This is a genomic window from Alteromonas sp. HB246098 (assembly GCF_054890645.1).
The window spans coordinates 288,357-345,622 of record NZ_JBTZUG010000005.1 but is presented as its reverse complement, the minus strand read 5'-3'; the positions used below and the strand labels follow the sequence as shown (position 1 = coordinate 345,622).

At 43.6% G+C, this 57,266-nt stretch carries 57 protein-coding genes (2 of these 57 cut by a window edge); 31 read left to right on the top strand and 26 right to left on the bottom strand.

The genetic code is table 11. The annotated features are described in order from the left end of the window. The 4 genes from proC to ACYTPF_RS13245 all read left to right on the top strand — a co-directional run. On the top strand, positions 1-49 hold the final stretch of the coding sequence (gene proC / locus ACYTPF_RS13260) for a pyrroline-5-carboxylate reductase (protein ID WP_269916798.1). Its footprint begins 773 nt before the window's first position; only the last 49 of its 822 coding nucleotides appear in the window; its start codon lies off the left edge, out of view; its stop codon occupies positions 47-49. Positions 50-69: 20 nt separating this feature from the next. Next, positions 70-606: a YggT family protein gene (locus ACYTPF_RS13255; RefSeq protein ID WP_269916797.1), complete on the top strand. Its 537-nt coding sequence runs from the start codon at positions 70-72 to the stop codon at positions 604-606. 111 nt (positions 607-717) lie between these two features. Then, positions 718-1,167, top strand: coding sequence for a DUF4426 domain-containing protein (locus ACYTPF_RS13250; RefSeq protein ID WP_179984307.1), 450 nt, complete (start codon positions 718-720; stop codon positions 1,165-1,167). Between the two features lie 343 nt (positions 1,168-1,510). Further along, complete coding sequence (locus ACYTPF_RS13245; protein WP_461852540.1) at positions 1,511-3,601, top strand: oxidoreductase; 2,091 nt, start codon at positions 1,511-1,513, stop codon at positions 3,599-3,601. 29 nt (positions 3,602-3,630) lie between these two features. Here ACYTPF_RS13245 and ACYTPF_RS13240 read toward each other — a convergent pair whose 3' ends face one another. The 4 genes from ACYTPF_RS13240 to ACYTPF_RS13225 form a co-directional block, all read right to left on the bottom strand. Continuing rightward, complete coding sequence (locus ACYTPF_RS13240; protein WP_461852539.1) at positions 3,631-4,788, bottom strand: tetratricopeptide repeat protein; 1,158 nt, start codon at positions 4,786-4,788, stop codon at positions 3,631-3,633. Positions 4,789-4,876: 88 nt separating this feature from the next. Continuing rightward, the gene (locus ACYTPF_RS13235; RefSeq protein WP_461852538.1) at positions 4,877-5,212 is read right to left on the bottom strand and encodes a VOC family protein; all 336 of its coding nucleotides are present in this window, start codon (positions 5,210-5,212) and stop codon (positions 4,877-4,879) included. A 161-nt stretch (positions 5,213-5,373) separates the two neighbouring features. Further along, complete coding sequence (locus tag ACYTPF_RS13230; RefSeq protein WP_461852537.1) at positions 5,374-7,218, bottom strand: DUF885 domain-containing protein; 1,845 nt, start codon at positions 7,216-7,218, stop codon at positions 5,374-5,376. Between the two features lie 280 nt (positions 7,219-7,498). After that, the gene (locus ACYTPF_RS13225) at positions 7,499-8,140 is read right to left on the bottom strand and encodes a glutathione S-transferase family protein (protein ID WP_461852536.1); all 642 of its coding nucleotides are present in this window, start codon (positions 8,138-8,140) and stop codon (positions 7,499-7,501) included. A gap of 342 nt (positions 8,141-8,482) precedes the next feature. Between ACYTPF_RS13225 and sodC the strand changes: the two genes are divergently transcribed. Next, a complete protein-coding gene (gene sodC, locus ACYTPF_RS13220; protein WP_179984312.1) occupies positions 8,483-9,025 on the top strand; it encodes a superoxide dismutase family protein in 543 nt (180 codons plus the stop codon). 69 nt (positions 9,026-9,094) lie between these two features. On the opposite strand, the gene ACYTPF_RS13215 is transcribed toward sodC, so the two are convergent. Further along, on the bottom strand, positions 9,095-9,529 hold the full coding sequence (locus ACYTPF_RS13215) for an OsmC family protein (protein ID WP_461852535.1): 435 nt from the start codon (positions 9,527-9,529) through the stop codon (positions 9,095-9,097). Positions 9,530-10,101: 572 nt separating this feature from the next. Between ACYTPF_RS13215 and msrA the strand changes: the two genes are divergently transcribed. Continuing rightward, entirely contained in the window at positions 10,102-10,704 is a 603-nt protein-coding gene (msrA, locus tag ACYTPF_RS13210) for a peptide-methionine (S)-S-oxide reductase MsrA (protein ID WP_179984313.1), read from the top strand. A gap of 115 nt (positions 10,705-10,819) precedes the next feature. Next, positions 10,820-11,341 carry a DUF421 domain-containing protein gene (locus ACYTPF_RS13205; RefSeq protein ID WP_269916787.1) on the top strand — a complete coding sequence of 174 codons (522 nt, stop codon included), beginning with the start codon at positions 10,820-10,822 and terminating at the stop codon, positions 11,339-11,341. A 36-nt stretch (positions 11,342-11,377) separates the two neighbouring features. Here ACYTPF_RS13205 and ACYTPF_RS13200 read toward each other — a convergent pair whose 3' ends face one another. Genes ACYTPF_RS13200 through ACYTPF_RS13190 form a run of 3 tightly spaced genes read right to left on the bottom strand, consistent with a single transcriptional unit; the run spans position 11,378 to position 12,961 of the window. Then, on the bottom strand, positions 11,378-11,725 hold the full coding sequence (locus ACYTPF_RS13200; RefSeq protein WP_179984315.1) for an AzlD domain-containing protein: 348 nt from the start codon (positions 11,723-11,725) through the stop codon (positions 11,378-11,380). Beyond that, positions 11,715-12,437 (bottom strand): AzlC family ABC transporter permease, encoded by a 723-nt coding sequence (locus ACYTPF_RS13195; RefSeq protein ID WP_269916785.1) that lies wholly within the window; start codon positions 12,435-12,437, stop codon positions 11,715-11,717. Before ACYTPF_RS13195 ends, ACYTPF_RS13200 begins: the two co-directional genes overlap by 11 nt. Further along, complete coding sequence (locus ACYTPF_RS13190) at positions 12,434-12,961, bottom strand: helix-turn-helix domain-containing protein (protein ID WP_461852534.1); 528 nt, start codon at positions 12,959-12,961, stop codon at positions 12,434-12,436. The genes ACYTPF_RS13195 and ACYTPF_RS13190 overlap by 4 nt, the downstream gene beginning before the upstream one ends. Positions 12,962-13,502: 541 nt before the next feature. Here ACYTPF_RS13190 and ACYTPF_RS13185 point away from each other — a divergent pair. Next, a complete protein-coding gene (locus ACYTPF_RS13185; protein ID WP_461852533.1) occupies positions 13,503-14,762 on the top strand; it encodes an MFS transporter in 1,260 nt (419 codons plus the stop codon). 58 nt (positions 14,763-14,820) lie between these two features. On the opposite strand, the gene ACYTPF_RS13180 is transcribed toward ACYTPF_RS13185, so the two are convergent. Together ACYTPF_RS13180 and yaaA are read right to left on the bottom strand one after the other, a co-directional pair. Beyond that, positions 14,821-15,177, bottom strand: coding sequence for an RNA recognition motif domain-containing protein (locus ACYTPF_RS13180; RefSeq protein WP_461852532.1), 357 nt, complete (start codon positions 15,175-15,177; stop codon positions 14,821-14,823). A gap of 278 nt (positions 15,178-15,455) precedes the next feature. Next, on the bottom strand, positions 15,456-16,232 hold the full coding sequence (gene yaaA, locus ACYTPF_RS13175) for a peroxide stress protein YaaA (protein ID WP_269916781.1): 777 nt from the start codon (positions 16,230-16,232) through the stop codon (positions 15,456-15,458). A gap of 386 nt (positions 16,233-16,618) precedes the next feature. Here yaaA and tal point away from each other — a divergent pair, with 386 nt between their 5' ends. The 3 genes from tal to ACYTPF_RS13160 all read left to right on the top strand — a co-directional run bounded on the left by tal (position 16,619) and on the right by ACYTPF_RS13160 (position 19,782). Beyond that, a complete protein-coding gene (gene tal, locus ACYTPF_RS13170) occupies positions 16,619-17,578 on the top strand; it encodes a transaldolase (RefSeq protein WP_179984321.1) in 960 nt (319 codons plus the stop codon). 15 nt (positions 17,579-17,593) lie between these two features. Then, positions 17,594-19,243, top strand: coding sequence for a glucose-6-phosphate isomerase (gene pgi / locus ACYTPF_RS13165; RefSeq protein WP_461852531.1), 1,650 nt, complete (start codon positions 17,594-17,596; stop codon positions 19,241-19,243). 362 nt (positions 19,244-19,605) lie between these two features. Beyond that, a complete protein-coding gene (locus ACYTPF_RS13160) occupies positions 19,606-19,782 on the top strand; it encodes a DUF3545 family protein (RefSeq protein WP_081765847.1) in 177 nt (58 codons plus the stop codon). A 75-nt stretch (positions 19,783-19,857) separates the two neighbouring features. On the opposite strand, the gene ung is transcribed toward ACYTPF_RS13160, so the two are convergent. The 6 genes from ung to ACYTPF_RS13130 all read right to left on the bottom strand — a co-directional run bounded on the left by ung (position 19,858) and on the right by ACYTPF_RS13130 (position 29,303). Next, positions 19,858-20,529 (bottom strand): uracil-DNA glycosylase, encoded by a 672-nt coding sequence (gene ung, locus ACYTPF_RS13155; RefSeq protein WP_461852530.1) that lies wholly within the window; start codon positions 20,527-20,529, stop codon positions 19,858-19,860. Next, complete coding sequence (thrC, locus tag ACYTPF_RS13150) at positions 20,529-21,812, bottom strand: threonine synthase (protein ID WP_461852529.1); 1,284 nt, start codon at positions 21,810-21,812, stop codon at positions 20,529-20,531. Before thrC ends, ung begins: the two co-directional genes overlap by 1 nt. A 155-nt stretch (positions 21,813-21,967) precedes the next feature. Next, positions 21,968-22,912: a homoserine kinase gene (gene thrB / locus ACYTPF_RS13145; RefSeq protein ID WP_461852528.1), complete on the bottom strand. Its 945-nt coding sequence runs from the start codon at positions 22,910-22,912 to the stop codon at positions 21,968-21,970. A gap of 46 nt (positions 22,913-22,958) precedes the next feature. After that, positions 22,959-25,424: a bifunctional aspartate kinase/homoserine dehydrogenase I gene (gene thrA, locus ACYTPF_RS13140; RefSeq protein WP_461852527.1), complete on the bottom strand. Its 2,466-nt coding sequence runs from the start codon at positions 25,422-25,424 to the stop codon at positions 22,959-22,961. 378 nt (positions 25,425-25,802) lie between these two features. After that, on the bottom strand, positions 25,803-28,343 hold the full coding sequence (locus ACYTPF_RS13135) for an excinuclease ABC subunit UvrA (RefSeq protein WP_461852526.1): 2,541 nt from the start codon (positions 28,341-28,343) through the stop codon (positions 25,803-25,805). Between the two features lie 81 nt (positions 28,344-28,424). Next, complete coding sequence (locus tag ACYTPF_RS13130; RefSeq protein WP_281716076.1) at positions 28,425-29,303, bottom strand: LysR substrate-binding domain-containing protein; 879 nt, start codon at positions 29,301-29,303, stop codon at positions 28,425-28,427. A gap of 189 nt (positions 29,304-29,492) precedes the next feature. Here ACYTPF_RS13130 and ACYTPF_RS13125 point away from each other — a divergent pair, with 189 nt between their 5' ends. After that, positions 29,493-30,650: an S-(hydroxymethyl)glutathione dehydrogenase/class III alcohol dehydrogenase gene (locus ACYTPF_RS13125; protein ID WP_461852525.1), complete on the top strand. Its 1,158-nt coding sequence runs from the start codon at positions 29,493-29,495 to the stop codon at positions 30,648-30,650. Between the two features lie 88 nt (positions 30,651-30,738). On the opposite strand, the gene ACYTPF_RS13120 is transcribed toward ACYTPF_RS13125, so the two are convergent. The 3 genes from ACYTPF_RS13120 to ACYTPF_RS13110 form a co-directional block, all read right to left on the bottom strand. Continuing rightward, positions 30,739-31,374 (bottom strand): carbohydrate binding domain-containing protein, encoded by a 636-nt coding sequence (locus tag ACYTPF_RS13120; RefSeq protein WP_461852524.1) that lies wholly within the window; start codon positions 31,372-31,374, stop codon positions 30,739-30,741. Positions 31,375-31,470: 96 nt separating this feature from the next. Then, positions 31,471-32,115, bottom strand: coding sequence for a response regulator (locus ACYTPF_RS13115; protein WP_461852523.1), 645 nt, complete (start codon positions 32,113-32,115; stop codon positions 31,471-31,473). Further along, positions 32,112-33,392: a sensor histidine kinase gene (locus ACYTPF_RS13110; RefSeq protein ID WP_461852522.1), complete on the bottom strand. Its 1,281-nt coding sequence runs from the start codon at positions 33,390-33,392 to the stop codon at positions 32,112-32,114. The genes ACYTPF_RS13115 and ACYTPF_RS13110 overlap by 4 nt, the downstream gene beginning before the upstream one ends. 173 nt (positions 33,393-33,565) lie before the next feature. Here ACYTPF_RS13110 and ACYTPF_RS13105 point away from each other — a divergent pair, with 173 nt between their 5' ends. From ACYTPF_RS13105 to arsB, 6 genes are all read left to right on the top strand, one after another. Continuing rightward, positions 33,566-34,333 (top strand): hypothetical protein, encoded by a 768-nt coding sequence (locus ACYTPF_RS13105; RefSeq protein ID WP_461852521.1) that lies wholly within the window; start codon positions 33,566-33,568, stop codon positions 34,331-34,333. A gap of 229 nt (positions 34,334-34,562) precedes the next feature. After that, complete coding sequence (locus ACYTPF_RS13100) at positions 34,563-35,213, top strand: protein-tyrosine phosphatase family protein (RefSeq protein WP_461852520.1); 651 nt, start codon at positions 34,563-34,565, stop codon at positions 35,211-35,213. Positions 35,214-35,341: 128 nt separating this feature from the next. Next, complete coding sequence (locus tag ACYTPF_RS13095) at positions 35,342-35,695, top strand: metalloregulator ArsR/SmtB family transcription factor (RefSeq protein ID WP_461852549.1); 354 nt, start codon at positions 35,342-35,344, stop codon at positions 35,693-35,695. A 134-nt stretch (positions 35,696-35,829) separates the two neighbouring features. Next, a complete protein-coding gene (locus tag ACYTPF_RS13090) occupies positions 35,830-36,297 on the top strand; it encodes an arsenate reductase ArsC (RefSeq protein WP_461852519.1) in 468 nt (155 codons plus the stop codon). A gap of 74 nt (positions 36,298-36,371) precedes the next feature. Continuing rightward, complete coding sequence (gene arsH / locus ACYTPF_RS13085) at positions 36,372-37,046, top strand: arsenical resistance protein ArsH (protein ID WP_442864428.1); 675 nt, start codon at positions 36,372-36,374, stop codon at positions 37,044-37,046. A gap of 22 nt (positions 37,047-37,068) precedes the next feature. Next, a complete protein-coding gene (gene arsB / locus ACYTPF_RS13080) occupies positions 37,069-38,109 on the top strand; it encodes an ACR3 family arsenite efflux transporter (protein ID WP_461852518.1) in 1,041 nt (346 codons plus the stop codon). Between the two features lie 84 nt (positions 38,110-38,193). On the opposite strand, the gene ACYTPF_RS13075 is transcribed toward arsB, so the two are convergent. Then, positions 38,194-38,592, bottom strand: a complete 399-nt coding sequence (locus ACYTPF_RS13075; protein ID WP_025256222.1) for a response regulator — start codon at positions 38,590-38,592, stop codon at positions 38,194-38,196. A gap of 179 nt (positions 38,593-38,771) precedes the next feature. On the opposite strand from ACYTPF_RS13075, the gene aceK reads away from it, so the two are divergent. The 3 genes from aceK to ACYTPF_RS13060 all read left to right on the top strand — a co-directional run bounded on the left by aceK (position 38,772) and on the right by ACYTPF_RS13060 (position 42,880). Beyond that, on the top strand, positions 38,772-40,505 hold the full coding sequence (gene aceK, locus ACYTPF_RS13070) for a bifunctional isocitrate dehydrogenase kinase/phosphatase (RefSeq protein ID WP_461852517.1): 1,734 nt from the start codon (positions 38,772-38,774) through the stop codon (positions 40,503-40,505). Positions 40,506-40,769: 264 nt separating this feature from the next. Next, entirely contained in the window at positions 40,770-41,450 is a 681-nt protein-coding gene (locus tag ACYTPF_RS13065; protein ID WP_179984338.1) for a response regulator transcription factor, read from the top strand. Continuing rightward, positions 41,447-42,880 (top strand): sensor histidine kinase, encoded by a 1,434-nt coding sequence (locus tag ACYTPF_RS13060; RefSeq protein ID WP_461852516.1) that lies wholly within the window; start codon positions 41,447-41,449, stop codon positions 42,878-42,880. The genes ACYTPF_RS13065 and ACYTPF_RS13060 overlap by 4 nt, the downstream gene beginning before the upstream one ends. Before the next feature lie 149 nt (positions 42,881-43,029). Here the strand turns inward: ACYTPF_RS13060 and ACYTPF_RS13055 are convergent, their stop codons facing one another. Together ACYTPF_RS13055 and ACYTPF_RS13050 are read right to left on the bottom strand one after the other, a co-directional pair. After that, on the bottom strand, positions 43,030-43,590 hold the full coding sequence (locus ACYTPF_RS13055; protein WP_461852515.1) for a DUF3833 domain-containing protein: 561 nt from the start codon (positions 43,588-43,590) through the stop codon (positions 43,030-43,032). A 56-nt stretch (positions 43,591-43,646) separates the two neighbouring features. Then, entirely contained in the window at positions 43,647-44,303 is a 657-nt protein-coding gene (locus ACYTPF_RS13050) for a chalcone isomerase family protein (protein ID WP_461852514.1), read from the bottom strand. 108 nt (positions 44,304-44,411) lie between these two features. Here ACYTPF_RS13050 and ACYTPF_RS13045 point away from each other — a divergent pair, with 108 nt between their 5' ends. Further along, positions 44,412-45,332, top strand: a complete 921-nt coding sequence (locus ACYTPF_RS13045) for a 1-aminocyclopropane-1-carboxylate deaminase/D-cysteine desulfhydrase (protein ID WP_461852513.1) — start codon at positions 44,412-44,414, stop codon at positions 45,330-45,332. A gap of 173 nt (positions 45,333-45,505) precedes the next feature. Then, on the top strand, positions 45,506-45,751 hold the full coding sequence (locus tag ACYTPF_RS13040; protein ID WP_039232003.1) for a DUF4282 domain-containing protein: 246 nt from the start codon (positions 45,506-45,508) through the stop codon (positions 45,749-45,751). A gap of 71 nt (positions 45,752-45,822) precedes the next feature. Here the strand turns inward: ACYTPF_RS13040 and ACYTPF_RS13035 are convergent, their stop codons facing one another. Together ACYTPF_RS13035 and ACYTPF_RS13030 are read right to left on the bottom strand one after the other, a co-directional pair. Continuing rightward, positions 45,823-46,635 (bottom strand): sterol desaturase family protein, encoded by an 813-nt coding sequence (locus tag ACYTPF_RS13035; protein WP_461852512.1) that lies wholly within the window; start codon positions 46,633-46,635, stop codon positions 45,823-45,825. Then, positions 46,622-47,050 (bottom strand): SRPBCC family protein, encoded by a 429-nt coding sequence (locus ACYTPF_RS13030; protein ID WP_461852511.1) that lies wholly within the window; start codon positions 47,048-47,050, stop codon positions 46,622-46,624. Before ACYTPF_RS13030 ends, ACYTPF_RS13035 begins: the two co-directional genes overlap by 14 nt. 99 nt (positions 47,051-47,149) lie before the next feature. Between ACYTPF_RS13030 and ACYTPF_RS13025 the strand changes: the two genes are divergently transcribed. The 5 genes from ACYTPF_RS13025 to ACYTPF_RS13005 all read left to right on the top strand — a co-directional run bounded on the left by ACYTPF_RS13025 (position 47,150) and on the right by ACYTPF_RS13005 (position 53,142). Continuing rightward, a complete protein-coding gene (locus ACYTPF_RS13025; RefSeq protein ID WP_461852510.1) occupies positions 47,150-48,187 on the top strand; it encodes an AraC family transcriptional regulator in 1,038 nt (345 codons plus the stop codon). Positions 48,188-48,373: 186 nt separating this feature from the next. Then, entirely contained in the window at positions 48,374-48,784 is a 411-nt protein-coding gene (locus ACYTPF_RS13020) for a hypothetical protein (RefSeq protein ID WP_461852509.1), read from the top strand. A 229-nt stretch (positions 48,785-49,013) separates the two neighbouring features. Next, entirely contained in the window at positions 49,014-50,216 is a 1,203-nt protein-coding gene (locus ACYTPF_RS13015) for a saccharopine dehydrogenase family protein (protein WP_461852508.1), read from the top strand. 188 nt (positions 50,217-50,404) lie between these two features. Continuing rightward, positions 50,405-51,535 (top strand): carboxynorspermidine decarboxylase, encoded by a 1,131-nt coding sequence (gene nspC / locus ACYTPF_RS13010; protein ID WP_461852507.1) that lies wholly within the window; start codon positions 50,405-50,407, stop codon positions 51,533-51,535. A gap of 251 nt (positions 51,536-51,786) precedes the next feature. Beyond that, positions 51,787-53,142, top strand: coding sequence for a CsgG/HfaB family protein (locus tag ACYTPF_RS13005; protein ID WP_461852506.1), 1,356 nt, complete (start codon positions 51,787-51,789; stop codon positions 53,140-53,142). Between the two features lie 77 nt (positions 53,143-53,219). Here the strand turns inward: ACYTPF_RS13005 and ACYTPF_RS13000 are convergent, their stop codons facing one another. Together ACYTPF_RS13000 and rsmI are read right to left on the bottom strand one after the other, a co-directional pair. Then, on the bottom strand, positions 53,220-53,483 hold the full coding sequence (locus ACYTPF_RS13000) for a hypothetical protein (protein WP_461852505.1): 264 nt from the start codon (positions 53,481-53,483) through the stop codon (positions 53,220-53,222). Positions 53,484-53,583: 100 nt separating this feature from the next. After that, positions 53,584-54,420 (bottom strand): 16S rRNA (cytidine(1402)-2'-O)-methyltransferase, encoded by an 837-nt coding sequence (gene rsmI / locus ACYTPF_RS12995; protein ID WP_461852504.1) that lies wholly within the window; start codon positions 54,418-54,420, stop codon positions 53,584-53,586. Positions 54,421-54,561: 141 nt separating this feature from the next. Between rsmI and ACYTPF_RS12990 the strand changes: the two genes are divergently transcribed. From ACYTPF_RS12990 to ACYTPF_RS12980, 3 genes are all read left to right on the top strand, one after another. Beyond that, on the top strand, positions 54,562-56,577 hold the full coding sequence (locus ACYTPF_RS12990) for a penicillin-binding protein activator (protein ID WP_461852503.1): 2,016 nt from the start codon (positions 54,562-54,564) through the stop codon (positions 56,575-56,577). Between the two features lie 3 nt (positions 56,578-56,580). Beyond that, on the top strand, positions 56,581-56,922 hold the full coding sequence (locus ACYTPF_RS12985; protein ID WP_179984352.1) for a YraN family protein: 342 nt from the start codon (positions 56,581-56,583) through the stop codon (positions 56,920-56,922). A gap of 179 nt (positions 56,923-57,101) precedes the next feature. Next, a protein-coding gene (locus ACYTPF_RS12980) for a glycosyltransferase family 4 protein (RefSeq protein WP_461852502.1) crosses the window boundary here: on the top strand, positions 57,102-57,266 show its beginning. It continues 924 nt past the right edge of the window; the window shows 165 of its 1,089 coding nt (coding positions 1-165); the start codon lies at positions 57,102-57,104; its stop codon lies beyond the right edge, outside the window.

Genomic DNA, 57,266 nt, shown 5'->3' with positions numbered 1-57,266 from the left:
GATGCGGGCAGCCGTAGCGCGTGCTGAAGAAATGGCAAAACAGCTATAACGTTTTAGGAAAAACACAACATGAATGCAACGGTATTTTTGGTTGATACCTTATTTAGCCTTTATTTGATGGTGGTTATTCTGCGCCTTTGGTTACAAATGGTTCAAGCAGACTTTTATAACCCAATGAGTCAATTTGTAGTAAAAGCAACCCACCCTATCGTGGGGCCGTTGCGCCGTGTTATCCCGTCAATCGGCAGATTCGACACCGCTACCTTTGTATTGGCGATAGCGGTATGCGCGCTTAAACTCGTTACTCTTGGGCTTATGTTTGGCGGTACGCTAAACCCCGTAGGCATAGCCATTTTATCGGTAATTGGCGTGGTAAAAGAAACCCTATCGCTAATGTTCTGGGTATTGCTGTTACGTGCAATTTTAAGCTGGGTATCGCAAGGTCAATCTCCGGTAGACTATGTGCTGTATCAACTAACTGAACCCTTTTTAGCGCCTATTCGCAAAGTCATTCCTCCACTAGGTGGCCTTGATTTGTCGGTACTGATTGCCATCATCGCATTACAGTTTTTACAGCTTCTGATCCAAGACACTTTCCCTATGTAAACAATGTTTACTACAGGCATTAAAGGTGAATCCTTAGGTCATGCAGTATTAGGCAGCGGGTACGCCCGCTGTTTTGTAAAAGAAAAATATGAAGGCAAAGTAAGGTCTATCATGAGTAAAATAAAACAAATCAAGAAAGGGTACGCAGCTCTTCTTGCAATAGCTATAGCTTGCTTAAGCTTCTCTGCATTTGCCGAACAGAAGAAAACGCTTGGTGAATGGGATGTACACTATATGGTAGTAAGTACGCCTTTTTTAACGCCTGAAGTTGCAGCTAATTACGGCATTGTAAGAAGCAAGTTTAACGCGCTGGTCAACATTTCCGTACTCGACAAAGTTTCAGGTGAAGCGCAGCGTGCAGACGTGACAGGTACGGCAAAGAACCTCTTAGGCAATGCTCGCAAACTTACCTTCAAGAAAGTGGAAGAAGGCGATGCCATTTATTATCTCGCCGTACTACCGTTTCGCGACCAAGAAACGTTCAGGTTTGAAATAGACGTACAAAAGGGTGCAAGTAAACAGACGCTGAAATTCCAACAAAAAATGTATGTGGATGAATAGGCAACTGCAGATTACTTTCTAAGGGCAATATTGTTTACGCGTTAAACTATGCCAACCCTAGTAATTTGTAACCTCTTTTTACTAAACATAATTTTAAAACTATTAAGCGAGATGGCCGATAATTGGTATCTCGCTTTTTTATTGTGTTAAAAAATTGATAACTCCACTTTACCAATTTGATGCAGTAGTAAATAATCAAGACAACTGGTCGGGCAAGTTGGCTCGTAAAGATTAAAGCATTAGTTACTGAAGCCTGCTGAAGCGCAATTAAAAATAGTTTCTACGTACTTTAATTACTAAACAACATGCTAGATGCCTTCATAGTAAAAAATAGAGAATATATATGAATACGCCCTCGTCACAGTCTGCACCTCAGACCGCCGCTGCCCATTCTGTAAATACGTCAGAACAGCAGTCACCTTTTTACCCTAACCTATTAGCCCCATTAGATTTGGGTTTTACTACACTTCGTAACCGTACCCTGATGGGCTCGATGCATTTAGGTTTAGAGGAGGAAAAAGGCGGCTTTGATAAACTGGCAGCTTTCTATGCCGAGCGAGCGAAAGGCGGTGCTGGGCTTATTGTGACTGGCGGCATTAGTCCTAACATTTCAGGTTGGGTGGCGCCCTTCGCCGGCAAAATGACGCGCTCTCGTCATGCCAAGAAGCACCGTGTTATTACCGATGCTGTACATAAAGAAGAGGGTAAAATTTGCATGCAAATACTGCATTCGGGTCGCTATGGTTATCACCCGCTTGCTGTTTCCGCTTCACCTATGAAGTCGCCCATTACTCCGTTTAAGCCTCGCGAACTTTCCTCGCGCGGCGTGAGAAGCACCATTAAAGACTATGTTAAATGTGCTGCCCTTGCCCAACAAGCAGGTTACGACGGTGTGGAAATTATGGGTTCAGAAGGTTACCTTATTAATCAATTCTTTTGCGAACGCACTAACCACAGAAATGATGAATGGGGTGGCAGTTTAGAAAACCGAGCCCGCTTAGCAATTGAGATAGTTAAAGGTGTGCGCGAGAAAGTAGGTACTAACTTCATTATTATCTATCGTCTGTCTATGCTGGACTTAGTGGAAGGCGGCGCAAAGTGGGATGAAGTCGTGTACTTGGCTAAAGAAATTGAAAAAGCAGGTGCTACGCTTATTAATACCGGTATCGGATGGCACGAGGCCCGCGTTCCCACAATCTCTACATCTGTGCCACGTGCAGCGTTTACCTGGATAACCGAACGCATGAAAAAAGAGGTGAATATTCCTCTTATCACCACTAACCGTATCAATACTCCAGAGGTGGCGGAATCGGTATTGGCACAAGGGCATGCTGACATGGTATCAATGGCCCGCCCTTTCCTGGCTGACGCCCATTTTGTGGCTAAGGCCATGCGCAATGAATCTAAACTTATCAATACCTGTATTGCCTGCAACCAGGCCTGCCTTGACCATGCCTTTGAGCAAAAGCGGGCAAGCTGTTTGGTAAATCCACAAGCGTGCTATGAAACTGAACTTACCTTTACACCTACGCAAAACAAGAAAAAGCTAGCGGTTGTAGGTGCCGGTCCAGCTGGATTGGCATTTTCAATGTATGCTGCTGAGCGAGGGCACGACGTGCATTTATTTGATAAAGCCGCTGAAATTGGCGGTCAGTTCAATTATGCCAAACAAGTGCCCGGGAAAGAGGAGTTTTATGAAACCCTGCGTTATTTTGACAATCAGCTAGCGCGGGTTGGCGTATCCATTCACCTTAACACCGAAGTTAATGCAGAAAGCTTGTCAAATGAGGGATTCGATGAAGTGGTGTTAGCAACAGGCATCAATCCACGTAAACTTTCTATTGAAGGTCACGACCACCCTAAAGTGATGAGTTATTTAGAGGTATTACGCGACCACAAACCGGTGGGCAAAAAAGTGGCAATTGTTGGTGCTGGCGGTATTGGCTTTGACGTAGCAGAGTTCTTAGTTGAGCACGAACATTTAGCTAAAGATAAAGAAAAGTGGCTAGCTCACTGGGGTATCGACAAAAATTACTCAGCACCAGGGGCACTTAAAGAAAAGGCGATAGAGCCTTCTGAACGCGAGGTGTATTTATTACAACGCAAGACCTCGAAGGTGGGCAAAGGTCTAGGTAAAACAACAGGCTGGATCCACAGGCAGTCGTTGAAGCACCACAACGTTCAAATGATAAATGGCGTTTCCTACGAGAAAGTGGATGATGAAGGCCTTCACGTACTCATTAACGACACGCCTAAGGTGCTGCCTGTCGATAATGTTATTGTGTGTGCAGGCCAAGAGCCCTTTAAACCTCTGCAGAAACCTCTAGAAGATGCAGGCTTTACCGTACATATTATCGGAGGTGCTGACGTCGCGGCAGAACTCGATGCCAAGCGTGCTATTCGCCAAGGAGCGGAACTGGCAGCGCGAATTTAAGGGCTAAGCGAGCTATGGAAATTAAGTTATTATTGGCTATTTCGAATAGCCTTTAGCTTGGCGGTGTAAAGCGCTCTATTCTGTGAAGGCAGTGAAAGAGAGAGCGCTTTTTCCATCATATTTTCAGCTTTAAGCACCTTACCCTGTAAAAAATAAGTCTTAGCTATAGCCGAGTAACTTTCTCCTAAATAAGGGCCTGTAGCGATGGCTTTGTTGAAAAACATTTCTGCCTCCGAAAGTTTGCCCTTCGCTAAAAATGCATTACCTAAATCTATCCAACGATAAGGGTTGTCGTCGTCTGTTTTTAAATACATATCCCCAATACGCGATAGCGTTTCTACATCGCCTACCTTTTTAAGCAACACGGCGAAATTTGATAACGTATGTACCGACTGGATATGGTTTTCGATAGCGAACTCATACAACTTCCGAGCTTCTTTTTCGTAGCCATTCGAGCGATATAGTACGGCGAGAGAATTTAGTGTTGAAGCATTTGTTGTAGTTAACTGCATAGCACGATACAAGTAACTGTAAGCCAAATTAGGGTCATCACTCATCACTTCAGCAGACATGTTTTGGTAATACATAGAGATAAAATCGGCCTCTGAGATATAAACTCCCCGGTCATCACGGCTTGATGGAAAATAATCGATGACTGCTCTACCTCGAAAAACAATGCTATCGCCTGTTTTTTCAGGTTCCGGCCCTAAAATTATACTTCTAACATGTGTAGACGTAGTGAGTGTCTTTCCAAACCTTCGGTACAGTGGTGGGGTATGTACTTGTTGATAAACCACATCTAGATTAACGAGTCTGGCAAGAGCTGTAGTTAGCAACGCAAGCGACATACAGTTCCCGTAACGTTTGTTTAAAACATCTTGTGCTTTTAGGGTGTCTCCAGCGTAGCTAAAATTTGAGACCAGATCGTTTAAGTAGTAAGCGAGGCGAAAATTAGGTGATATATGTGCTTTAGTCGGCGAGTTATAGTAAGAAAGAAAGTGTTGCTTTTGCTGGTCAGACAACGCAAATAATGACGCAGGCTCTTCCACATCAACCCTTGCGAACTCGTTAACCTGCCAATCGAATGGTGTTAATTCACTATTGCTCTGGATGGAAGTATTTTTGGTACTCTGACACGCTACCGTTGTCATCAACGCTATAGCTAGAAATAACGATTTGGTTTTCAACCCGCCTTCCCTCACTTCCTTTTGATTAAGAGTAATAGCTCAAAAAACTTGGGTAGTTAGCTTCCAATGGCAATAAAAGAAATTCTTCTTAAAATTGGTCAAACATAATAGTGTTGCCGTCGGGGTCTTTAACAATAAAATGACCAGGGCCGCTATCGCCTTTCACAGGTACATCCAATGCAATGTCTTGTTCAACTAAGCTAGCCTGAAGCGCTCTAACATCGCTGGGGTTAAAGGTCATAATGTTGTCTTCAAACATACCTTCGAACAATCCAATCATGGTGTGGCCGTTTTTCATCATTAACCATTTGTCTTCTACCGAGCCACATGAAGGCATAGCTTCAAAACCTAATGCTTCGTAGAAGGCTTTCGATTTATTAATATCCTTGACCGCTAAACTCAATGAAAATAACCCTAACTCCACCTTGCGCTCCTTTAAACCTTTATAAGTTTGTATAATTACTACTCTAGTGAAGCTATTCGTCAATATCACTGCTATTGGTCGCAAAAACGAAAAAAGCCAGTAAGGTCTGAAACTTACTGGCTTTATAGTGTTTTAAGTTCTACTTAATTTGCCGCTATTCACTAACTTTGTTGGCTAGCAATCCAGCGGTCAATTTTCTGTTCAAGAATAGCAAGTGGAATTCCGCCCGTATTCAACACTTGCGCGTGGAACTCTCGAATGTCGAAATCGTCACCTAATGCTTTTTCCGCGCGAGCGCGTAGCTCTTGAATTTTAAGCGCGCCAACTTTGTAAGACAGCGCTTGCGATGGTATAGCAATATAACGCTCTACTTCTGCCACGACTTCCGTGCGAGTCATGCCTGAGTTTTCAAGCATAAAATCGATAGCTTGTTCACGGCTCCAACCTTTGGCGTGAATCCCCGTATCTACTACCAAACGCATAGCACGCAGCTGTTCATCCTGAAGCGTGCCGTAACGGTTCCATGGGTCATCAAAAAAGCCCATTTCATAGCCCAAGGTTTCTGAATATAGCGCCCACCCTTCACCGAAGGCAGGTAAGAAACTAAAGCGCATGAAAGACGGCAGCGCTTCATTTTCTTGAGCAAGGCTTACTTGGAAATGGTGGCCCGGCGCACCTTCATGAAGGTACAAGGTAACGTTGCCCGTAGTTAAGCGACTAGGCAAGTCGTAGGCATTAAAGTAAAAAGTACCAGGGCGAGAGCCGTCTGGCGTGCCCGGTTGATAGGAGCCCCCCGCACTGAATTGCTCGATAGCAGGGTCGTAAGGTTTTATTTCTAATTCAGATTTTGGCAGTAGAGAAAAGTACTGGTCAATTTTTTCATCCACTTCACGACCAATATCATAATAGCTCTGGGTTAGTGCCTCACGGCTTTCAGGCTTGAATTTTGGATCGGTGCGTACATAGTCGAAGAACTCGTTTAATGTTCCTTCAAACTTTACTTCGTCTTTAATTTCAAGCATATCATTTTTGATACGCTTAACTTCTTTTAAACCAAGATTATGCAGCTCATCAGGGGTCATTGGCAGTGTCGTTGAACCTTCCACCATTAATTGATAAAGCTTTGCACCACCTTTCATATCGCTAAGGCCAATGCTTTCACGAGCAACAGGCAAATACTCGTCGCGCAGGAAGTCGCGCATACGCGTGGTTGCATCGTAAATTTCTTGCGTCGCTTGCTCATATTCAGCGGTCAAACGGGCTTTTTCTTCGTCAGAGAAGCTTTCTGGAAACATGGTAATTGGCCCCCAAAATTGTGACTCTTTGATAGGGATGGCCAGTTGAGTATCAAACTGCTTTATCACACGGTCGATAGTTAGCTTAGTTTCAAGTACACCACTTTCCATGCCCTCGCGGAACTTGCCGATAGCACGGTCAGAAATAGCAATGTAATCTTTATGGCGAGATAGATTGTTTTCGTAATCTTCAATTGTTTTAAATGGCGCTGCGCCTTTTCCGCTTGCAAAGGTTGGGTAAAAAGTATGAAACCCGCTAAAGTGGTTTATAGGGCGCACTTCTGTGAGCGCTTCAATCTCATCGCTCGACATTTTTAGCGAGCGCTCTTCATTGTACTTAAATACATCGTAAGCAAGCTTGTCGGTATCGCTTAACTTACTGCGATCAATTTGTTTAAGTTCTGACAAGTTAAGCAATGTTGCCGTTTTTCCCGCTATAGCATGGGAGTCTGTTAAGAAGTCGCCCATTCTGTCGGCATAACGCATATCACCGCGGAAAATGGCCATAATCGGACTAAGCTCGATATCACGCTGGTCGGCAGCCGAAAATAGTGCAAAAAGCTTATCGTGCTCAGACACTTCTTTTGATACTGATTCACTTTTTGATGAACTCTGCATATCTGCGTGATTGTGTGCATATGCTACCGCTGAGCTAAGGCCCAGTGCCATGGTTACTGCACTACTGACGAGTAGTGTTTTAAATGATTTCATTTGTGATTACCTTCTTGTTTTATTATCTCGCCGTTAATCTAACGTAAGCTTTAGTATCAGCTTTAATTTCAGCTTTTAAATTAGCTTCTAAACCAGCGGCACTGTCGTTATATGTTATTGCCCTACAATGACGTAGCAAACAGCTTTAATTACTGAGACCTGAACTGGATCCCTAATATAAAATTCACATCTGATGAATTGTTATCTATTGAACACTTAGCAAGGCTTGTGATTTGCACCACGTTAAACCAGCCCAAGGCTGTTTCAACGCTGTAAAAAACTATTCAGGTAAATTAGCCATCTCTTGTCGCCATGCTCTTTCATAGGCTTCACGGCCCAATACACGTTTCGCGTAAGCCCCTACATTATCTGTTTTACCGTCAAGCGTAATATCAAGTTTACTGCCTTTCGCCCACGCCAAAATATGGCCTGCTATCACATCGGCCATGGTAAACATGCCGCCGCAAACAAACTCTTTATCGCCAAGCATAAAAGAGAACACAGGCAGCACTCGATTAAATTCCCACATCGCTACTTCGCGCATCTGCTCAAGCCTCTGCTCTTTTGGCAGGGCAAAGGTGTGTTTTGCCAAATTCCAAATGGGCTGCTCTAACTCACTGGTAAGAAACAGCATCATCTCTTCATATTTTGCACGCTCGAAACTGCCTGGCTCTGGGATAAATTCATGCATGCCGTGTCTTTCAGCTAAAAAGGTGACAATAGCAGCAGACTCAGTCAAGGTGCCTTCGGGTGTCGCTAGCGCTGGAATTTTTGCAGCCGGGCTTATGGCTTTATATTCCTCTGACAAGTGCTGCCCTTGTTTTAGGTCAATCAAATTGTAATCAAAAGGCAAGCCGAGCTCTTCCAACGCCCATGCCACGCGAACCGAGCGGGTTTTCGGATAACCGTAAAGTGTATACATAACAATATCCTTTAAAAACTGAAAGTGGGCTAACTGTAAGTCGAATAGGAGAAAAGTGCCACTACCATATTGTTACTGAGTTTTACCGCGCTACTACAAACTTACCCGCCTTCATTTCATAGAACATAGAAAAGCATTCGGTAACTTTTTCATAGGACGCTATAAGTCTTGCACCCAACTTAAGGGATTTTTTAAAGAGCTGAGAGCTATGTATGGCCTAAGGCTTACACTGATAAAGACTTCAGCACCTTTTCTTTTACTTCGCTCGAACTGGTTTGTTTTATGCTGGTTAACTTTGTAGTTGCTCGAAAACGAATCATTAATTTAGTGAAGGAGAATACTATGAAGAAACGTTTACTTACTACTTTAGCAGGCTCAATTTCTTTAGTGCTAAGTGCTGGGAGTTTTGCCGGTCATCATGAAGAAGGAAAAGAAGTGATGATGAAAAACTTAGAAACTGGCAATGCTATTGGTACAGTTATGGTGAGTAGTCACGATGATGACGGCGTGGTATTCACACCTAAGCTGTCAGGCTTAACACCTGGTGTCCATGGTTTCCACGTTCATCAAAATGGAGATTGCTCCTCAGCAATGAAGGATGGCAAAAAGGTACTAGGTGGCGCAGCTGGCGGTCACTTTGACCCAGAAAATACCGATAAACATAGAGCTCCATGGTCTGAGCGCGGTCACGAAGGCGATCTTCCTGTGCTTTATGTAAATGAAGAAGGTGAGGCTACTCAGCCAATTTTCGCGCCAGAACTTGAACTGGAAGATATTGAAGGTCGTGCACTGATGATTCACGCCGGTGGTGACAACTATTCTGATTCACCTAAAAAGCTCGGCGGCGGTGGAAAACGTGTGGCGTGTGGTGTAATTAGCAAATAAACCACAGTTAATGCAAAAGAGCGGCTTTATTAAGCCGCTCTTTTTTGTTCTGCTTTATTGGCTAAATATTCAGCCCTTATTTAACCGGTATTCCAACGTAATGTTGGCATTCAGCAGTTGAGAAACGGGGCAATTCTCCTTCGCTTCTTGGGCTATTTTTTCAAATTCGTCTTCAGTGATACCGTCAACTTCAGCATCTAACGTCAATGCCGACTGAGTAATTTCAAACCCGTCATCGCTTTTGTCTAGGCTAATTTTGGCCGTTGTATTTAATTCGCCGTCTTCATACCCTGCATCGAATAATGCAAAAGAAAGTGCCATAGTGAAGCAGCTCGCATGAGCTGCGCCAATTAACTCTTCAGGGTTTGTCCCTTTTTCATCTTCAAACCGCGTGTTAAACCCATAAGGCTGATTAGACAAAGCGCCTGTTTCCGTAGAAATGCTGCCCTTCCCTTTTTTACCTAACGGCTTGTATGCTGCACTACCTGATTTGACTATAGACATATTATCTTCCTTACCTTCTACTTAATAAAACCTGAGCCAAGCTCTTTTTAGAGATGTAAACAAACGACAAACGGCTGTACGAAGTGAAGCAGTGGCTGATTAGCGTTAAGCAAAGCTGAACTACCTCACTAAGTGAAATCACGAGTTGTCGCGCATTTTGACTCACACGTAATGGTTGAGATGCAAGTGCTCTGCCGACCAAAAGTCTCTTACTTCACCCCCTGTCATGGAAGGGCTACAGAGCAGTAGCGCGAAATAATATGACGTTCACTTTGCTACCGATGAACGCAGGCTACAGAGTCTGATGAAAATTTTACTTACCCTCTTTTGGTATTAATTGTTTTTGATTCTAGTGCGATGCTATTAATCGCTAGCTAAGCTCTTTCTTTTATAAGCGTGGAAAAAGTGATGCTTCAAACTACGGTGAAATAAATTGCAGCCTAAACCGTTCTTTATCTAATACTCGTATATGTTCACTAACATAGCCTTACTTTATAAGTCGAAAAGCTTAGAAGGAAAACTGGGCCATAGCGCATAGCTATATGGCTCTGTCAAAACGTAAAAGGTACAAAATGAAATCTACAATCACCGCAGTATTGTTCGGCGCAACTTTGAGTGCCGCGGTATTTATACCATCTACAAAAGCCGATGAAGCTATTTTAGCGGGGGGCTGCTTTTGGTGTATGGAATCTGACTTTGAAAAGTTAGAAGGTGTAACCGACGTAGTTTCTGGGTTTACTGGTGGAAGCGCACCAAACCCTACCTACAACGGCAATCACAAAGGGCATTATGAAGCGGTCAAAATTACTTATGACGGCGAGGTGCTTTCTTATGAAGATATCCTCGATCATTTTTGGGTAAACATTGATCCTTTTGACGACAGAGGGCAGTTTTGCGATAAAGGCCCCAGCTACCTTAGCGCTATTTTTGTTGCGAACGATAAAGAACGCGCTATCGCCGAAAAAACAAAAGCTGACGTAATCTCCCAGTTTCCGAATAAAGACGTGGTGACGCCAATACTTGACGCCTCTACTTTTTATCCAATTAAAGGTGACGAAATAGGTCACCAAGATTTCTATAAGAAGAGTCCTGTTCGCTACAAATTCTACCGTTGGAACTGTGGTCGCGACCAGCGCTTAAAAGAAATTTGGGGCGACAAAGCCATGGGAAAATAAAATAGTATATAGCGAGTTTGGCTAAGCACAAATCTCAACGCTTCAGCTCTGCGTATTGTTAATATTCTATGTAAACAAATGGATATTGATGCCATAGCAATATGAGGAGGTGTGTATGTTTAGCGCTAGCCCAACGCTTGACTTGATATGTAGAGGCCTTTTTCTTACCTCAATGGCAATGGTATGGGTAGTATTACTGGTTCGTATTAACGGCTTACGTTCTTTTTCGAAGATGACAAACTTCGACTTTGTTATGACGGTAGCAGTGGGTTCATTGCTCGCCAGTGCATCACAAACAACTAACTGGATTGCTTTCATTCAAGCCATGATAGCAATGGCAGCCTTGTTTATCGTGCAGTCGATCACCGCCAAGCTTCGTAGAAAATCCGATAAAATTGAAGCGATAATGCAAAACACGCCGGTTGTTCTAATGAGAAATGGCGAAATTATTGATGGTGCCCTTGAAGAAACCCGAGTGGCACGCAGTGATCTGTTAGCCAAGCTACGGGAAGCTAACGTATTGAATCTGGATGAAGTTAGGGCTGTAGTCCTGGAAACGACAGGCGACATCTCGGTGCTACATGGCGAGCACTGCTCAGAAGCCTTGTTAGAGGGTACGAAAAGCGTAAAAGGCTAACTATCATTTAACTTTTTCACTTAACCTGCGTTATATCTATAGAAGATGTAAAGCGCACCAATATATTACGCCAAAAACGGCGACGCCCAAAAAGACGGGTAGGCCCAATGTTCTGGTTTTACGCCAAACGAGTATTGTTATGGCTGTTGCAACACCAGTGGCTATCCAACTAGACGGTGATGGCACTTTAGGAACAAGAGAAGCTCCCAACATAGCGGCTATCATTAATGGTCCCAACACACTCAACCAGGTAGGCAAGCGCGCTTCGGAATTGTTGGCTTTGTGTTTATTGAAATGACGCTGTGTCCATAACAATGGGGCAACCCGTAATGCATAGGTGCCTATAGCAGCTACAATAATTGCCACCCATATATCAGTTTGCATGAGACGGTTTCCTTCCGACATGGGAAGTAAGAACATAAAATGTAAGCGCCCCAAACAGTGCAGCTAAAGGAATAGCCGCATTTTTAAAGCTACTAAGTGCAATGAAAAGGGCGATAGAGATAGTGACCAATAAGGTAACCACCCATTGTTTACTGGTGAACTTTGGCGCTAAAAGAACGAGAAACAAAGCTGGTAAGGCAAACGGCATTACACTATCTAAGACAGGCCATTTCTGTGTAAGCGAATCTCCAGCTAACCCGCCCAGTGCAGTCCCCAGAATCCAACTAAACCACGCCACCATGGAAACACCTTTAAACCAATCAACTTTCTTTGCGTCTTCCATAGAGGGTAAACGTGTATGGGCTAGCGCAAAAATTTGATCGGTAAGACCATGCATTAAGTAGGGCCATGCCCTACTTTGTGGTAAATAAGGGACTAAGTTAGGCGCGTAAACCACATGGCGTATGTTGACTAATAATGTCATACACACCGCTAACCATAGGGGAGCACCTGAAGCCACCATGGCAACTAAAAGAAATTGTGACGCACCGGCGTAAATGAACACAGAAATGAGTGTTGCTTCCAACGTAGAAAAGCCAGCTTGAATAGCGATAACGCCGAATGAAATAGCAACTGGAATATACCCGCCTAACAAAGGTAATCCATCTATGATCCCCTGCTTAAGCCCACTTTTTGAAGAAATTTGGCTCATTCCATTGCCTCTTTGTGATAAACGATAGTGATAAGGCAGGTTGCCCAGTCATCTTGAGTTTTGTAGACATGAGGTAAATCAGCCTTAAAGTCGGTAGTTTGGCCGGGCAGCAATAGTTGAGTACGGCCAATATTTCCAGCTTCTAACGAACCGCTTATTACTGTAATGGTTTCCTTTGTTCCAGCCGCGTGTGACTCGGCTTCTCGCAATGTATTAGGTGCGACCGACATCCAGTAAGCATCAACATTAGGTATACCCTGTCCTTGTTCAATGAGTCGCACTTCCACCCCATTCTCTCCTACACTTGTGCTAAGGGGCTGAACAAGCTGACCAAAGGGCACGTCTAGTTGTTTGGCCAATCGCCAAATAGTATCTAACGTCGGATTGCCATTGCCCTGTTCTAGCCTAGAGAGGTTAGATTTTGCAATCCCTGCTCCTGCGGCTAATTGAGACAGAGAAACACCTTTATCCTGCCTAAGTTTCTGCAAATGCCTACCTAAAATATTGAGGGTAGATTGATTCACTCGCCGCCAAACCACTTTGTTCCATTTAAAGAACGTTCTATATATAGAACGAAGTAAAGTCAAGAAATTTGTTTTTTGACACGAATAATCGTTAAAAGATAAAACCGGCTATGCCAGCTAGCCCTGCATAAAATGTTAATAGTTACCTGAGTAAAAACGACAGATGTTGCGAGCTTTTACGCTCAGAAAACAAACACTTTAGTATTGAGTTAGCACTCATGTGCATTACTGAGAAAATGACGTGAACCAAATCATTAACAAACACACTACATTTAAAGCGCTGAAAAGATTAAGAAACCTTATCAGCTACCGTTACTAAAGGGTCATTCGCTGCTAAGATCTTAGATTATTAATGAATGAACGTAGCACAAGCTTGAGGCTTTTGGCCTTTTTTGAATAGCCAAAGTAATAGCTTTTAAAAATAGAAAGCCGGCAAACATACCAGTTGCCGGTTTTTGTATTTTAACCTTGTGCAAGTGCTTCGTGCTCAAGCAGCAAGCAAGCGACTGAATGGTACGATATGAAGGAACAAAGATAGTTTATGGCGAATCAAACTGACGATATCACTTCTACTCAGGCAGTGTATAAGGGAGCCCGTTCGCAAGAACAATCAGCGGCGGGAGAATATTCACTAGCGACTATTACATTCTGGCTAGCTTTCGGTACTTTTGTAATAGGTTGCAGCGAATTTGCTGCTATGGGCTTACTACCCTACTTCGCTGAAGATTTTGGAATAACTGAAAACGTTGCGGGCCATGCTATTAGTGCCTATGCCATTGGCGTTGTAGTAGGCGCGCCGCTCATCACTATTTTCTTTTCTCGCCTTGCCAGGCGCACCATGCTTATCTCAATGATGGTATTTTATGCTGGGGGGAATTTGCTAACAGCACTAGCATGGTCAGAATGGACAATGAATATAGCCCGTTTTATTGCAGGGCTTCCACATGGTGCTTACTTCGGTATTGCCATGCTTTTTGCAGCTGACATTGCCGGTAAGAATAAACGGGCGCAAGCTGTCAGTAATGTTATTTTAGGCTTAGCTATTGCCAATATTATTGGTGTGCCTTCCATTAGTGGTATAGGTCAAATGTTCGGATGGAGAACAGGCTTCTTTATCATTTCAGCCTTTGCCTTAGTCACCGCATTAATGGTGTGGAAAACAGCACCGTATCGCGGGCCAAACCCGGATGCCAAACCGTTAACTGAGCTTAAAGCGCTAAAAAACAAAGATGTGCTGCTTGTATTACTCATGGGCGCTATAGGCTTTGGAGGCATGTTCTCGGTGTATTCTTACTTTAGCGCCTCGTACCTTAATACTACGTCTTCGCCTGAGTGGGGGATCTCGGCCACATTACTTATCTATGGCATTGGCGTAACCCTAGGCAACATTATTGCTGGGCGCTATTCTGAAGGCAGGCTTCTAACCTCAGCTATCGTCTTTCAAGTTCTACTAGGTTTATCTGCAGCGGCTTACGCCGCGTCTATGGGCAATCCGTACCTGATGGCGGCCTCACTGTTTTTCATTGGTATAGGCGGCGGTATGGTAGTACCACTTCAAACACGTTTAATGGATGTAGCTGGCGAAGCACAAACCTTAGCGGGAGCTATGAATCATGCAGCATTCAATACCGCTAATGCGCTAGGCCCGTGGTTAGCAGGTATGGCTCTTTCAGCAGGATTTGGTTATACATCCACGGGCTGGGTAGGTTTGGCGTTAGCCGGAGGTGGTGTGTTGGTATGGCTAGCTATTGTTATGACTACACGCAATACCCAAGTAAAGACAGCAACCGTATCTGGTTAAAAGGATGTCTAGCGCTGACAAGCTTCATGGTCGGCGCTAGTCAATTACGTTTCCCTAGCTATTGCTCGGTATCGTTTTCGAGTTCAGAATTATTACGAGAACCGATTCCCCATACATCTTCTGGGATGTCTCTTTTAGGCGCTGGCGTACTGGCTATCGCTTCAGCTTGCTTTTTCTCTTGATTTGACCATTTAACACGTATCTTTTTACCTTCGATAACTTTGGCGTTAAGCGTTTCAATCGCTTTATCGGTTTCATCTTGGGAACTCATTTCAACGAAGCCGAAGCCTTTAGATAAACCCGAGTTATCATCCATCACTAAGTCGCATGACGTTATAGTGCCAAACTCAAAAAACAACTCTTCAAGATTTTCTTGGGTGAATGATTTGGGTAAATTACGAACTAATATGCTCAAGTTTTTGCCTTACTTTGTGGCTTAAAAGTACTGTTTATAGTGTAGCATGCAGCAGTTAGTATGATAGCTAATCTTGCCGTGTTACAGCGATTCGTTTTTCTTACAAAGAAGTGAAAAATTTGACTTCAGCTATTGTAAGCGTGTGATTAAACCCAGATATAGAATAGCCATCGCGCAAATACGATGGCCATGTATCGAAGGCGAAGATTCTTTAGCTGATCCAGAGTGAAGCTGCTGAGCCCCTTTCAACTATCAGTAATTATTACCGAAAAAAGCTGTTAACTTTCTTGGTTACGCAGAAATACCAATTCTGTTGATGAGCTTTGCTCTTCGCTAAATTGATAGCCGTCTACATCGAAGTTTTTCAAGCCTTCTACATCTTCAACACGATTTTCAAGAATGTAACGCGCCATTAAGCCGCGGGCTTTCTTTGCGAAAAAGCTGATAATTTTATACTGACCATTTTTGCAATCTTTGAAAGTTGGGGTAATGATCATGCCGTCTAACGACTTTTTCTTTACTGCTTTAAAGTATTCATTGGACGCAAGGTTAATTAATACGTTATCCCCCTGCGCTTCCAACGCCTTATTTAAGACATAGGTAATGCGATCATCCCAAAACGCGTACAAGTCTTTACCTTCAGGGTTCGCCAGTTTAGTTCCCATCTCTAAACGATAGGCCTGCATTAAATCCAGTGGTCTTAGCAATCCATATAAACCAGACAAAATACGAAGATGTTTTTGTGCGTATTCTACAGTGTCGCTGTCTAGCGAATAAGCATCAAGCCCAGTATAGACATCACCGTTAAATGCATACATTGCCTGACGCGCATTCTCTGGTGTGAACGGTGTAGAAAACTCAGCAAAACGGTTAGCATTTAAGGTTGCCAGTTTATCGCTTATTTTCATTAGCGATGATAAGTCTGCCGGAGATAAAGTGCGGCACACTTCCATCAAACGTTCAGTATCTTCAAGCATCTCGGGCTGAGTAAACTGACTTACTGGGACTTCACTTTCAAAATCTAGGTTTTTTGCTGGGGATACTACAACTAACATCTCGACTCCTTAAATTTTTACATCACTATTGTACCACCTGATACCTATTAAAAAGCAAAATGGCATAAGAAAGACACAAATTGGCTTAACAGAGAAATCCGATTAGCGAATTTGTCATTATTCAATGTATGAATTGTCACACGGGTTTGATATAAATAGCATTACAAAAAATATTCAAACAATAACCTTGATGCACGGCTTATGGGTGCCTCTTGAAAACCAAAGCGCTATTTTCGACTTAGCTTAGTTTGTTTTTTACAAGCTAAATAAACAAAGAGAAAACGCAAGCGCAATATCCTACAAAAACGCGCAAGCGTATCGTTTTATTCAACTGGCTATTCTAGCGAGTTGTCCAAGTTTATTATTGATAAAGTACAGAGAGAATTATGAGCAATCAGTTAGCTTCATTACGTGATATCACTACCGTAGTTGCCGATACCGGCGACATCGATGCCATCAAAAAATATCAGCCGGTTGACGCTACTACCAACCCGTCGCTACTGCTAAAAGCAGCAGGTCTTCCTCAGTATGCAAGCCTAATCGATGACGCTGTAGCGTGGGCAAAACTTCAGTCAAACGATGCTGACCAGCAGTTAACTGATGCCTCTGACAAGTTAGCAGTAGCCATTGGTAAAGAAATTTCTGCAACAATCCCAGGCCGTATTTCAACAGAAGTTGACGCCCGCCTATCGTTTGATACTGCCGCAACGATTGAAAAAGCAGAGCGTTTGGTACAGTTATACGAAGATGCAGGTATCGATAAGTCCCGCATTCTTATTAAAATTGCGTCTACGTGGGAAGGTATTCAAGCTGCTGAAGCACTAGAGAAAAAAGGTATTCAGTGCAACCTAACCCTGCTGTTCAGCTTCGCCCAAGCGCAAGCATGTGCAGAAGCAGGCGTTTACCTTATCTCTCCATTTGTAGGCCGTATTCTAGACTGGTACAAAAAAGCGACTGGCACTGAGTCTTACGCTGCAGATGAAGATCCAGGCGTAGTGTCAGTGACCAAAATTTATAACTACTACAAAGAGCACGGCTACAACACAGTTGTAATGGGCGCAAGCTTCCGCAACATTGGCGAAATTCAGGCACTAGCTGGCTGTGACCGTCTAACTATCAGCCCTGCACTACTTGAAGAACTAGCCAACGAGCCAGGTGAACTAGAAGTTAAGCTTAAAGACAATGGCGCGACAAAAACGCCAGGCGACCGTCTAACAGAAAGTGAGTTCCGCTGGGCAATGAACGAAGATGCGATGGCAACGGAAAAGCTATCTGAAGGCATTCGCAACTTCGCAGCTGACCAAGAGAAGCTTGAAACCATGCTTCGCGAAAAACTAAGTGCATAAGGAACCAACGAGACAATGAGTGTTTTAACTTCTCTTCCCGAATGGAAAAAGCTGTCTGAACTTGCTTCAGCGGTGAAAGATGCCCATATGCGCGACTGGTTTGCACAAGATGCAAGTCGTGCAGAAAAGATGCAGCTTGAAGCCTGCGGTATTTTTCTTGATTACTCAAAAAACCGTGTAAATGACGATGCGCTTAAAGGGCTTTTTGACCTAGCTCGTGCTTGTAAATTAGAGCCCCTGCGCGACGCAATGTTTTCTGGTGAGCAGATTAACTCAACAGAAGGCCGCGCTGTGCTTCACACCGCACTTCGTAACTTCTCTGACCGCAAAGTGATGGTAGACGGCGAAGACGTCATGCCTGAAGTACACGCCACTCTTGAAAAAATTGAGGCCTTTACTGCCTCAATCCACAATGGTGAACACAAAGGCTATACAGGCAAACCTATCAAGCACATTGTAGCGATTGGTATTGGTGGTTCGTTCCTTGGCCCTAAAATCATGACCGAGGCGTTAAAACCGCACACGGTTGAAGCGGTTAAGGTTCACTTCGTTGCAAACGTTGATGGTTGCCACATTCACGATGTGCTATCTAGCGTAGATTTTGAAGAGACCTTGGTGGTAATGTCATCAAAGTCTTTCTCTACCCAAGAGACGTTGCAGAACACGCTAACGGCTAAAGACTGGTTCTTAAAGTCTGGCGGTACACAAGAAGATATCGCTAAGCACTTTGTAGCAGTATCTTCAAACGTTAAGGCAGCGACCGAATTTGGTATCAGCGCCGACAACATTTTCCCTATGTGGGATTGGGTTGGCGGTCGTTACTCGCTATGGTCAGCTATCGGCCTGCCTATTTCACTTGCTCTTGGCTTTGAAAACTTTAAAGGCTTGCTTGAAGGTGCATTTGAAATGGATACACATTTCACGACTGCACCGCTTGAAGAAAACATGCCTGTATTGCTTGCGTTGTTGGGCGTATGGTACAGAAACTTCTTCGATGCACAATCTCATGTACTACTGCCTTATTACCACTATCTTCGCGGTTTACCTGCTTATGTACAGCAGTTAGATATGGAAAGTAATGGTAAGGAAGTCACGCAAGAAGGTGAAAATGTAGACTATCCTACTGGCCCTATTATTTGGGGTAGCGAAGGAACAAACGGTCAGCATAGCTTCCACCAGCTTATTCACCAAGGCTCTGGCGTGATACCAGCAGACTTCATGCTGCCACTTAACGTGCCTAACCAAGACGACACGCATCATGCTATGCTCGCGTCTAACTGCTTTGGTCAAACACAAGCACTAATGCAGGGTAAAACTTTTGAAGAATGTTATGCAGATCTTGACGGTAAAGGTCTAGACGACGCAGAACGCAAGCGTTTAGCTGCCCATAAGACCATGCCTGGTAATAAGCCTAGCAACACTTTCTTATTCGATAGCCTTACACCTAAAACACTTGGCGCGCTGGTTGCAATGTATGAGCATAAGGTATTCGTTCAGGGTGTTATCTGGAACCTTAATTCATTCGACCAATGGGGCGTAGAGTTAGGTAAAGTACTAGGAAACCAAGTACTTGCTGGCATTCAAGGCGAAGCAGACAAAGATAATTTCGACGCTTCAACACAACAATTGATTGCCAAATTCAGAGCAGCGAATGCACCAAAATAAGGAACTCGAGGTGATTTAAAATCACCCACCTGGTGCAAATAACAAACTGAACGGCTAGCTTTCTTGGAAGCTAGCCGTTTTTTGTTGCGGTGTTTATCAAGCATACGACAGACATTTTTGATATCCGTAGCGCTGTATTATTGTTTACTAATAAAACAAATAGATTCAATTAGATACAGTTTTTGTTTACGCTTTGAACACACTGAACTTTCCTTGCCCTTGTCATCATATCGTCACAATTTGTTAATAAAAGGTAAATTAAACTATTTTATTTTAGTGGCGGCTGTGATACAAAATTGTACAGAGGGAATTATAAACAAAAAACTCTGTATTAGTTGTAGTGGTATAAAAAGGAGATCCCAGTGGATAAATCAGATCTATTTGCCATGTTAGACATCGAAGCAAGCCCAGCAAAAACCAAAAGTAAAAAACGTAAGTGGAGAGAAATCGAAGCGCTACGCGATAGGTACGCTTTAGAAAAAGAACTGGCCGAACTCGACTGTGGTTTCGAGTACGAGCTAGAAACACTGGAAAGATAAATTAAAGGCCGCCTGTAACACAGGCGGCCTTTTTACTTTCTAGCAGGGTGTAAATGCTTAGTGTAAAAGCTAACGCTATATCTGCCAGATGATCGGCGTTTTACCTTTGTCGAGCAAGTATTGGTTGGTTTGGCTGAAGTGTTTACAACCTAAAAAGCCTCTGTGCGCTGAAAGCGGAGATGGATGAGGTGCATGTAAAACGTGGTGTTTTTCACGGTCTATGTGCTTACCTTTCTTTTGCGCGTGACTTCCCCACAAAAGAAATACTAGGTTGTGGCAGTGCGTATTGACCACATCGATAACCTTATCGGTGAAGGTTTCCCATCCCCATTTAGCATGGCTATGCGCTTTCCCTTGCTCCACCGTTAACACGGTGTTAAGTAAGAGTACGCCTTGTTCTGCCCAAGACGTAAGCGTACCGTGATTAGGCTCGCTAAAACCGTCTATATCGGCTGACAATTCTTTGTACATGTTTTTCAGAGATGGAGGTGTCTTAACGCCCGCTTTTACTGAAAAACATAGCCCGTGTGCCTGATTAGGTCCGTGATAGGGATCTTGCCCTAAGATCACGACTTTAACCTTATCAAGCGGGGTGTATTTAAGTGCATTAAATACGTCAGACTGAGGCGGGTAAATAACACTACCCGCTCCACGAGCGTTTTTCACCCGCTCAAGCAATTCAACAAAATAGTCTTTTTGCTTTTCATCACCTAGCGTGCTTTGCCAAGTCAACTCCGATGATGACATTACTTAAGTAAGCCCATCATGTGCTGTTTAAGTGCATCGTAGGACGCTGGTAAGTCAACCGCTAAGCTGTCTTCTCCCGCTACGTCAGCCAACGCTTTAGGTAGGCTAATAGGATTACCTAACACGTTTTCTACTGTCTCTCTGAACTTAGCTGGGTGTGCCGTTCCTAAGAACAAACCTATTTCACCGTCTTCTAAGTCATGGCTTACCACGCGATAGGCAATAGCGGCATGAGGCTCGCTGGTATAGCCTTGTTGGGCTAATTGACGCATTGCAAGCTGGGTATACTCTTCGTCTACCATCTCACCTTTAAGACACGACTTGTCGATGTAACCACGCTCTATAAGCGCCTCAATACGAGGCCAGTTATTTGGCTGACTAACATCCATCGCGTTAGACATAGTTGCAACAGTCGCTTTAGGGTCCCACTCGCCTGTTTTAAGGTAGCGAGGCACGGTGTCGTTTAGGTTAGTTGCCGCGATAAAACGCTTAATAGGTAGACCTAAGGATTTAGCAATCATGCCAGCAGTCAGGTTACCAAAGTTACCGCTAGGTACTGAAATAACAAGCTGGTCGCGCTTCTCTTTAGGCAGCTGACTTACTGCTTCAAAGTAGTAACACACTTGTGCCAACAAACGGCTGATATTAATTGAGTTTGCTGAGTTTAAGTGAAGACCCTCGCGTACATCAGGATCGTCAAATGCAGTTTTAACCAAGGATTGGCATGCATCAAAGTCAGACTCTACTGCAACAGTATGAATATTGCCGCCTAGCGTGGTGAATAACTTTTCTTGCAGCGCGCTAATCTTTCCTTTCGGGAACAAGATAACCACGTTGATGTTATCGATACCATGAAACGCGTGAGCAACCGCGGCACCTGTATCACCTGATGTTGCGGTTAAAATAGTTACTGGCTTGCCTTCGCTGATGCGTGAAAGGGTTTGCGCCATGAAACGGCCGCCGAAATCTTTAAATGCCAGCGTTGGACCGTGGAACAGCTCTAGGCTGTAGACATTATCATTAACCTGCTCAACCGGCGCACCAAACGCAAACGCGGTTTGAACAATCTCTTCTAGCTCGCCGTTATTCAGCTCATCGCCAATAAGCGCGCGAAGTACTTCAATGCTGCGCTCAACGAATGGTTTTTCTAGCAGTTCGTCAATATTATCTAGAGTGGGAATATGCTCTGGAAAATAAAGCCCTTGGTTTTTACCTAAGCCCCGCTTAACGGCTTCGGCAAAATTTGCTGTGTCCGATGAATCTTTTAAATTTACCAATTCCACTTGCTGTTACCTTTATAGTTGGGCAGATAGGCTGCCCTTTTAATCTTTTAAAAAATCACAGTATTTTTATAAATTACTATGACTTTAAGAAATCATGTGCTTTTGAGAAGTCATGTATCTTTGCGAAATCATATGCCTTTAAGAAATCATGACTTTTAAGAAATAATAGTACCTTGGCTTGGTATTTGGCACACATGGCTAAAGCCATCTTCGTTTTGAATGTAGTTCGCGGTTAAATATGCTGCGACTTCTTCCGCTTGCGCCTTGCTTGGACATACAGCAAACACCGTAGGCCCCGAGCCCGAAATACCAAAAGCTAGAGCTCCGGCTTGCTCGCTAAACGCGCGAGCTTCATCAAAACCTGGCAATAGCGATTTTCTGTAAGGCTCGGCAATAACATCTTTCATTACCGACGCCGCCAAGTCAAAGTTACCCGCGTGTAAGGCATGAACAAATACACCAAGTTGTCGGCCAAAGGTAAGCGCCGTCGCCATATCCACCTGCTTAGGCAAGATGTCACGCGCTGCCGCCGTCGATACGCTAATGCCCGAATAGCACACTGCATAGTACCAGTCATCGTTAAGAGGTAAAGACAGTGTGACCGGCGCGTCGCTACCTGTCATCAAAGTCATGCCACCTAAGTAACATGGCGCAACGTTATCGTAGTGAATACTACCGCTTATTTGACCTTCTAGCTCACCCATCATAATAAGTAGCGTATCTTCATCAAATGGCGTATCGAAGTAAGCATTGAGTGCCGCAAACGCTGCCACAATAGAACTTGCGCTTGAACCTAGACCACTACCAATAGGTAGGTTTTTATGTAGCGTTAGTGCAACAGGAGACGTTAGCTTTCCCGCTTTTTCCATCTGCTCACAAAAATAGTGGTAGCACTTAGTGACAATATTGCTATCTGCATCACCCGGAAGTTTGTGGGCAAAGCGGCCCACTGTTTCCAATGAAAATAATTCAGCCGCTTTTATTTCTACCTCGTCACCTAGCTTGGTGCCGTCAACCGGCGCAAGCGCCGCGCCAAGTACGTCGAAGCCTAAGCTTACATTTCCAATTGATGCCGGCGCAAAGGCCTTGAATGCTTTCATATAATTTCTCTTACTTCGCTTGCGACATAGCTAATTAAATTAGCCATTAATGAGCCATCTGTTTCCAAGGCATAGTACGTAAAATGTCAGCAAATACCCCTGCCGCGGTAACCGTACCACCTGCCCCGTATCCTCTGATTACGTAAGGAATAGGGCTGTAGTAGTCACTATTAATCGCCAGCGCATTCTCGCCGTCTTTAACCTGAGAAAGCGGATTGCTAGCAGGTACGGCCTGTACACTAACTTTGCACTTTCCATCTTCAATGCTGCCAATATAGCGAAGCACTTTGCCTTCCGCTTTAGCCGCCTCAACTTTTTCATTCATTGCAGCATCTAACTCAGGTAGCTGCTGCATAAATTCGTCGATAGAACAGTCTTCTGCAAATCCCGCAGGCAGTACCGACTCAATTTCTATATCAGAAAGCTCAAGCTCTAAATCGGCTTCACGGGCCATAATAAGTAACTTACGCGCTACGTCCATACCGCTTAAATCGTCGCGAGGATCTGGCTCGGTAAAACCGTTATCTTTGGCAGTTTGTGTAGCTTGAGACAAACTCATGCCTTCTTCAAGCTTACCGAATACGTAAGATAGACTGCCTGAAAGAATACCTTCAAAACGATGCAGTACATCACCTGCGCTGAAAAGTTTTTGTAGGTTGTCGATAACAGGAAGACCTGCGCCCACTGTCGTCTCATAAAGGTATTGACGATTTGTAGTAAGTGCCGTTTTACGCAGCTTACGGTAATAAGCCATAGCGGAAGTATTCGCCTTTTTGTTAGGCGTTACTACGTGAAAGCCGCTTTCCATCATATCGACGTACTGATTAGCGATGGCTTCATGGCTAGTACAGTCAACAATCACCGGGTTCACCAGACTATTGTCGTTAGCGAACTGATGTAGACGCTCTACACTCAAGCCTTCACTTGCAGAGTCAAGTGCCGCATTCCAATCGCTGCTTAAATCAATACCTTGACTGTTCAACAGCAATTTACGGCTATTGGCTATACCATAAACGCGCAGCTGAATATTGCGTTTTAAAAGTGCTGGCTGCTGCTTTTGAATTTGGACAAGCAGTTCGGTTCCTACATTGCCACACCCTACTAGAAATACGTCTATGGTATGGCGATCAGAGAAAAAATTCTGGTGAATAACCTTAACCGCTTTCTTGGCACGCTTGCTTTCGATTACTGTGGAAATAGAACGCTCTGAAGAGCCCTGTGCGATAGCAACATTGTTTACTCGCGCTTGAGCAAGCGAGTTAAAGAAGCGCGCTGCCAAGCCTTTAGTTTGACGCATACCGTCACCAACCAAAGTAACAATAGCCAAGTCGTGACGCACTTCAATAGGGTCCAGCAGCTGGTTTTGTAGTTCTAGCGCAAAAGCATCTTCAAGTAACGTTAATGCACGGCTGGCATCTTTGCTCTGAATGCAGAAACTAATTGAATATTCCGAAGATGACTGAGTAATAAGGCTAATTGAAATATTAGCGTTAGACATCACCTCAAACACACGACTCGCCATACCCACCATGCCTTTAAGGCCTGGGCCGGCCACGTTGAACATAGTGACATTATCAAGCTGTGAAATACCTTTGACCGACGTCCACACTTCGCTTTTCTCATTACTGATTAGCGTACCAGGTGCAGCTGGATTAAGTGTATTTCTGATCAGGCAAGGAATGTGGTGCTGTGCAATTGGGCCGATAGTTTTGGGGTGAAGCACTTTTGCGCCGAAGTAAGACAACTCCATCGCTTCTTGATAAGTAAGCTTATCAAGCAGTACCGCGCCTTCAACTTGATTTGGATCAGCGTTGTAGACACCGTCTACGTCAGTCCAAATTTCACAGCAGCTTGCGTCGATACAGGCCGCCAAGATAGCTGCTGAATAGTCAGAGCCGTTACGTCCTAGGGTTACTTTTTCGCCTGCTTCGTTTACGGCAACGAACCCTGGCATAATCAAAAACTCGCTACCATCGGTAGGTACATCTGTAAAACGTGCTTTACTTAGCGATACGTCGGCAATACTGTCTAGGTAATCGCCCTCGGCAAGTACATATTTAACTGGGTCGATAACGCGATTTGCGATCCCTTTAGCCGATAGCATAGCGCTAAAAAGCGTCACCGAGATGTATTCGCCAATGCTAAGAATACCAGCAGCAACATTGTCTGGCGCAACGCCGAGCAGCTTGATGCCTTCAAGATGCTGTTTTAATACTGATAAGTGACTATTGATAAATTCCACCACGCTTGCGTGCTCAAACCCGTCGAACTCATCGTTTAGGTCATTGGCAATGCCTGTAACCGTGTCGTTCAACTTATCGAATAATGGCTGGAAATCTTCACCCGCGGCTGCTTGTTCACAAAGTAGTGAAAGCGCGTTCGTTACCCCTTTGGGGGCAGAAAGTACAACCGCAGCACCGTCGGTTTGGTGGGTTGCCGTGCTAATTTCCATAACGCGCATGTATCGCGGTGCATCGGCTAGAGAAGAACCCCCAAACTTTAAGACTTTCATATGCTGCTCCTTAAGGTTACGCATGCTAAAACGTGTGTAAAAAAAAGCCCGCTCTGTGTTAGGCGGGCTTTCGTTGTCTTTTGCTTACTTGCACTAGTCAGCGACCGCCCTTTTTAAGGTGGTAATTAACATAATGGTGGTGCGAGTAAGTAGAATCTTTTTCATACAAGCAATTTGCCGTATAGACGTCTATAAGTCAACCGCAGTTTTCACCACACTGTATTGCAAAATATGAAACACTCTTCAATTAATATTTCTTTTTAAGGTACAAATACGAGTTCAAGCTGTTATTAGTCGACTTACTAGTACTCTGATAGCTTTAAAACCTGCTTATTTCTAAGATCATTCAAACAGAACTCATCCAGTGGAAACCTTTCTTTAGGCCAAACTCGCCTTCAAAAAAGGGGCTGTTGCACTTTGTTGGACCTCAGCAACCTCCTCTGGGCTACCTTCTGCAACGATTTCTCCTCCCTCATCACCTGCGCCTGGCCCCATATCTATAATGTGATCGCAAGCCCCAGCTACCTGCATATTGTGCTCAACCATCACCACCGTATTCCCCGCTTCAACTAGTGTGGTTAAATGCTGCATAAGTAGCGAGGTGTCTGAAAGGTGTAAACCTGTTGTAGGTTCATCGAGCACATAAAGGGTATTAGCATTTTGAGCACGTTTAAGTTCTGACGCTAATTTAATGCGCTGCGCCTCGCCGCCTGATAATTCAGTAGCACTTTGCCCCAGGGTTAAATAGCCAAGCCCTACATTCATTAGTGTTTGAAGCCCCCGCGTAATGACTTGATTACTATTAAATACAGATAGCGCTTCTTCAACCGTAAGCGATAGTACATCAGCAATAGAGTGTTCGTTGTAACCGACTTCCAGTACGTTTTCGTTAAAACGCTTACCGTTACAAACGGTACAGGGGGAGTAAACACTCGGCATAAACAGTAGTTCTACCGATACCACACCCAAACCTTCACAATGTGGGCATCGCCCTTTTGCGACGTTAAACGAAAAATGACCCGCATCGTACCCACGGAATTTTGCTGCTTCGGTTGAAGCAAATAAACTTCTGATTTGATCAAATATACCGGTATAGGTTGCCAATGTTGAACGAGGTGTCCTGCCTATGGGAGACTGATCCACCACAACTATACGGCTTAACTCTTCAAGCCCGCTTTCAATTCGCCCTTGCTGCAGCTCACTTTCATGCGAAAAAGCGTCTTGAGCAAGAAGCGAATTGGCGTCAGTAAGCAGTTCTTTCGTTTCTCTCGTTTCTTTCGCTCGCTTCCCTTCTTTCTCGGCTGTACTTAAACCATCTTTGACCAACTCAACCAATGCTTGGCTAATCAAACTCGATTTTCCAGAGCCCGAAACGCCTGTGACGCAGGTCATCACACCAAGAGGAATATCAATATCAACATGGCTGACATTATTTCTAGACACGTCTTTTAACCGTAATACCCCTGACGAATTACGTTTGATACGCTGACTTAGGGCTTTATTGTTAAAAACATAGTCTGCCGTTGGGGAGTTTTTTATGCTTGCCAGCTTCTTAACCGGCCCACTGTAAACAAGCTCACCGCCGTTCACTCCAGCTCTCGGCCCTACGTCTACAACCCAGTTAGCACCTTTGATAACGTAAGGATTGTGCTCAACAACAAGCAGTGAGTTTCCCGTTTCTGTAATAGTGTGAAGCGCTCGAATAAGCCCTTCTACGTCGCGAGGGTGAAGACCGGATGAAGGCTCATCCATAACAAAGACAACGCCAAATAACTTCGATTTAAGCTGAGTTGCCAAACGTAATCGCTGTAGTTCTCCTACTGAGATACTTGTTGTGCTTCTATCTAATGAAAGGTAATGAAGCCCAAGCGCTATTATGGGTTTCACCCTTTCAATAATGTCGCCCGTAATATTGCGTATTACCTGACCACGCTCTGACGTATCGCCGTCAACTGAATTTCTTAACGCCTGAAGCTTTTCGTGAACTTGCTGTAATGGCAGCCTTGAAAAATCAATAATATCTAAATCGTCAACTTTCACTGCTAGCGCATTTTGCTTGAGCTTTTTTCCACTGCAAACCGGACATGCTTCAACAGATATGAAAGGAGCAATTCGCTGCTTCATTTTCTCTTTTTGAGACGTTTTGAAAGTATCGAGCACATGACGCCGCGCGCTGATAAACTTGCCATTGTAGCTGGCAGGTTCACCTTCTTGTTGTGCTTTTCGGGTTTGCGCTAAATTATAGTTTCGATAGACGGGTAACTGAGGCATTTCATCAGTGAATAAAATCCAGTCACGGGTTTTTTGAGGTAGATCACGCCATGGAATATCAACATCAATACCTAACGATAACAGTACCCTTACAAGATTTTTGCCCTGCCACGCGCCAGGCCAAGCTGCCACAGCGCCCTCACGTATAGTGAGGCTGTCGTCGGGAACAAGGCGATGCGCTTGTGTGTCAAAAACTTTTCCAATACCGTCACAGTGTTCACATGCACCTTCAGGCGTGTTAGGGGAAAAACCATCTGCATATACAATGCTGTGGCCCTCGGGGTAATCGCCTGCCCGGGAATAAAGCATTCGCAGACTATTAGAAAGCGTGGTGATACTGCCAACGGAAGAACGTACTGAAGGGGCGCCCCGGCGCTGATGCAGACCCACAGCAGGCGGTAAGCCTTCTATTGCGTCTACATCAGGTTTTTCCACCTGCTCGATTAACCGTCTGGCATAAGGTGATATTGAATCTAAATAACGGTGCTGAGCTTCTGCGTAAAGCGTACCGAAAGCCAAAGAAGATTTTCCTGAGCCAGATACACCGGTAAACACTACCACTTCATTTCGAGGTATATCGATACTGATATTTTTTAAGTTGTGTACACGGGCGCCACGTACGTGAATTTTCCCCTCATCATTGTGCACTTCATCACCTGCATATCACCTTTATTAAAGAATACTTAGATACAGGCGCTGTATTTCGATCACTATTTTTAAACAAGCATGTCAGCTGTCTGATATGAGATGTTGAGCTAAAAAATCCACCAGCAATCTAATTTTAGGTGCAACATTTCGGTTTGAAGGAAATACCGCCCAAATAGCCTCTTGCTTGTCTTTATACTCAGGGAACAGTTCTATTAGTTGACCTGAGGCTAGTGCTTTGCGCACGTAAAACCCAGGTAGTTGTGCAATACCTAAACCAGCAATCGCAGCGCTGCATAGGGCATTCCCACTGTTATACCGTACTCTCCCCTGTACAGAAATTGATTGAATTTTATTATCGATAAGTAAACGCCAATATGGCTGTGACCCCACCAGCAGCGAGTGTTCTTTTAACTCCTCGATGCTTTTAGGCTGACCTTGCTCTCTAAAATAATCCCTACTTCCGCATACAAATAAATGTCGGGTAGCCAGCTTTTTAGCAACTAAGGTCGAGTCTTCTAATTTGCCAATGCGGATGGCCAGGTCGAGCCCCTGCTCTACAATATCAAGCTTTTCGTTTGAAAAGGTGCATTGCACGCTAATGCCGGAATACTTTTGCATAAAGGTATTGAGCAGAGGCGCGATGAATGCTTCGCCGAAAGCGACCGGAGCGGTGAGCTTAATTAACCCTTGAGGAGACGCTTGAAGTGCGCTTACAGATAGCTGGGCATCTTCAAGCGCTTTTAACGCGGGTAAAACTTGCTGAAAATATTGTGTACCTGCTTCAGTAAGTGAAACACTTCGCGTAGTGCGCTGCAATAATTTAACGCCAAGCTGCTTTTCAAGCGATGCGACTTTACGGCTTATCTGCGCCACTGACGTGTCGAGCTTGTTCGCAGCCCCGGTAAAATTGCCAACGTCAGCTACGGCACAAAACTCAGCTATGCCTTCTAGATATTTCATTATCGCCACTCGTTAGTTTAGCGTTGTTCAACACAGCGCTGGTTTATTTAACTACATTTTATTTACCAAACTCAATTATTACAAATATGCAAAAGTAATTTACTTAAACTGTATTTATCATTAGTAATCCGTCTCCTATACTTTGGCCTATAAAACATCATCGTATATTCATGATAAAGGAGTCATCACATGACATCGTTTAAAGATTCGTTGCAAGAAGGTCAAACGCACATCAAGTCAAAAGCTGCGGTGGCTTGGGGCCCGGGTGAGCCGTTGAAAATGGAAGAAGTTGACGTAGAGCTTCCTAAGAAAGGTGAGGTACTTGTACGCATCGTTGCAACTGGCGTATGCCACACTGATGCATTTACGCTGTCCGGTGATGATCCTGAAGGCGTATTCCCTTCAATTCTAGGCCACGAGGGTGGTGGTATTGTTGAAATGGTGGGCGAAGGCGTTACTAGTGTAGAAGTGGGTGATCACGTGATCCCTCTTTATACAGCAGAGTGCGGAGAATGTAAGTTCTGTAAATCAGGTAAAACTAACCTTTGCCAAGCGGTGCGCGAAACACAAGGTAAAGGCTTAATGCCAGATGGTACAAGCCGCTTCTCTAAAGATGGTGAGCCAATTTATCACTATATGGGCTGCTCAACGTTTTCTGAGTACACAGTTCTACCTGAAATATCGCTAGCGAAAGTAAACAAAAATGCGCCGCTAGACGAAGTTTGCCTGCTTGGTTGTGGTGTAACTACGGGTATGGGTGCTGTACTTAAAACTGCAAAAGTACAGGAAGGCGACACGGTTGCTATTTTTGGCCTAGGCGGAATCGGTCTATCTGCCATCATTGGCGCACGTATGGCAGGCGCAGGTCGCATCATTGGTATCGATATTAATGAAAGCAAGTTTGACCTAGCGAAGCAGCTTGGCGCAACTGATTTAGTTAACCCTAAGAATTTCGACAAGCCTATTCAGGAAGTGATTGTTGAAATGACCGATGGCGGCGTTGACTACTCGTTTGAATGTATCGGCAACGTAAACGTTATGCGCTCTGCCCTTGAATGCTGTCATAAAGGTTGGGGCGAATCTGTAATCATTGGTGTAGCTGGTGCAGGGCAAGAGATTTCAACGCGTCCATTCCAGTTGGTGACAGGTCGTGTATGGCGCGGTTCCGCATTCGGTGGCGTTAAAGGTCGCTCAGAACTGCCAGGTATTGTTGAACAATACTTAAACGGTGAGTTTGGCCTTCAAGAGTTTATCACTCACACCATGGGCCTTAATGACATTAACAATGCCTTTGATTTAATGCATAAAGGTGAAAGCATTCGCTCTGTTGTGCATATGGACAAATAAGCATTAGAGCCAAAGCGCAGTTATTTTTGTATAAAAAATAAAGGCCCGCAAAATTGCGGGCCTTTTCGTAATTACTATATATGTAAATCTACTTGGCTCTCTTTCGTCTTATCAGCGCCAAAGCCGATAGAGGTAGCAATATTGCTAAGCTTGCCGGTTCAGAAACAGAAACACTGGAAACGCTTGCGGCAAAGCTAGGCGCTGCAGTTACCACGATATCGTCAACAAAGTTGCCATAGGTTCCTGTATTAATCGTAGAGAAACGAATAGTAGTCAGGGCAGTCTGTGCAACAAAATCACCGTAGAATTCAGACCAGCTTTTAATCGCATGATCGTCAAACACCTGACTGTATAAAACACTGTTAGTATCACTGAGTATATCTAACTGAAAACTCTCTCCACTGCGTCGTGCGGCATAGGCAAACGACACATCGTAAGTATTTCCGGCTTCAGTAGAAAAAGTCTGAAAAATAGAATATCGACCACCGTTTCCATTAGCATTTAGTTCAGCGTATTGGCTACCATCAAAAGCGTTTAAACGTTGAAAGTTATCCCATAATTCCATGTTTGTGCCGCTCCAGCCGTCTACAGATCCAGCGTTGAAGGCCTTCCAGCTATTACTTCTAATATCGTTATTTTCAAAACTACCGTTTAATATTAAATTAGCATGAGCGGACGTACTCACACCAAAAACTAAAGATAAAACTACTAACCACTTGCTCATGTACTTCTCCAAATCTACGCGCGATTCTATAAGTATATTTTATCAAGTGGTCCAACCTGTGTATCTTGTTCTTTAGCATGTTGTAAAAAAGTATAACTAAATAACTCCCTGCTCTAACGCTTTGAGCACGGCCCTTGTTCTATCTCTTACGCCAAGCTTGGCCATGACCGATGAAACCTGATTCTTTATCGTTCCTGTAGATTTGAACATTGCATCCGCAATTTCCTTGTTGCTATAACCTGCGGCAACTAACCGAAGAATGTCGACTTCCCTCTCAGAAAGGGGCTCCGGATTTTCAAACGACTCAAACTCTACGTTTAGACCTTTCAAGCCTTGCAACACTTTTTCGGTCACTGCGGGCTGAATTAGTGTTTTACCATTCTTTATTTGTGTAATAGTGTCTACCAAGGTTTCTAGCGACACATCTTTAAGCAGGTACCCTTTTGCTCCTGCGCGCATAGCGCCATTTACCAACTTATGATCGTCAAACGTTGTAAGCATTAGCACCGGCGTATTAACCCCCTTATCACTTAGCGCAAGTAGAGTATCAATACCCGATAGCTGGGGCATGCGTATATCCATCAATATCACATCACAATTTGAAGCGTTTTCACTGTCAATAAGCTGCTGTCCGTTTTCATATTCGCCAACAACCTCAACACTGTTATCAAGTCCTAAGAGCGATTTAATGCCCTCTCGTACAAGCATTTGATCTTCAACTAAAATAAGGCGTGTTTTCATTCGCCCTCCGGAATGTGAATTGCGATGCGAAAACCCTGTTCGGTTTGCTGCCAGCTGATAGTTCCATTTAGCTCATGAACCCGTTCCTGCATTCCACTAAGGCCGTTGCCAGCGACTACATGGCTTGAAGTGTCTGATCCGCTTGGTCCTGCCTCCTTTTGAATACGTTCTACATGGCTACATGATGCTTTGTCGAAGAGTTTTATGCTACTTGGCTGTTCGTCACTTAGTTTCTTATCAGCAGTATGCGGCACCATACTATCTTGCATTAGTAGTTTGTAAGCCCCGTTGTGATGCGTTAGTGATATGGAAAAGTAATGCGCCTGTGTATGGCGGACTACGTTAGTTAGCGCCTCCTGCATATTTCGCAACAGGCAATCGGCAATTCGCACGTTAGTTAACGTTAAATTATCGTCTATGTGTAGATTTACCGCCGGCCTAGGCAAGTCTTTAATCAGTGCGTTTACCGCTAATGAAAAATCAATAGCGGCATTTTCTCTGATGTCAGATATCGCTTCTCTGACATCAGAGAGCAAAAGTTTTGCAATACTGTGGGACTGCTCAACGTGTTGCTTTATGGCTTGCGATTCAGAGCTTTCTAATAAATCCGCCTTTCTCGACGCGACTTGAAGATTGATGGTAAGCGCCGTCAAATGATGCCCTAAAACATCGTGAATGTTTCGCGCTATACGCAGGCGTTCATCTTGAGTAAGCGCCTGCTTCATTAGCTGCTGAGTACTCAGTAATTGTCGATTGAGCGCATCGGCTTCTTCTCGCGCTTTCGATTCTTTAATGGCCGTGTTCGACATGATCATAGCGAATACATTGAATGTCCAAAAAAGCGCTCCAGTTAACAACGCATACTGTTCATTCCATACTTCGCTTTGAATAATAACGGTAGGTAAGGAGATTGGAATGGAAAGGGTAACGCACTGCTTCCAAGGCATGTAATAAGGGAGTATGGCGCAACACATCACTACGAAAATAGCGAGGTAAACATAAGGAACAACCAATTGGCTAACAACCGCAATGAAATACATAAAGCCCAAAATATAAAGGCTTGAGCTATTGTTCATTCGATGCTTACTAATGACGGTAAAGCAAATCGCTAGTGTAATAAAAATAATTGCTGCGGATAGTGTACGCCAATGCACTAACGAGAACTGATTTATCAGAAAATAAAGCGCTGAGCAGCTTATCACTAACCAAGTTATGCATGCTGAGGCGTGCTCTATACCCATTTTCATCTGCTTGTGAGCAGTGACTGAGATGTCCATTCGTATCTGACTACCTTTATCTTTTCGTTCTTATGGCGCTACTTTGACAAAAAACACAGTTCAATGCATAGGCCAGAAGTCACTTTTTATTTCATGACTTCTGGCACTGTTGTCAATCTCGTGAAGTTATCACTATAAGCCTACAATTTTGTTCATTGCCAAAGGAAAGCAAGATGCAAACAATTCATGGCTTTATAGTAACGCTTCATATTTTAACGGGTGCTCTGTCACTTTTACTGTTTTGGGTGCCTAGTCTTACGAAAAAGGGCGGAAAATCCCACAAGCAATTTGGTGGTTACTATATAAAAGCAATGCTATTTACGTCTATTAGTGGCGTTATCAGCTCTACTATGGTGTTGTTTATTCCGCTAGTCATCTACCCAACAATGCCCGAGCACTTTGAGTCTGTTGCTTATTTCACTGCCTATCTTAGAGGTCAATATCTCTTTTTGCTGATGTTAAGCCTGTTGGTATGGAACAACGTAAGGCATTCTGTAGCGGCGCTTAAAGCGAAGCAAAATCTTGAGAAACTGCGTACTGTCGAGTATCTGTGGCTACCCGCTTTGCTTACTGTTGTAGCTTCTATTGCATTGTATCAAGGTATTACGTACGGCATTACGTTAACCTGTATTTTTGCCCCTATCGCGCTGTTAAATGCCATTGGCATTGCGCGCTATGTTTATCAAAAAAACATCGTTGCAGGTTCGTGGGTAACTGAGCATATTGGGCATATCATTGGCTCTGGTATTGGAGCATATACCGCATTTTTTGCCTTTGGAGGACGCGCATTATTTGAAGGCTCGCCGTCACTGCAAATTGCCAGTTGGATTCTACCTGCCCTTATAGGCGTTCCTTTTTCAGTCTGGCTTAACTGTAAATACAAACCAAAGTCGTCCAGTCTGAAGAGGCCTTCTTTGAAGCCTACGGCGGTAAAAAGCTGAGGGCTTAACTCAAAATTTAACGGCTGTTATCTATGTTAGTGTTTGGGCTTGTTGACCTTTACTTAAAATCAAAGGTCAACTGGCCGCTAAACACAAAAGGTGGGCTTTGCCGTTTGGACAACACGCAATCAAATGTGTAACGTAAGAAGTGACAGCAACGCCTCTTTTAAACAGTGTTAAACTTGAGCGCTAAATTATGAAAAAGCCCCAGCCAGCAATAGATACAAGAATGAAAAATTCACTATCGTTTAAAAAGCCTACATTTAGGTTGATTGTTACCACTGCTTGTATCAGCTTAGGGCTAGGCTTAAGTACATCTGTGAACGCTCACGCTACAGCATCGAAAACGAGTACCGACACGCAGGTTAAGGAAATCATTCCTACCCTATCGACGCTTACTAACTACCAAAAAAATGCGCCCTTTATGTACTCTTCAGGCTTGCCTGATGCCTCTCACCTTTCTTTGCTGAAAGAGGAAGGGGTGACACACGTTATAGATTTGATCCCAGGAAATCGATCGAGTGAGATTTTAACTACCTCAGAATTAGGCCTCGACTACTTTAATGTGCCCGTTGATTGGGAAGCTCCTACGTTGGCTAACTTTTTAAATTACGCGGCATTTATGCAAAGCGTAGATGTTAAGAAGGACAAGGTACTCACTCACTGTAAACTGAATTGGCGGGGTGCTGCTTTTACCTACCTTTATAAAATTAACGTACTGGGTGAAAGTGAACAAACCGCAAAAACAGACCTTATGGCTATTTGGCACCCGAATCCTACATGGTACGCGTTTATGAACGACGTTATTTCTCATTACAATGAGGTAAACGGTAAACAAGTAGCAATGTCGTTTGAGGCCGCCGTTCCTGAAAGCCGATAAATTTAAGCACTTCCTTAGTTAGCTTTTAAACCACTTTCCCCCTATTAAACATATATGAAATTTCAGATGCGTCATTGACACATACGAAATTTCATATACGATACATCACATACGAAATTTCATATGTGATGATTTTTATGTCGAATTGTTGTGAACCCGCGCAATTAGCGCCCCTAGCTTTTTTTAAATGCCTGTCGGAAGACACTCGCTTGAAGACGCTACTCATGCTTAGCGTAAAAGGCGAGCTATGCGTGTGCGACCTCACCGATGCGCTTCAACTAAGCCAGCCGAAAATTTCGCGACATCTTGCAGATTTACGAAAATGCGGCTTAGTGCTAGATACCCGCAAGGGCAAGTGGGTGTATTACCAACTTCACCCTGACTTACCTGCTTGGGCACTAGACGTTATCAAAAACACGGCGTCCAATAATAGTGCATACATTGATGAGCCATTAGCGAAATTGTCCTGCGAGAATTGCTAACTCCTACGTAGTGTGGTGCAAATCAATAGTGATGATTGCATCTTGGTAAGCCGCCAGTTTTCTATTTTTCAATATTTTTTCAACTTTTTGATAGCTATTCAAAATAGCGTCAGCCAATTAAATAAGGTTTTTATATGAAGGTTTTATACATTTGTACGCACAACCGTTGCCGCAGTATTCTTTGCGAAGCCATCACTAATGCCTCTAACGGTAATGTAGAAGCGCGCAGTGCGGGCAGCCAGCCTGTCGGCGAAGTACACCCTCTTTCTATTAAATACCTTGCAGAGCGCGGATTTGATACAAGCGGACTTAAAAGCCAGTCGTGGGATGAATTTGAAGATTATGAAGCCGATCTGGTTGTCACCGTTTGTGATTCAGCAGCGGGTGAATCATGCCCCGTTTATTTCGGCAAATCACTTAAGGTGCACTGGGGCTTAGAAGACCCGTCAAAGTTAGAAGGTAGCGAACAAGAAAAAGCCGAAGCGTTCAACAACACCATCGATATTATTGAAAAGCGTGTAGCGGCATTAGCAGAGCTTGCTGAGAAACACTTAGATAAAGCAGCGCTTAAAGAGGCGCTATCAAAATTAGGCGCCCAGTAAAGAGTAAAGGTAAATCAATGGAACAGAAAATATCAACAGCTGAAAGCCCCTCTGATAACGCAGTAATGGAGCAAATGCACAAGCCGATTATGGCTAACTTTGCATCAAGGTTTTCAGATCATAAGCCGCGCATTTTGTTACTTTACGGTTCGCTTAGAGAACGTTCTTACAGCCGCCTAGTTATAGAAGAGTCAGCGCGCTTGCTTGAATACTTTGGCGCAGAAGCCAAAATTTTTGACCCTCGCGGTTTGCCGCAGCCAGATACTGAAGATGATTCACATCCGAAAGTTAAAGAGTTACGCGAGCTTATGATGTGGTCTGAAGGTCAAATTTGGTGTTCACCTGAGCGTCACGGCAGCATGACCGGCATCATGAAAAGTATGATCGACTGGGTACCGCTTAGCCTTGGTGGCGTGCGCCCTACTCAAGGCAAAACGCTGGCCATTATGCAGGTATCAGGCGGTTCACAATCGTTCAATGCGGTAAATCAAATGCGTATTTTAGGGCGCTGGATGCGCATGCTAACCATCCCTAACCAGTCTTCTGTGGCAAAAGCGTTTTTAGAATTTGAAGACGATGGTCGGATGAAGCCGTCACCTTACTACAACCGCATTGTGGATGTAGTTGAAGAACTGGTGAAATTCACATTGCTTACTCGCGACAACAAAGACTTTCTTGTTGATCGCTACTCTGAGCGCGTTGAAAGCGCAGAGGAAGTAAGCAAACGTGTTAATCAAAAATCGTTGTAAAACTGAGACAAGGTAAGCAGAAATGGGTTTCTTTGAACGTTATTTATCAGTGTGGGTTGGCCTTTGCATTATTGCAGGTGTGGGCCTAGGCTATGCTTTGCCTGGCCTATTTGAGTCTATTGCTGCGCTTGAATATGCACACGTAAACCTTGTAGTAGCAGTACTTATTTGGCTAATGATATACCCAATGATGGTGCAAATAGACTTTGGCTCTATTAAAGACGTGGGTAAAAAGCCAAAAGGCCTGGTGCTAACCCTTGTGGTTAACTGGCTTATCAAGCCTTTCACTATGGCGCTATTAGGCTGGCTATTCTTTAAAGGTATTTTTGCCGACTGGGTAGACCCGCAAACTGCCACTGAATACATTGCAGGTATGATTTTACTTGGCGTCGCTCCTTGTACTGCCATGGTTTTTGTATGGAGCCACCTTACCAAAGGAGATGCTAACTACACCTTAGTTCAGGTATCAATTAACGACCTTATTATGGTCGTTGCCTTTGCCCCGCTTACCGCTATGCTGCTTGGTGTAACAGACATCACGGTTCCGTGGGACACGCTGCTACTGTCTGTAGCCCTCTATGTAGTATTGCCATTGGTAGCGGGTTATATCACTCGCCGTCGCTTAGAAAATAAAAACAACAGCACGCAGAAGGCAGGTTCAGGAAATAACGCGGTCGACGCGCTAGTAAGTAAATTTAAGCCGTTTTCAGTAATTGGCTTGCTGCTTACTATTGTTATTTTGTTTGGCCTTCAAGCAGAAACTATATTATCACAGCCCCAGGATATCGTGCTTATTGCGATACCCCTGCTGATACAAACTTACGGTATCTTTGCTATTGCCTACTTTGCCGCAAAACGCATGAAACTACCGCATAATGTAGCTGCGCCAGCATGTATGATTGGTACGTCGAACTTTTTCGAGTTGGCGGTAGCCGTAGCCATTTCACTATTTGGTTTACACAGCGGCGCTGCACTTGCCACTGTGGTGGGTGTATTAGTTGAAGTGCCCGTTATGCTTTCACTGGTATGGTTTGCAAACAAAACTCGCCACTGGTTTGACTAAGCAGTATTTTACAAACCTGTAGCGGTGAAATCGCGAAAATAAAAAAGGCGAGCCTATGGCTCGCCCTTTTCATTTTTTAAATTCTTAAACCGCAATTGGCGCTTTATAAGTATCGGGAAGAATGAAACCAAAGCGTTGTAGAACCGACGTAAGTTCGTCACGCTTAATTGGCTTTTCAATAAAACCTAATGCGCCTAATGACATCACTTTCTCTTGCATCAATGGCTGAATATCACCTGAAATAACAATAACAAAAGTCTCTAGTTTGCGGCGTTTAATTTCGCTCAACACGCTGAGACCGCCCAGCACAGGCATTGTTAAATCTAATAATACAAGGTCAATAGTATGATGTGCTAATACTTCTAGAGCGTCCATACCATTTGACACTTCATAAATAGCTTCAGCGAACCCACTAGGCAAGTTACTTCTAGCCATTTTCCGTGCAAGCGCTGAATCGTCACAAATTAGAATATTAAAACCCATCAACTACAATCTTATAATTGGTTACTAATCCACCATTAGAATACATTAAACGAAAGTATAAGAAAATAATAAAAACATAGAATTATTGGCTACTTACTCGATAACTACACCAAACTCCCCTCTCTTGATAGCATGTTTTGTGGTAGATATAAGACGTAATAAAAAAGGAAAACATCCCTATGCAAGAGTTAGCTGCAAGCCAGGACAAAAACTTGGTGAGAAAAGTTGCCTATCAGATTCTGTCTCATTTCGATAAGAGTTACCGGTGGTTCACCCGAATTACACGGGGCGCTCAAGAAAGATTTGAAAAGGGTAATTGGAAAGAAACTCAGCTAGCCTCTAAAGAGCGCATTACCATTTATGAGCAAAGCCTGTCAGATGCTGTTGCCGAAATTTATCAGCTTACTCAGGTCCACCAAAAAGATGATGCTTTCTGGCAAGAGCTTAAAAAAGTGTTTGCGCTACAGCTTGAAGGCCACCCGCAGTTTGAATTGGCCGAAACCTTTTATAACTCAGTGATTGGCCGCTTGTTTAAGCACAGAAAAATAGACAACGACATGATGTTTGTTCTGCCTAGCCGCTGCTTTTTGCCTGGGCAAGATAGAGACAAAGTAGTCAACAGCTTTGACACCACCACTACCGTACGTGAGATGTACGAGTCGATATTCAAAATTTATCGATACAATATTCCGTTTGAAAACTTTGAACGGGACTTACAAAACCTCGAGACGGCCTTGCGCGCACGATTAAACAAAGAGCAACTAGCCAGTGTACAAGCCGTTGAGATCCTTAAGCCTACTTTTTTTCGTGGTAAAGCGGCTTATTTGATTGGTCGCATTTGTATGCCTGACGAAACCCTGCCGTTTGTCATCGCCATGCGAAGATACAACGAGCCACATATGTTCGTTGATGCCCTTCTGACCGACCGCAAAGATCTAAGCGTAATTTTTGGTTTTGCCCGTAGCTATTTTATGGCCGACACGCAAAACCCAGCCGAGGTTGCCGCTTTTTTACAAGAGTTATTGCCGAATAAAAAACACTTTGAGTTATATATGTCGATGGGACATTACAAACACGGCAAAACTGTTTTCTATCGCAACTTCTTAGCACACATGGACGAGACTGATGACAAGTTCGAAGCTGCGCCAGGCATTCGCGGCCTGGTGATGATGGTTTTTCATCTCCCCTCTTATGGCGTTGTTTTTAAAATCATTAAAGACGAGTTTGCTGAAAGTAAAAAAATCACCCGTGAGCACGTTAAGGAATGCTACAAGTTAGTAAAAATGTCAGACCGTGTGGGTCGAATGGCTGATACTCACGAATACGTAAACTTTAGGTTTCCGTTAGATAGAATTGAACCCGAGCTAATCGAAGAACTCAAGGAAACGTGTGCTTCGAGTTTAGAATTCACAGAGTCTGAGCTAATTATCAAACACATGTATATTGAGCGAAAAATGACGCCGCTAAATATATACCTTCAAGAAGAAACCGACGACGAAAAAATAACCCGTGCGCTTGATGAGCTGGGTCTATGTATTAAGCAGATTGCCATGGCAAATATCTTTCCCGGCGATATGTTGCATAAAAACTTTGGTATTACCCGTCACGGTCGCGTGATCTTCTATGACTATGATGAAATTTGTTTAATGAACGAACGTAATTTCAGGGAGTTGCCAAAATCCGATGACCCCTATGCTATTGATACACTCTCAGTAGCACCTAACGACGTATTTCCCGAACAATTTGAGCACTTCATCGTTGGTAAGCGAAAGTTCAAAGATATACTTAAGTCATTGCACGGCGACTTAATGACACCTGAGTACTGGCACGGCGTACAAAAGAAGTGTGCCCGTGGAGATGTGCAGCATTTTACCCCTTATAACCCAAGCATGCGCTTTGACAAAGGTGAATAGGTTGAAAGCGCGAATAAATAGCACCTTTCCTATCACCTTAATCTAACGTTTAAAGGGATAAAAAGCTCTATATACAAGGACAAATTTTAGCTACATGCGAAAAAGCTTAAAAGTGATCGTTTTAAGACATATAGCTCGTAAAAGAGCCAAAGCGATATTGCTTTTTGACGGCTTGTTCTCGCCTGCTACTCGTTAAATACCGCATATAGGTATCAGCAACGCCAGACAAGTGTGTGAATGTAGATAAACAGAAGAATCCTGATAATGAAAGTGCTACTTGTAGAAGATGATCCAAAGGTTGCCTCGCACATTGCAAATGGACTATTGGGTGAAGGGCATGAATGTATTACTGTAGGTGATGGAACATCAGGCTACCAACAAGCTGCTAGTAACGAACTAGACGCGGTAATCCTAGACGTAATGTTACCCGAACTCGATGGTTTCACTGTGCTTGAGAAGCTTCGCGAAGAAGGTAACACGACCCCTGTTTTATTACTAAGCGCTAAGAGCCAAGTTGAAGATAAAGTCAAAGGCCTGCGCACAGGCGCCAACGACTACCTAACCAAACCTTTCGCCTTTGAAGAGCTGCTTGCTCGCGTAGAAGGTTTGGCTGGACGCAATAAAGACGGCGAAGACAAAACCTTGATAAAGGTTGGCGATCTCACGCTAGACTTGGTTAACCGTAAAGTATTGCGTGGCGATCAAGAAATTGACCTTCAATCAAAGGAATTCCAACTGCTTGAATGTCTACTTCGTCATAAAGGTAAGGTTGTGACGCGAAGCATGTTGCTTGAACAGGTTTGGAATTATCATTTCGACCCCCAAACTAACGTGATTGATGTTCACATTAGCCGCCTGCGTCAGAAAGTGGATAAAGCATTCAATGTGCCACTTATTGAAACGGTAAGAGGAACGGGCTACCGCATAGCGGACGGGCTTGCATGATAGCAATACGCGACTTTACGCGTAGTTCTAGTTTTCGCGTAGGCGTATTGCTCACCACTCTTGCTTGTATTGCCATTGTTTTAATTGTTTATTTTTGGCGATTAACGAGCAGCGACTTGTTCATTTCCGAGTCTAATGCTGCCGTTAATGCCAAAGCGAACGCCCTTGTAACGCTTTATGAAAACCTAGGTATTGATGCCGTTAAGTCGGCTATTATAAGTGACAATAACCAACCTCCTTCTGGCGCAAAAACACCCTCTTCTTCATTCGAACATTTGCGATCATTTGTCGTACTGAGCAAAGATGAGCAAGTAGTTGCGGGAAACTTAGCATCTATCCCACTGGTATTAGAGCGGCACAAAGGGGCTAACTTTGATACTTCAGAAATTGTTATTACTCGGCCTAACAGCTCATCAAGGAAAACCTTGCGCCAAGCATTGATGAGGGAAGATGTACTTGGGGACTATATCCTCTATGTCGGGCGTGGTATCGATGATTTATATAGCGCCCAGTGGTTTGGCAAAACCTTTAGCTGGATCATTGTCGTGTTGCTTTGTGCCTTAAGTATTCTAAGCTTCGCTATTGCCGTGTATGTGGTCAATCGAATTAACCGCATGTCTCAAACTGCTGATAAGATTATAAAGACTGGCAACCTTGAAGAGCGGCTAGAGATTGATAGCAATTGGGACGACCTCAGCAGTCTTTCTTTCGTTTTCAATCAAATGCTGGACACCATTGAAAGCTCGGTCAATAACATCAAGTCAGTCACAGACAGTATTGCTCACGACCTGCGCACACCGCTTTCAAGGCTTCGTAACACGCTAGAAAGAATTGAAGACGATCAGCTTCGAGAAGACACTACACAAGAAGCAGATAACCTGCTAAATATGTTTAATAGTTTATTGCGCATAAGCGGTCTTGAAACCACGAATAAGAAAGAAGGTTTCTGTAGTACCGATGCCCGAGCTATTGTAGAAGACGTGGTCGACCTTTATCATCCCCTAGCCGAGGAGCGTAACATTCAGCTGTCCAGTCAGCTTGAAAGCGTGACTATGCTTGCCGACCCTAACTTACTTTTCCAAGCCGTGGCTAACGTATTAGACAATGCTATCAAGTACTCGAATGAGGATAGTATGGTTACTGTGCAGCTAACGACTACACCTCGCCATATTGTTATTGCCGTCAATGACGCAGGAATAGGCGTTGGCGAGCATGAGATTATAAATTTAGAGCGTCGTTTTTATCGCGCTGATGGCAGCAGAACAAGCAAGGGGAATGGATTAGGCTTATCACTTGTCTCGGCAATAGTGAAGCTGCACGATGGTCAAACTTGGTTTGTACACGACCCGTTAATGCAAGGAAACGGGCTGGGTGTTGTTTTTTGTTTTCCTATTAGTCTGCGTCAAAAACTAGCTAGTCTGAATCAGTAAATAGTAGGTACTATCTATATACCTAGTGCGCTAAGTTGTACTCGACAAATTTACTCTTCTCTTTCTTTTTCCGAATGCTGACCTATAGATGATACAGGTCAGCAAAATTTCCAGTTTAGCGAGCATTCCAGAGCTATAATTGCAAATTATCAATCGGTTTGCTTCTGCATAAAAATAGTAACTTCGGCCATCACAATACCGAACTTACGAATGTACGAACGGTTCATCATGGTAGAGTCATCGAAAGCCCAAAACCAGTCATCAAACGTTACTGAATAGGTCGTATCGTCTACCGGTAAATCCATCTCGTAGTGAAAATTAAATGCATTGCCGTAGCTGGTGCCTTTTGCAGGCCCTTCAATATCACTCGCTCTGCCTACAAAGGTGCCATTGCTCTGCTTTACAATAGTCCATGTGCGGGATTTTGGACCTTCGCCAACCCCATATTCAAAGGTTTCATCAAGTGTCAGGGTATCGCCCTCTATTGCGCCATCAATGTTTACCACAAACCTTTGTACCACCTCACCTGAGCGGTTTTGTACTATGCCCCACGCCTTAACGTTTCCATCGAAAAAATGCTCAATATCGAAACCCGGAGATACCGACTGATAGTCTTCACCATCGACTGACACAGAACATCCAGATAGCCCTACCATGGTCAATGCTGCAAACCCTACCCCTAAACATAACTTCATCATATTTTTTATCATTTTACTTATCCTGCTCAACTAACCTTGCTTGGTTTTATTTCTATAAAATCACTAAGCTAATCTTTTCCGAGTAACTTTTTTCTAAACTTAGGTTCCGACGTTTCATCACTTAACCAGATATCAAAAAAACGCTGCGTAAAAGTTTTGTCGCTTATCTCATCAGCTTTTTCGCCGTTTACGTAGAACACGCTTGTGCCTTCTTTCGTTGCGATCCCCGTAATTACATCGCCTTCACTAACGTCAGGAAAGATACGCTCCATTAGCGACAGCCATTTATCAGCATCTTCGGTAGCGATATCTCCTTGTTTTTTCATTTCATCAATAGAGCGCTCGGCAATCTTTTTACCTTCGAGGTCCCGTTGGTAAGTCAAGCGAAGCGCGAAAGGAGGCTGATTAGCGTACTTGCCATCAGGAGCAAAAAGCTCACCTGTGTAAACATCCCAAAAGTAGTAAGAAAACATGCCTTTCCCCACCAGTTTCGCATTGGGAACATATTCATTAATATTTTCTGAATCATACTCTTGCGCATAGGCGTTATTTGACATGGTTAGACCGCTCAGTGATATGGAAACAAACATAGCAAAGGTGAATGCCGCGGCTGTTTTATTAACGTGAGATGTAGAAAAAGCGCTAGCGTTTTTTACGTAATGAAGAAACCATGATGGGGTGTAAATCACAGGTTTTCGTAAAATACCGTTTTTCTTAGTAACCATAAAAATGCTCTTATAAAGCGTAATAAAAATTACAGGTCTTTTATTGAATTTCTATCTGGTTATACTCTTGCCAATGTCCAATTGATCAACTGTCCCTAGGCTCTCATCGTGCTTTCCCTTGATGAATTTAAAGTGTCACTCACTCTTCCTTCGCCTCTAATCCCTTTCAAACCGAACTGGGAGGGTGCAAGCAAGGTATCGCTTTATGTTAAGCGTGACGATGCTATTCACTCTGTGATGTCAGGAAATAAATGGCGAAAACTGAGTCATGCGTTAACGTGTCCTTTGCCAAACGCCGTAATCAGTTTCGGAGGCGGATTTTCTAACCACCTTCATGCGTTGGGATTTGCTTGTTACAAACTTGGTATTCCCTTTACCGCCATTATTCGCGGCGACTACAGTGCAGCACCATCGCCAATGATTAAGGATTTGATGCAGTGGCAGACTCGCATCAAATATGTAAACAGAATTACCTATAAAAAGCGTAACGATAGTACTTATTTAGATGAACTAAAACTGGAGTTCCCTAACGCGATTATCATTCCTGAAGGTGGAAGCCAGGCCCTAGCGCTTCAGGGGATAAAAGATATGGTCGATGAAATTGAGGTAGACTTCGACTTTATCGTTGCCCCTGTCGCAAGCGGCGCTACATTGGCGGGGATTATAAATGCATTAAATAAACGTAATAGTTTAATGGCTACTGACTTTCGTTCTCATTACAAAGCCATTGGCATAGGTGTACTAAAAGGTGAAGGCTATCTAGAGAAGTTGGTTGAGCAATTTCTTCCAATAACTAACCAGACACATTGGCATATTGATCATAGCTACCATTTTGGTGGCTACGCCAAAGCGCCAAGTGAGCTTCAAACCTTTTGCAGCGATTTCAATAACACTATGGAATTTGAAATAGAGTCAGTTTACTCGGGCAAAGCTTTCTGGGCCGTTAAAGATATGCTGGCTAAAGGTAAGTTTGAGGACGGTTCACGCATCGTCTTATTGCATACAGGTGGTTTACAAGGTGCAAGGTAAAACCTTGTTATAACAAAGTATTGTTTTAACTACGTATGAGTGATACAACTAAACTTGTGAGCATACTCACATTACATATAAATAATAAACTAACGATAACAACAAGAAGTTTGTCGCAGGATGCGGCATAAAAAATATAGCTTGCTACCTGCAAACTTCATCAAGGAATGATTATGAAAGATATTTTCTTCTTCGACTCAATGCTAACCCCTAAAATAATTACTTTTGTGTACTGGCTATTGCTTTTAGGGTCGGTTGTAAGTGGCGTAACAACAATGTTTGTGGGGTACGACGCGAGTTTTGTATACGGCCTATTTATCATCGTGTCTGGTTGTATTGGCGCAAGAATCTGGTGTGAACTACTTATCGTTCTCTTCAAAATTCACAGCAATCTTCAAAAAATTGCGAATAAAGAGTAGTGTTATGCGAATGCTATCGCTTCATTAAATAGCGACAGCATTCCGTTTATCTCTTAACCCAGACCTTTACATCAATCTGCAACAGGATAGCCAAACAACCTTTTCAACTTTGCTTTTATTCCTTTTGCCTGCTGAAGCTGTTCACGAAGCACACCTATTTGACTGAAGTTGGCGCTTAGGGGGTTATCATCTGGCATTTTTCCAACGATGCCGTATTTGATACTTATTTTTTTATCTTCTTTAGCGAATGTGCCGAATAACTTATCCCAGATGATAAGCACCCCACCGTAGTTTTTATCGATATAAGGCTTATTGGTTGCATGGTGAATGCGGTGATGAGTAGGCGTGTTGAAGATATGCTCTGCCCAGCTTAAATGGCCGATCGTTTGCGTATGTACAAAAAACTGATAAGCAAGATTTATTGCGACAATGGCGAAGACCAAGCTGGGAGAAAAACCAATAAGTATCATTGGTATCCAAAAGAGCCACATGCCCACGAGTGGGTACAAGATACTTTGTCTAAACGCTGTGGTGAAATTCATTTTTGTTGAGCTGTGATGCACCACATGGGCGAGCCAAAACCAGTGTATGTTGTGTGAAGCCCGATGAAACCAGTAGTATAAAAAGTCTTGTAGGATAAACCCTGCAAAAAGCGATACTGCCGTAAGATCTATGTTAAATAGAGAAAACTGGTGCAGCCAAAGAAACAAAGGCATTAGTAGTAATAGTACCAAAGCATCAGAGCCCTGATGAAGCAGTGCTAGTAAAGCATTATTCACGCTGTCTTTTACATTATAAAACTGCCGTGCCTTTTTGAACTCCACAAATACGCATAGTAAGAAAACCGGGCTCAAGCCAAGCAAAATAAGTTCAACGGGGATCAAAACGTGCTCCTAACTTATTCAAACATTGCTCTATGTCGTGTTGTAAAAGGCGTGTTAGTAGCCAATTGGGTATATACCAAGGCGCGCAACAGCTAATGCGATAAGAAACTTTGGTTAGGCTACCCTGTGCGGAAAATCTGATAACTCCCCGATGATCTTTTACTGGAAAGTCGTCAACAACGCGATATTCAATACCATCTGTGTCTGCTTTAACAATCTCTTCTTTAAAGCTAACGCCTAGAATACTCACTTCTCTCACACAGCCCACCCCGCCACTGACTTCACTATTATTTTCTGCTCTTAATACCTTAAACGAAGCGTTAAAGAATTCGCTTAAATTCTGGTGGTCAAGCAGCGTATCGCGAAGCTCTTGTGGCGTTGCATTAATAACTCTTTGGTAGTGAACGTCAACCATTTACGATATGTCCTCTTCTCATGGCTATTAGCATAAATTGACATTCATATTTGATCTTGCGTTAATACGTCATGATTTTTGTTATTTTGCGACACACCTATGCCATCAGTTTCTTTTGCCTATATTCAAAGTATAGAAAGCTATTTAACTAGCTTAGAAGTTGGTACAAAAGAACTGTCGCGACTCACGCAAACGCATAGTTCACTTTCAGGTTCCCCCCGTGTTTCCATGGAAGCCTATATCGAGCTGTTAAACCAAGGTGCATCGCTCACCAATAATTCATTATTTGGGTTTGAGTTAGGCAAACATATTCAGGCAAAAGATTATGGGGTGTTGGGTTACCTCGTTGAAAGTTGCGAAAATTTAGCTCAAGCCATAGGGGCGCTTACTCGGTTTGATGCGCTAGTCGCAGACATCGGCACAACAAACGTATTTTTTGAGTCTGATAATGCCCGTGTTGAATGGGTGCCTAAAAACTTAGATTGCAAACAAATGGTATTGCGCAATACCACCGCGTGGGTAGCGACCGTTTATAAAATATTGGGTACGGCCTGCCAATTAAATGCTATTTCCTTTACTTTCTCTTTAAGTACATTGGAAAAAGATAGGTTAGCCCAGTGGTTTAACTGCGAGGTGATTGATTGTGCCCGCACTAACGCCATTATTTTTCCCCTACACTTACTGCATGTTCCCTTCACTAGTGAAAATAAGGCTATGTTCAGCGCGCTTATAGAAGTGACAGAAAAGGAAATGAACGCATGCAAAGGGGAAAGGTTTGCTCAAACCAACAAACGCCATTTTAACCTTAATCCTCATGAAGATATCGCCCACAAAGTCGTTTCGCTTTTAAACGCTAACCCTACGCTAAAGGGCTGTAATCAAAAGCGTATGGCTGAAGCGTTATTCATGAGCCCACGCACCCTGCAGCGGAAGTTGAAGCAAAGTAACACCAGCTTTCAGCAGATTCTTGATCGTGAGCGCAAATCTCGTTTAGACGATCTTCTTAAACAATACTCTATTGCCGACACCGCTGATTTATTAGGGTTTCAAGAGCAATCATCCTTTACTCACGTGTTTAAAAAGTGGTTTTCCACCACACCGCTTAAGTATCAAAAACAGCTAATATCAAAAGAGTAATCATGTCTCGTTATTAATCCTCGGCGCAGGCGCTATTTTTGGTTCGAGAAAAGATGCGTGCCTTATAAGCTTGTAGTCTGAATAGGCATTTTTTTACTATCAAAATTATGATTATTAAACTAATGTGACTGGGAACGCGTAGGTATTATCAGGTGTACAGCAACGCTAACTCACAGGAGATACGCTATGATCGACCGTCCAGTTACATTGCCAACGCAGTTAAATGCACTCGTGTCAAAGTCACTAAATTTATGTGAGCTTATGTTACCCGTGTGTGATGTGTTTTATCCGTTTGCTGCTATTTATGAAAATGGTCGCATCGGCTGTATATTTGCCGACGAGAATGGAACTAAAAAGCGCGAGTCACAGCTTATCGAACAGCTTCAGTGGCGAATAATCGATACCACCACAGATACAAATAGTTACAGCGTCTTAGTGTATGCTGCGGCAGTTAACACTCAAGACAGTAAAACGGTTGATGCTATTGCCATTGCAACTGCAACGCCAAATCACGAAGAACGACTTATTCTTTACCCTTACTACAAAGTAGACAATAAAGTAGTAATTTCTCCGCCTATCGATACTGTAACCCGTTAGCGAAACAGCGGTAGGGAAAATGTTATTTTTTAAATCACCTAGTACAGACCGGTATCAGTTATTAAAGTAGTCTTTTGAGGTAGTGCCTATCAGTGTGTGCACTACCTTTTACATTCGTTGTTACGATTAAAATTTTTTGTCCTTTCATAGGCTGTCTTTGCTTGCCAAATCCCATTGGTCTGCTAGCATTCAGCCCAAAATTCATTAGCAAAATTAGGGATTAGTTATTATGTCTCGCGTTTTAATTATTGGTGCTGGCGGTGTTGCGTCGGTAACTGTGAAAAAATGTGCACGTTTACCGCAACATTTCGACGAAATTTACTTAGCAAGCCGCACGGTATCTAAGTGTGAAGCACTACAACAAGAAGTAGGAGCAGATCGCGTTAAGGGTGTTTTCGCTGTTGATGCCGACAACGCAAAAGAAGTTGAAGCACTTATTAACGAAGTAAAACCAGACCTAGTAATCAACCTAGCGTTGCCATACCAAGACCTTCCTATTATGGATGCATGTCTTGCCACTAACACAGATTACCTAGACACAGCCAATTACGAGCCAAAAGACGAAGCGAAATTCGAATACTCATGGCAGTGGGCTTACCAAGACAAGTTCAAAGACGCAGGCATTATGGCCCTTCTTGGCAGTGGCTTCGATCCAGGTGTAACAAACGTATACACAGCGTATGCAGCAAAGCATTACTTCGACGAAATTCACTACCTTGATATCGTGGATTGTAATGGCGGTGATCACGGTCAGGCTTTCGCGACTAACTTCAACCCAGAAATCAATATTCGCGAAATTACTCAGCGCGGTCGTTTTTGGGAAAACGGTGAGTGGAAAGAAACGGATCCACTAAGCGTACGTGAAGACCTAGATTACCAAAACATTGGTGTTCGTGCGTCTTACTTGATGTTCCATGAAGAACTAGAGTCTATCGTTAAGCACTTCCCTACGTTGAAGCGCGCACGCTTCTGGATGACATTTGGCGATGCTTATCTTAACCACCTGCGTGTACTTGAAGGTATTGGTATGACTAGCATTGAGCCAGTTGAATTCCAAGGCCAGAAGATTGTACCTCTAGAGTTCTTGAAAGCAGTACTGCCTAACCCTGGCTCACTTGCTGAAGGTTATAGCGGCATGACGTGCATTGGTACTTACATCACAGGTATTAAAGATGGCAAAGAAAAAACTATCTTTATCTATAACAACTGTGACCACGCGAAGTGTAACGAAGAAGTGGGTGCGCAAGCAGTATCTTACACCACAGGTGTTCCGGCGATGATTGGCGCGGCGCTTATGCTTAATGGTACGTGGAAAGAGTCGGGCGTTTGGAACATGGAACAATTCGACCCAGACCCATTCATGGAAATGCTTAATGAGCACGGCCTACCATGGCACGTTCTTGAATGTGAAAGCAGCCCTTTCACTAAGTAAACGATACCCAAGGGCGCTTTATTTAGCGCCCTTTTTAGTTAGTGCTATTACTGCATTAGAAATCACTCAAATTATCCTTGGTTGTTAAACTGCACTAGTCAGCCGCTTTTTGAGCTAAAACCTATTCTGTAATACATTAGACATCTCATTAATGCTGTAAGCAGTTTTATTTTTTGGAGCTTTACCCATTGACCGATTTAACTCAACGCACTGATATTCCTTCTCCTTGCTATGTGCTGGAAGAAGAAAAGTTAATTAAAAACCTTGAGCTGATGAAACGGGTTCAAGACGAATCAGGTGCCCGCATCATTCTGGCGCTGAAAGGCTTTTCAATGTGGTCATGCTTCGACATTATTAAACAGTATTTACACGGTGCAACAGCAAGCTCGGTTTGGGAAGCTAAACTCGCAGCAGAGATGGGTAAAGAAGTTCATGCTTATTCTCCAGCGTACAAAGTTAATGACGCTAAGGAACTAGCGAGCCTTGTTAATCATCTGTCTTTCAATAGTTTGTCTCAGTGGAATACGCATAAAGAAACCTTATCTAACGTTTCGTTAGGCCTTCGCATAAACCCTGAGCATCAAGAGGCTGATACGCCACTGTACGATCCAGCAGCGCCAGGCTCGCGCTTAGGCATACGCGCCAGTGAACTAGAAGGCGTAGACCTGACGGGTATAGAGGGTTTTCACTGCCACAACCTTTGTGAGTGTGATTCTTTTGCTACTGCACGCACCCTTGAAGCTATCGAAAAGCGCTTTGGTAAATGGCTTGGTCAATTGAAATGGTTGAACCTAGGTGGCGGTCATCTTATGACCCGAGAAGGTTATGATGTTGAGCACCTTATTAAAACACTAAAAGACTTTAAAGCCCGTTACCCACACCTAGACGTTATCTTAGAGCCAGGCTCTGCGGTTGCGTGGCAAACAGGTCCTCTAATTTGCGAAGTGGTTGATATGGTGGAAAATGACGGGGATATCGCTATTTTAGATATTTCAGCCACTGCTCACATGCCTGATGTATTAGAAATGCCCTATCGCCCGGCTATTTTAGGTGCAGGTATGCCAGATGAAAAAGCACATAATGTGAAGCTTGGCGGTAATTCCTGCCTTGCCGGTGACGTCATAGATGTCTATTCCTTCGACACACCGTTAAAAGCAGGCGCTCGTTTGCAGTTCGAAGATATGATGCACTATACCATGGTAAAAACTACCTTTTTTAACGGTGTAGAGCACCCTGCTATCGGTATTCTGCGAGCTAACGGCGACTTCGAGCTAGTTCGTGAGTTCAGCTACGAAGACTTTAAGGGCCGTTTGTCTTAAACGTAGCCCTTCATTAAAAAGTATACCAAAAGCCAATTGATCATTATTTGATCAATTGGCTTGTTCCCAATCTGCTCTAGTGCTATTTTGTGGGTGTTGAGTCGTCAAAAGGGAATTTCGACCTACCGCCCTATTCAAGGTGAGTCTCTAATCTCCGTCGTCTTTTGTTCAACACCGAATTCAGGTGTTGTATCAAACCATCAATAATTGCCTGTCTCGGTTATATCTTATCTTTATCAGAGGAATTGATCGTGAGAAGGAATAATCTAGGCTCAAACTGTGCAACTCAAGTACACACATTTGCCAAACCTATTGTATCTGCGCTTAGTGCGCTACTTTTAACTACGGCTTGTATGTCGACAACTCCTTCTATGGGAGGCGGAAGTTCTGGCGCAGTAAGTGGTGGCGCCGGCGGCGCTACGGCTTCTAATAATAATGCGCAGCTAGAGAATTGTGACGAAACACTCGGTACATTAAGTGTTTTTGAAGATACAAGTTTGCCCTGGTGGTCAGAGTATCGCAGAACTTACCCAAAACTCGGCAGTACCATCCCTGTTATCAGGTTAATGATTCAACAGTCTAACTGTTTTGTTATTGTTGAGCGTGGTAGTGCTATGAATGCAATGAACACCGAGCGTCAGCTAATGCAATCAGGACAACTTCGCTCCGGTTCTAACATTGGGGGCGGTCAAATGGTAGCAGCTGATTACACGCTCAGCCCATCTGTACTATTTGCCGAAAAAACGCAGGGTGGTAAAGCGATAGCAGGTGCACTATTTGGTACATTAGGCTCTATCGTAGGTGGAGGTTTTAGCAAGAATGAAGCGGCTACCTCATTGCTACTTATAGATAACCGCTCGGGTGTTCAGGTTTCTGCTGCAACAGGCAGTGCCGCAAATCACGACTTTAGCTTATTTGGTGGCATGTTTGCTGGCGCAGCCGCAGGCGGCGCTGGCGGCTTCTCGAAGACACCTGAAGGCAAAATGCTAGTAACTGCATTTGCTGATTCCTTTAACCAGATGGTGATCGCACTTCGCTCTTACAAAGCCCAAGAAGTTGAAGGTGGTTTAGGTAAAGGTGGAAAGCTAACTGTGGGCGGTGCAGATGATGCCATGCCAGAGGCTACCGACGCACCGGCGATAACCACCTCAACAACAACCACTGCCGTTTATGTTGACAATACTCCCTCTAGGGTTACCGTCTCAGATCGCAGGTCTTATAACTTTGGTGTAGATGAGTACGATGAGAAAGCCTTCAATAGGTACTACGACTGGCTGAAAAACTATGGCCCGTTAATGACTGCATTTGTTTCTTTCGACCCAGAGAATAATAACCCTAATTGGCCTGGCGGCATGTCCATGGCGGCAGCTGCTACTATGCTTTTAACTCAGCTAGACTCTCATCGCATTGAACTTGAAGCATGGCCATATGAGGCTAGGGTACAAGCATGGAGAAAAATGGGAAAAAGGTTGGAAAGCCACACTGAACTGTTTGAGCGAAACCGGACATTAGCGCTTCGAAATGAAAAACTTGACGACGAAGTTCGTCAAGTTATTGAAAGCATACAGGTAGTAACAAAAGAAAGTCTGTTCCCTGAGGGATTTTAGTTTTTAATACGTTTTAACCGAAGCCGCAAATTGCGGCTTCGGCTCTCAATACTATTGATACTAGTAACGTATTATAGCTATACCACACCACTACCCGAAGTAGCTTCAGATTTATCAATCTCTCCTTCAGCTAGGACGTCATCATCGAGTTCTATTTTAAAAGTTGTACCTGGCTTCCCCTGCAGGCTGTAGCGAAAGCCGTACATCTCGCCCTCGTTTAATGAAACGTCCGTCACATCATTTGGGTGAATTAAATCGTAAACGCCAGAGTCATTCGCTTGAGAGAATATATCTACCAGCCATTTGCCATCAGACATGGTGATCTTAAGTGTCTTTGTCATCAGCGTCTCCTTTAGTAACCAGTCTCTTTATCTTGGACTGCCATACAAAATACTTTGTATTTCGCCGATGACGCTTAAGATCAATCTTTCTTAACGCAAACTACCCTTTTGCATCTAGTCCTGCTTGATATAATGCATTCTTTTTCAAATCATAATGACTTGCTACTACAGCCGCGGCTTTTTTCAACGGCATGTACTCGCACAATGTTTGCAGTAAAGACATTGCTTCACTAGGTATCGCCTGTTCATTTACCTTGGCAGGACCTATCATCACAACAAATTCGCCTTTTTGATGTGCTGGATCGGCATTGAGATAATCAATCACATTTTGAGCGCTGCCACTCACATAGGTTTCAAAGGTTTTAGTCAACTCTTTAGCTACAACAATGTGGCGTTCGCCTAATACACGCTGAATATCAGTAACCGTGTCTAGAATTCGACGAGGTGCTTCATAGTAAACTGTCGTGAAAGTTCTATCTAATAGCGCTGATAGAACACCTTCCCGCGCTTGTGTTTTAACCGGCAAAAAGCCTTCAAATGCGAATTTATCTGTAGGCAGCCCTGACGCGCTTAATGCAGTAATTGCTGCGCATGGCCCCGGCAAAGCACTAACTGGAATGCCTTGCTCACGACATTTACGCACCAAAACAAAACCAGGGTCGCTGATAAGTGGTGTGCCCGCATCACTTATCAAAGCAACAGATTCACCGCCTCTCAAACGTTCGCAAAGTATAGCTGTACGTTTATCTTCATTATGTTCGTGAAGTGAAAGGGTTTTAGTTCCAATACTAAAGTGCTGTAGAAGTCGCGCGCTATGACGGGTGTCCTCAGCAGCAATCCAGTTAACTTCACTTAATACGCGAATTGCTCTAGCACTGATGTCATCTAAGTTGCCAATAGGCGTAGGAACAATATATAGAGTGGCGGTGTCTGTCATAACAGTGGTTAAGTCTTACGTTAAATTGAAAGGTTATGCGATAAGTGTATCACGCCATTAGTCCAGATTATGCTGGCAAGCGTAGATTTTCACACTGGTTAAGATAAACTTGACCTATAACGATGTAAAAGGAATGAAACTGTGCGTCATATCGGACAATCTGGAAAAATCTTTACGCTATCAGCCATTGCTTCGGTATTGGTATTATCGGGTTGTGGGAGCACGCCAAAAACTCAATCTAAACCTGTGGTAGTGGAACCTACTCCAATTGAAACCACCCAGGTTGAAGAGAATGTCACGCCTGAGCACAAACTTCTAGAAGCTAAGAAGGCATGGGAACGCACTCGCGATAAAGAACAGCGTAATAGTTTATTACTGCAAGCTGCTGATTTATACCTTCAAAACCAACAACCTGTATTAGCGCAGCAGGTGTTGTTTGAAGTTAAAGAAGATGGTGTGTCAGAACGCAACCACTCGTACTATTCCCTTTTAGTTACCAAAGCCTATGCAGGAATGCCTGATGCGTCAGCAGATGAATTGCTGGCAATGCTGGACGGAGTAATGGGTACAGGTGAAACTGCATTTCAAAAAGCAGAACTTCAAACTCAGCTGTACTCACAGCAAGGTAATTTTGCAGCAGCAGCCAATAGCGTGCTACAAACGAATTTGTCAGACGAAGATAAAGTACAGCAGGTGTGGCAGTGGCTCACTTCCATACCGACAGAAACGCTTTCAACAGTAGGCAAAACGTACCCCTCTCTTTCCCCTTTCATCACGCTTCGCGAGTTGACTGAAGCGAATGCTTCATCGCCCGCGGCATTGGCAAGAGAACTTCAAAATTTTCAGCAAGTTTATCGTGGCCACATTTTAGAAACGACTTTGCCTGACAATGTGCTTAAAGCAACACAGCTTACCGATGCAGGCGCCAATGATATTGCAGTATTGCTGCCACTTTCTGGGCGCTTAGCGCGTACGGGGCAAGTAGTAAAAAATGGTATAATGTCGGCCTATTACACTGATGTTGAAAAACGCCAAGATGAACACTTACTGCCACGCCTGCGTTTTATTGACACAAATGGTGTGGATACGCAGCACCTCCTTGATGAAATTGGCGACACCAAATTTATTGTCGGACCGCTGCTGAAAGATACCGTAGAGAATTTGATCCCCAACTTGCCTGTTGGGGTGAACGTACTAGCATTGAATCGTCCAGAAGAACTGATAGACCAAGTAAATGCAAACGAAACTCCGACCGAGAGTAGATTAACGACATCATCAAATTCTACGCTAGATAGTGGCACTGATTCGGCGGGAAGCATACTGACGGATACAGAGACCCAAGAAGAGTTGCATGCACTGGATCTAGCCACTTCGTTGAACTATTTCGGTCTTGCCCCAGAAGATGAAGCCAAGCAGCTTGCTGAATATATCTTCAACAAAGGCTACCGTGCACCTATCGTTATTGCGGCCCAAAGCAGTTTGTATCAGCGAATGGACACCACGTTCAAAACGCACTGGAGAGCGCTTAACAACAAAGAGAACAAGCGTCGCACTAACATAACATCGGTTACCTTTAACGACAGTAATTCGCTTCGCGAAGGTATCACACAAGCACTCGATGTTGCCCAAAGCAATGATCGCATTAATCAAATTGAGTACATGACCAACGATGAGGTATACAATATGCCTCGCAGCAGGCGGGATATTGATGCCATAGTCGCGTTTGCCTCTCCGCAAGACACAGAGCTGCTAAACCCAATAATTGAAGCGAGCTTAAACCCTTACGACGGTAAGCAAGTTCCTGTTTATGCTACATCTCGTTCGATGGATTACGACAGCGGAAAAAACCAATGGCGTGATTTACAAAATGTGCATTTTATCGATATGCCATGGTTGATGCCTTCACACAATTGGCAACCTCTTCAGCGAGAGGTCGAGCAGGCTTGGCAAAATCAAAATACCATGCAAAAACGTTTGTTTGCGTTTGGCTTTGATGCCTACCAGCTACTTCCACAGCTAGGTATGCTCAACACGCTGAAGTACCTTTCACATGAAGGCTTGACCGGAACCCTTTCGCTTAATGAGAAAGGCGAAGTCATTCGCCAGCAGCCTCAAGCTATGATCCGTAACGAAAAAGTACAGATGCTGTCGGAGTAAGATATGTCGAAACTGCAAGGGAATGCAGCAGAAGACAAGGCCTGTCAATATCTTGAGGAACAAGGTCTTAGGCTTCTGTGTAGAAACTACCGTACGCGACGTGGTGAGTTAGATATTGTGATGCAAGACGGCAATACTATTGTGTGTATTGAAGTCAAATACCGGAAACGGAATCACTTTGGCAGTGCAATAGAATTTGTAACGGCTAAAAAGCTAAACCGAATTCATGCTGCGTTTGGCTTCTATTTGTTAGATAATAACCTGAATCCAGCATCTACGCCTTTACGGATAGACGTTATTGCCATAGATGGAAGCAATCTTCAGTGGCTAAAGAACATTGGATAGAGGCTCTCACATATAGTTTTATAGTTTATGTTCGCTTAAATGGAAGAATATAAGTGTTGGATGTGAACGCGTTCAAGAATAAATGGCAAGGCCTTTGAGTAAGAGCTATGCCATTTGTTTTATCTTAGTTTTACAAGCTTTCTTCTATTTGACGAAAGTGTCTTAGGTTCCTACAAATAATGAGTCACCCCAACAACAAGATGTCGCCCTGTAAACTTGATAACCAAGAAATAGAATTAATAGTCGGTAACTCTAGTGCCAACTTTTCTGGTGTAACGTCTACTATGTTGCAAGTGACATCGATACAAAAGCGCATGATCAATTTGCGGATTATGGGTAAACAC

Excerpts from the sequence above, each read along its gene's own strand:
- ACYTPF_RS13255 (WP_269916797.1), top strand. The coding sequence starts at position 70 with ATGAATGCAACGGTATTTTTGGTTGATACCTTATTTAGCCTTTATTTG.
- ACYTPF_RS13250 (WP_179984307.1), top strand. The coding sequence starts at position 718 with ATGAGTAAAATAAAACAAATCAAGAAAGGGTACGCAGCTCTTCTTGCA.
- ACYTPF_RS13245 (WP_461852540.1), top strand. The coding sequence starts at position 1,511 with ATGAATACGCCCTCGTCACAGTCTGCACCTCAGACCGCCGCTGCCCAT.
- ACYTPF_RS13230 (WP_461852537.1), bottom strand. The coding sequence starts at position 7,218 with ATGAAATCATTTAAAACACTACTCGTCAGTAGTGCAGTAACCATGGCA.
- ACYTPF_RS13225 (WP_461852536.1), bottom strand. The coding sequence starts at position 8,140 with ATGTATACACTTTACGGTTATCCGAAAACCCGCTCGGTTCGCGTGGCA.
- sodC (WP_179984312.1), top strand. The coding sequence starts at position 8,483 with ATGAAGAAACGTTTACTTACTACTTTAGCAGGCTCAATTTCTTTAGTG.
- ACYTPF_RS13215 (WP_461852535.1), bottom strand. The coding sequence starts at position 9,529 with ATGTCTATAGTCAAATCAGGTAGTGCAGCATACAAGCCGTTAGGTAAA.
- msrA (WP_179984313.1), top strand. The coding sequence starts at position 10,102 with ATGAAATCTACAATCACCGCAGTATTGTTCGGCGCAACTTTGAGTGCC.
- ACYTPF_RS13205 (WP_269916787.1), top strand. The coding sequence starts at position 10,820 with ATGTTTAGCGCTAGCCCAACGCTTGACTTGATATGTAGAGGCCTTTTT.
- ACYTPF_RS13200 (WP_179984315.1), bottom strand. The coding sequence starts at position 11,725 with ATGCAAACTGATATATGGGTGGCAATTATTGTAGCTGCTATAGGCACC.
- ACYTPF_RS13195 (WP_269916785.1), bottom strand. The coding sequence starts at position 12,437 with ATGAGCCAAATTTCTTCAAAAAGTGGGCTTAAGCAGGGGATCATAGAT.
- ACYTPF_RS13185 (WP_461852533.1), top strand. The coding sequence starts at position 13,503 with ATGGCGAATCAAACTGACGATATCACTTCTACTCAGGCAGTGTATAAG.
- yaaA (WP_269916781.1), bottom strand. The coding sequence starts at position 16,232 with ATGTTAGTTGTAGTATCCCCAGCAAAAAACCTAGATTTTGAAAGTGAA.
- tal (WP_179984321.1), top strand. The coding sequence starts at position 16,619 with ATGAGCAATCAGTTAGCTTCATTACGTGATATCACTACCGTAGTTGCC.
- pgi (WP_461852531.1), top strand. The coding sequence starts at position 17,594 with ATGAGTGTTTTAACTTCTCTTCCCGAATGGAAAAAGCTGTCTGAACTT.
- ung (WP_461852530.1), bottom strand. The coding sequence starts at position 20,529 with ATGTCATCATCGGAGTTGACTTGGCAAAGCACGCTAGGTGATGAAAAG.
- thrB (WP_461852528.1), bottom strand. The coding sequence starts at position 22,912 with ATGAAAGCATTCAAGGCCTTTGCGCCGGCATCAATTGGAAATGTAAGC.
- thrA (WP_461852527.1), bottom strand. The coding sequence starts at position 25,424 with ATGAAAGTCTTAAAGTTTGGGGGTTCTTCTCTAGCCGATGCACCGCGA.
- ACYTPF_RS13130 (WP_281716076.1), bottom strand. The coding sequence starts at position 29,303 with ATGAAATATCTAGAAGGCATAGCTGAGTTTTGTGCCGTAGCTGACGTT.
- ACYTPF_RS13125 (WP_461852525.1), top strand. The coding sequence starts at position 29,493 with ATGACATCGTTTAAAGATTCGTTGCAAGAAGGTCAAACGCACATCAAG.
- ACYTPF_RS13120 (WP_461852524.1), bottom strand. The coding sequence starts at position 31,374 with ATGAGCAAGTGGTTAGTAGTTTTATCTTTAGTTTTTGGTGTGAGTACG.
- ACYTPF_RS13115 (WP_461852523.1), bottom strand. The coding sequence starts at position 32,115 with ATGAAAACACGCCTTATTTTAGTTGAAGATCAAATGCTTGTACGAGAG.
- ACYTPF_RS13110 (WP_461852522.1), bottom strand. The coding sequence starts at position 33,392 with ATGGACATCTCAGTCACTGCTCACAAGCAGATGAAAATGGGTATAGAG.
- ACYTPF_RS13105 (WP_461852521.1), top strand. The coding sequence starts at position 33,566 with ATGCAAACAATTCATGGCTTTATAGTAACGCTTCATATTTTAACGGGT.
- ACYTPF_RS13100 (WP_461852520.1), top strand. The coding sequence starts at position 34,563 with ATGAAAAATTCACTATCGTTTAAAAAGCCTACATTTAGGTTGATTGTT.
- ACYTPF_RS13095 (WP_461852549.1), top strand. The coding sequence starts at position 35,342 with ATGATTTTTATGTCGAATTGTTGTGAACCCGCGCAATTAGCGCCCCTA.
- ACYTPF_RS13090 (WP_461852519.1), top strand. The coding sequence starts at position 35,830 with ATGAAGGTTTTATACATTTGTACGCACAACCGTTGCCGCAGTATTCTT.
- arsH (WP_442864428.1), top strand. The coding sequence starts at position 36,372 with ATGCACAAGCCGATTATGGCTAACTTTGCATCAAGGTTTTCAGATCAT.
- arsB (WP_461852518.1), top strand. The coding sequence starts at position 37,069 with ATGGGTTTCTTTGAACGTTATTTATCAGTGTGGGTTGGCCTTTGCATT.
- ACYTPF_RS13075 (WP_025256222.1), bottom strand. The coding sequence starts at position 38,592 with ATGGGTTTTAATATTCTAATTTGTGACGATTCAGCGCTTGCACGGAAA.
- aceK (WP_461852517.1), top strand. The coding sequence starts at position 38,772 with ATGCAAGAGTTAGCTGCAAGCCAGGACAAAAACTTGGTGAGAAAAGTT.
- ACYTPF_RS13065 (WP_179984338.1), top strand. The coding sequence starts at position 40,770 with ATGAAAGTGCTACTTGTAGAAGATGATCCAAAGGTTGCCTCGCACATT.
- ACYTPF_RS13060 (WP_461852516.1), top strand. The coding sequence starts at position 41,447 with ATGATAGCAATACGCGACTTTACGCGTAGTTCTAGTTTTCGCGTAGGC.
- ACYTPF_RS13055 (WP_461852515.1), bottom strand. The coding sequence starts at position 43,590 with ATGATAAAAAATATGATGAAGTTATGTTTAGGGGTAGGGTTTGCAGCA.
- ACYTPF_RS13050 (WP_461852514.1), bottom strand. The coding sequence starts at position 44,303 with ATGGTTACTAAGAAAAACGGTATTTTACGAAAACCTGTGATTTACACC.
- ACYTPF_RS13040 (WP_039232003.1), top strand. The coding sequence starts at position 45,506 with ATGAAAGATATTTTCTTCTTCGACTCAATGCTAACCCCTAAAATAATT.
- ACYTPF_RS13030 (WP_461852511.1), bottom strand. The coding sequence starts at position 47,050 with ATGGTTGACGTTCACTACCAAAGAGTTATTAATGCAACGCCACAAGAG.
- ACYTPF_RS13025 (WP_461852510.1), top strand. The coding sequence starts at position 47,150 with ATGCCATCAGTTTCTTTTGCCTATATTCAAAGTATAGAAAGCTATTTA.
- ACYTPF_RS13020 (WP_461852509.1), top strand. The coding sequence starts at position 48,374 with ATGATCGACCGTCCAGTTACATTGCCAACGCAGTTAAATGCACTCGTG.
- ACYTPF_RS13015 (WP_461852508.1), top strand. The coding sequence starts at position 49,014 with ATGTCTCGCGTTTTAATTATTGGTGCTGGCGGTGTTGCGTCGGTAACT.
- ACYTPF_RS13000 (WP_461852505.1), bottom strand. The coding sequence starts at position 53,483 with ATGACAAAGACACTTAAGATCACCATGTCTGATGGCAAATGGCTGGTA.
- rsmI (WP_461852504.1), bottom strand. The coding sequence starts at position 54,420 with ATGACAGACACCGCCACTCTATATATTGTTCCTACGCCTATTGGCAAC.
- ACYTPF_RS12985 (WP_179984352.1), top strand. The coding sequence starts at position 56,581 with ATGTCGAAACTGCAAGGGAATGCAGCAGAAGACAAGGCCTGTCAATAT.